The organism is Parabacteroides sp. KHUB-03 (assembly GCF_056640975.1).
The window spans coordinates 922,783-980,453 of record NZ_CM153257.1 but is presented as its reverse complement, the minus strand read 5'-3'; the positions used below and the strand labels follow the sequence as shown (position 1 = coordinate 980,453).

General features: G+C 43.6%; 56 protein-coding genes (2 of these 56 only partly in view). 34 read left to right on the top strand and 22 right to left on the bottom strand.

The window, feature by feature from the left end:
• From ACYIB7_RS04280 to ACYIB7_RS04240, 9 genes are all read left to right on the top strand, one after another.
• Positions 1–398 carry the 3' end of an outer membrane protein assembly factor BamD gene (locus ACYIB7_RS04280; protein ID WP_121736254.1) on the top strand. The gene continues 1,219 nt to the left of window position 1, outside the view, so 398 of the gene's 1,617 nt are visible here — the last part of the coding sequence; its start codon lies off the left edge, out of view; its stop codon occupies positions 396–398.
• 3 nt (positions 399–401) lie between these two features.
• On the top strand, positions 402–2,273 hold the full coding sequence (locus ACYIB7_RS04275; protein ID WP_480338224.1) for a hypothetical protein: 1,872 nt from the start codon (positions 402–404) through the stop codon (positions 2,271–2,273).
• Positions 2,274–2,285: 12 nt separating this feature from the next.
• Entirely contained in the window at positions 2,286–3,152 is an 867-nt protein-coding gene (locus tag ACYIB7_RS04270) for a hypothetical protein (protein WP_217753277.1), read from the top strand.
• Positions 3,115–3,903 carry a hypothetical protein gene (locus tag ACYIB7_RS04265; protein WP_480338223.1) on the top strand — a complete coding sequence of 263 codons (789 nt, stop codon included), beginning with the start codon at positions 3,115–3,117 and terminating at the stop codon, positions 3,901–3,903. The genes ACYIB7_RS04270 and ACYIB7_RS04265 overlap by 38 nt, the downstream gene beginning before the upstream one ends.
• Positions 3,900–5,276 (top strand): hypothetical protein, encoded by a 1,377-nt coding sequence (locus ACYIB7_RS04260; RefSeq protein WP_217753279.1) that lies wholly within the window; start codon positions 3,900–3,902, stop codon positions 5,274–5,276. The genes ACYIB7_RS04265 and ACYIB7_RS04260 overlap by 4 nt, the downstream gene beginning before the upstream one ends.
• A 33-nt stretch (positions 5,277–5,309) precedes the next feature.
• Entirely contained in the window at positions 5,310–7,361 is a 2,052-nt protein-coding gene (locus ACYIB7_RS04255) for a tetratricopeptide repeat protein (RefSeq protein ID WP_480338222.1), read from the top strand.
• On the top strand, positions 7,358–7,564 hold the full coding sequence (locus ACYIB7_RS04250) for a helix-turn-helix transcriptional regulator (RefSeq protein ID WP_121736260.1): 207 nt from the start codon (positions 7,358–7,360) through the stop codon (positions 7,562–7,564). Before ACYIB7_RS04255 ends, ACYIB7_RS04250 begins: the two co-directional genes overlap by 4 nt.
• Before the next feature lie 123 nt (positions 7,565–7,687).
• Entirely contained in the window at positions 7,688–8,986 is a 1,299-nt protein-coding gene (locus tag ACYIB7_RS04245; RefSeq protein ID WP_480338221.1) for a DUF1810 family protein, read from the top strand.
• A gap of 526 nt (positions 8,987–9,512) precedes the next feature.
• Positions 9,513–10,538 carry a hypothetical protein gene (locus ACYIB7_RS04240; protein WP_480338220.1) on the top strand — a complete coding sequence of 342 codons (1,026 nt, stop codon included), beginning with the start codon at positions 9,513–9,515 and terminating at the stop codon, positions 10,536–10,538.
• Here ACYIB7_RS04240 and ACYIB7_RS04235 read toward each other — a convergent pair.
• Entirely contained in the window at positions 10,531–11,211 is a 681-nt protein-coding gene (locus ACYIB7_RS04235) for a M23 family metallopeptidase (RefSeq protein ID WP_480338219.1), read from the bottom strand. The two genes, ACYIB7_RS04240 and ACYIB7_RS04235, sit on opposite strands and share 8 nt — an antisense overlap.
• Positions 11,212–11,431: 220 nt before the next feature.
• On the opposite strand from ACYIB7_RS04235, the gene ACYIB7_RS04230 reads away from it, so the two are divergent.
• The 19 genes from ACYIB7_RS04230 to ACYIB7_RS04140 all read left to right on the top strand — a co-directional run bounded on the left by ACYIB7_RS04230 (position 11,432) and on the right by ACYIB7_RS04140 (position 29,827).
• Complete coding sequence (locus tag ACYIB7_RS04230; RefSeq protein ID WP_480338218.1) at positions 11,432–12,190, top strand: DUF4099 domain-containing protein; 759 nt, start codon at positions 11,432–11,434, stop codon at positions 12,188–12,190.
• Positions 12,191–12,208: 18 nt separating this feature from the next.
• Positions 12,209–12,433, top strand: coding sequence for a hypothetical protein (locus tag ACYIB7_RS04225; RefSeq protein ID WP_480338217.1), 225 nt, complete (start codon positions 12,209–12,211; stop codon positions 12,431–12,433).
• A 9-nt stretch (positions 12,434–12,442) separates the two neighbouring features.
• Positions 12,443–14,062, top strand: coding sequence for a hypothetical protein (locus ACYIB7_RS04220; protein ID WP_480338216.1), 1,620 nt, complete (start codon positions 12,443–12,445; stop codon positions 14,060–14,062).
• A gap of 20 nt (positions 14,063–14,082) precedes the next feature.
• Positions 14,083–15,255 (top strand): toprim domain-containing protein, encoded by a 1,173-nt coding sequence (locus ACYIB7_RS04215; protein ID WP_286438167.1) that lies wholly within the window; start codon positions 14,083–14,085, stop codon positions 15,253–15,255.
• Positions 15,256–15,260: 5 nt separating this feature from the next.
• A complete protein-coding gene (locus tag ACYIB7_RS04210; RefSeq protein WP_480338215.1) occupies positions 15,261–15,746 on the top strand; it encodes a PH domain-containing protein in 486 nt (161 codons plus the stop codon).
• Entirely contained in the window at positions 15,727–16,416 is a 690-nt protein-coding gene (locus ACYIB7_RS04205) for a hypothetical protein (RefSeq protein ID WP_480338214.1), read from the top strand. Before ACYIB7_RS04210 ends, ACYIB7_RS04205 begins: the two co-directional genes overlap by 20 nt.
• 20 nt (positions 16,417–16,436) lie before the next feature.
• Positions 16,437–17,117, top strand: coding sequence for a hypothetical protein (locus tag ACYIB7_RS04200; RefSeq protein WP_480338213.1), 681 nt, complete (start codon positions 16,437–16,439; stop codon positions 17,115–17,117).
• Between the two features lie 28 nt (positions 17,118–17,145).
• On the top strand, positions 17,146–17,802 hold the full coding sequence (locus tag ACYIB7_RS04195; RefSeq protein ID WP_480338212.1) for a hypothetical protein: 657 nt from the start codon (positions 17,146–17,148) through the stop codon (positions 17,800–17,802).
• 29 nt (positions 17,803–17,831) lie between these two features.
• On the top strand, positions 17,832–18,662 hold the full coding sequence (locus ACYIB7_RS04190; protein WP_480338211.1) for a M23 family metallopeptidase: 831 nt from the start codon (positions 17,832–17,834) through the stop codon (positions 18,660–18,662).
• Positions 18,663–18,685: 23 nt separating this feature from the next.
• Positions 18,686–18,967, top strand: coding sequence for a hypothetical protein (locus tag ACYIB7_RS04185; protein WP_008771370.1), 282 nt, complete (start codon positions 18,686–18,688; stop codon positions 18,965–18,967).
• Positions 18,968–18,970: 3 nt separating this feature from the next.
• Positions 18,971–20,803: a hypothetical protein gene (locus ACYIB7_RS04180; RefSeq protein ID WP_480338210.1), complete on the top strand. Its 1,833-nt coding sequence runs from the start codon at positions 18,971–18,973 to the stop codon at positions 20,801–20,803.
• 13 nt (positions 20,804–20,816) lie between these two features.
• A complete protein-coding gene (locus ACYIB7_RS04175) occupies positions 20,817–22,817 on the top strand; it encodes a zincin-like metallopeptidase domain-containing protein (protein WP_480338209.1) in 2,001 nt (666 codons plus the stop codon).
• Positions 22,818–22,829: 12 nt separating this feature from the next.
• On the top strand, positions 22,830–24,368 hold the full coding sequence (locus ACYIB7_RS04170) for a glucosaminidase domain-containing protein (protein WP_480338208.1): 1,539 nt from the start codon (positions 22,830–22,832) through the stop codon (positions 24,366–24,368).
• Complete coding sequence (locus ACYIB7_RS04165) at positions 24,368–24,541, top strand: hypothetical protein (protein ID WP_183128548.1); 174 nt, start codon at positions 24,368–24,370, stop codon at positions 24,539–24,541. Before ACYIB7_RS04170 ends, ACYIB7_RS04165 begins: the two co-directional genes overlap by 1 nt.
• Positions 24,542–24,624: 83 nt before the next feature.
• Positions 24,625–25,236, top strand: a complete 612-nt coding sequence (locus ACYIB7_RS04160) for a hypothetical protein (RefSeq protein ID WP_195305417.1) — start codon at positions 24,625–24,627, stop codon at positions 25,234–25,236.
• 5 nt (positions 25,237–25,241) lie between these two features.
• Complete coding sequence (locus tag ACYIB7_RS04155) at positions 25,242–26,954, top strand: zincin-like metallopeptidase domain-containing protein (RefSeq protein WP_480338207.1); 1,713 nt, start codon at positions 25,242–25,244, stop codon at positions 26,952–26,954.
• A gap of 200 nt (positions 26,955–27,154) precedes the next feature.
• Positions 27,155–27,877: a DUF6577 family protein gene (locus ACYIB7_RS04150; protein WP_103878051.1), complete on the top strand. Its 723-nt coding sequence runs from the start codon at positions 27,155–27,157 to the stop codon at positions 27,875–27,877.
• The gene (locus ACYIB7_RS04145) at positions 27,874–28,947 is read left to right on the top strand and encodes a nucleotidyl transferase AbiEii/AbiGii toxin family protein (protein ID WP_480338206.1); all 1,074 of its coding nucleotides are present in this window, start codon (positions 27,874–27,876) and stop codon (positions 28,945–28,947) included. The genes ACYIB7_RS04150 and ACYIB7_RS04145 overlap by 4 nt, the downstream gene beginning before the upstream one ends.
• A 49-nt stretch (positions 28,948–28,996) precedes the next feature.
• Positions 28,997–29,827: a phosphoribosyltransferase gene (locus tag ACYIB7_RS04140; protein ID WP_480338205.1), complete on the top strand. Its 831-nt coding sequence runs from the start codon at positions 28,997–28,999 to the stop codon at positions 29,825–29,827.
• Positions 29,828–29,862: 35 nt separating this feature from the next.
• Here the strand turns inward: ACYIB7_RS04140 and ACYIB7_RS04135 are convergent, their stop codons facing one another.
• The 8 genes from ACYIB7_RS04135 to ACYIB7_RS04100 all read right to left on the bottom strand — a co-directional run bounded on the left by ACYIB7_RS04135 (position 29,863) and on the right by ACYIB7_RS04100 (position 35,438).
• Complete coding sequence (locus ACYIB7_RS04135; RefSeq protein WP_480338204.1) at positions 29,863–30,489, bottom strand: hypothetical protein; 627 nt, start codon at positions 30,487–30,489, stop codon at positions 29,863–29,865.
• Between the two features lie 8 nt (positions 30,490–30,497).
• The gene (locus tag ACYIB7_RS04130) at positions 30,498–30,725 is read right to left on the bottom strand and encodes a DUF7688 family protein (protein WP_288087788.1); all 228 of its coding nucleotides are present in this window, start codon (positions 30,723–30,725) and stop codon (positions 30,498–30,500) included.
• Between the two features lie 77 nt (positions 30,726–30,802).
• Positions 30,803–31,165, bottom strand: coding sequence for a hypothetical protein (locus tag ACYIB7_RS04125; protein WP_480338203.1), 363 nt, complete (start codon positions 31,163–31,165; stop codon positions 30,803–30,805).
• Positions 31,166–31,215: 50 nt separating this feature from the next.
• On the bottom strand, positions 31,216–31,548 hold the full coding sequence (locus ACYIB7_RS04120; protein ID WP_480338202.1) for a hypothetical protein: 333 nt from the start codon (positions 31,546–31,548) through the stop codon (positions 31,216–31,218).
• Between the two features lie 5 nt (positions 31,549–31,553).
• Positions 31,554–31,865 carry a sulfide:quinone reductase gene (locus tag ACYIB7_RS04115; protein WP_480338201.1) on the bottom strand — a complete coding sequence of 104 codons (312 nt, stop codon included), beginning with the start codon at positions 31,863–31,865 and terminating at the stop codon, positions 31,554–31,556.
• A gap of 414 nt (positions 31,866–32,279) precedes the next feature.
• On the bottom strand, positions 32,280–34,025 hold the full coding sequence (locus tag ACYIB7_RS04110; RefSeq protein WP_480338200.1) for a ParB/RepB/Spo0J family partition protein: 1,746 nt from the start codon (positions 34,023–34,025) through the stop codon (positions 32,280–32,282).
• A gap of 399 nt (positions 34,026–34,424) precedes the next feature.
• Positions 34,425–34,676 carry a hypothetical protein gene (locus tag ACYIB7_RS04105; RefSeq protein ID WP_480338199.1) on the bottom strand — a complete coding sequence of 84 codons (252 nt, stop codon included), beginning with the start codon at positions 34,674–34,676 and terminating at the stop codon, positions 34,425–34,427.
• A 6-nt stretch (positions 34,677–34,682) separates the two neighbouring features.
• Positions 34,683–35,438, bottom strand: a complete 756-nt coding sequence (locus ACYIB7_RS04100; RefSeq protein WP_480338198.1) for a ParA family protein — start codon at positions 35,436–35,438, stop codon at positions 34,683–34,685.
• Positions 35,439–35,810: 372 nt separating this feature from the next.
• On the opposite strand from ACYIB7_RS04100, the gene ACYIB7_RS04095 reads away from it, so the two are divergent.
• Positions 35,811–35,987: a histone H1 gene (locus ACYIB7_RS04095; protein ID WP_480338197.1), complete on the top strand. Its 177-nt coding sequence runs from the start codon at positions 35,811–35,813 to the stop codon at positions 35,985–35,987.
• Between the two features lie 73 nt (positions 35,988–36,060).
• On the opposite strand, the gene ACYIB7_RS04090 is transcribed toward ACYIB7_RS04095, so the two are convergent.
• From ACYIB7_RS04090 to ACYIB7_RS04065, 6 genes are all read right to left on the bottom strand, one after another.
• A complete protein-coding gene (locus ACYIB7_RS04090) occupies positions 36,061–36,489 on the bottom strand; it encodes a hypothetical protein (RefSeq protein WP_480338196.1) in 429 nt (142 codons plus the stop codon).
• Between the two features lie 2 nt (positions 36,490–36,491).
• Complete coding sequence (locus tag ACYIB7_RS04085) at positions 36,492–36,884, bottom strand: hypothetical protein (protein WP_480338195.1); 393 nt, start codon at positions 36,882–36,884, stop codon at positions 36,492–36,494.
• Positions 36,885–37,963: 1,079 nt separating this feature from the next.
• Positions 37,964–42,955: an N-6 DNA methylase gene (locus ACYIB7_RS04080; RefSeq protein WP_480338194.1), complete on the bottom strand. Its 4,992-nt coding sequence runs from the start codon at positions 42,953–42,955 to the stop codon at positions 37,964–37,966.
• Positions 42,956–42,993: 38 nt separating this feature from the next.
• Positions 42,994–43,479 carry a hypothetical protein gene (locus tag ACYIB7_RS04075; protein ID WP_480338193.1) on the bottom strand — a complete coding sequence of 162 codons (486 nt, stop codon included), beginning with the start codon at positions 43,477–43,479 and terminating at the stop codon, positions 42,994–42,996.
• Between the two features lie 45 nt (positions 43,480–43,524).
• On the bottom strand, positions 43,525–43,878 hold the full coding sequence (locus ACYIB7_RS04070) for a hypothetical protein (RefSeq protein WP_480338192.1): 354 nt from the start codon (positions 43,876–43,878) through the stop codon (positions 43,525–43,527).
• A gap of 104 nt (positions 43,879–43,982) precedes the next feature.
• Positions 43,983–44,267, bottom strand: a complete 285-nt coding sequence (locus ACYIB7_RS04065; RefSeq protein WP_480338191.1) for an LPD11 domain-containing protein — start codon at positions 44,265–44,267, stop codon at positions 43,983–43,985.
• Between the two features lie 508 nt (positions 44,268–44,775).
• Between ACYIB7_RS04065 and ACYIB7_RS04060 the strand changes: the two genes are divergently transcribed.
• Positions 44,776–45,504 (top strand): DUF6577 family protein, encoded by a 729-nt coding sequence (locus ACYIB7_RS04060; protein WP_177490052.1) that lies wholly within the window; start codon positions 44,776–44,778, stop codon positions 45,502–45,504.
• Positions 45,501–46,565: a nucleotidyl transferase AbiEii/AbiGii toxin family protein gene (locus ACYIB7_RS04055; protein ID WP_008771346.1), complete on the top strand. Its 1,065-nt coding sequence runs from the start codon at positions 45,501–45,503 to the stop codon at positions 46,563–46,565. The genes ACYIB7_RS04060 and ACYIB7_RS04055 overlap by 4 nt, the downstream gene beginning before the upstream one ends.
• A gap of 106 nt (positions 46,566–46,671) precedes the next feature.
• Here the strand turns inward: ACYIB7_RS04055 and ACYIB7_RS04050 are convergent, their stop codons facing one another.
• From ACYIB7_RS04050 to ACYIB7_RS04020, 7 genes are all read right to left on the bottom strand, one after another.
• On the bottom strand, positions 46,672–48,168 hold the full coding sequence (locus tag ACYIB7_RS04050; protein WP_480338190.1) for an OmpA family protein: 1,497 nt from the start codon (positions 48,166–48,168) through the stop codon (positions 46,672–46,674).
• A gap of 54 nt (positions 48,169–48,222) precedes the next feature.
• A complete protein-coding gene (gene mobV, locus ACYIB7_RS04045) occupies positions 48,223–49,686 on the bottom strand; it encodes a MobV family relaxase (RefSeq protein WP_480338448.1) in 1,464 nt (487 codons plus the stop codon).
• Positions 49,687–49,913: 227 nt separating this feature from the next.
• Entirely contained in the window at positions 49,914–50,765 is an 852-nt protein-coding gene (locus ACYIB7_RS04040) for a MarR family transcriptional regulator (RefSeq protein ID WP_480338189.1), read from the bottom strand.
• 59 nt (positions 50,766–50,824) lie between these two features.
• The gene (locus tag ACYIB7_RS04035; RefSeq protein WP_480338188.1) at positions 50,825–51,037 is read right to left on the bottom strand and encodes a hypothetical protein; all 213 of its coding nucleotides are present in this window, start codon (positions 51,035–51,037) and stop codon (positions 50,825–50,827) included.
• 326 nt (positions 51,038–51,363) lie between these two features.
• Positions 51,364–51,744, bottom strand: a complete 381-nt coding sequence (locus ACYIB7_RS04030) for a hypothetical protein (protein WP_480338187.1) — start codon at positions 51,742–51,744, stop codon at positions 51,364–51,366.
• Positions 51,741–52,187 carry a hypothetical protein gene (locus ACYIB7_RS04025; protein WP_075965722.1) on the bottom strand — a complete coding sequence of 149 codons (447 nt, stop codon included), beginning with the start codon at positions 52,185–52,187 and terminating at the stop codon, positions 51,741–51,743. Before ACYIB7_RS04025 ends, ACYIB7_RS04030 begins: the two co-directional genes overlap by 4 nt.
• A 29-nt stretch (positions 52,188–52,216) precedes the next feature.
• Positions 52,217–53,281 carry a hypothetical protein gene (locus ACYIB7_RS04020; RefSeq protein WP_480338186.1) on the bottom strand — a complete coding sequence of 355 codons (1,065 nt, stop codon included), beginning with the start codon at positions 53,279–53,281 and terminating at the stop codon, positions 52,217–52,219.
• Between the two features lie 269 nt (positions 53,282–53,550).
• Between ACYIB7_RS04020 and ACYIB7_RS04015 the strand changes: the two genes are divergently transcribed.
• The 3 genes in view from ACYIB7_RS04015 to ACYIB7_RS04005 are tightly spaced (each overlapping or abutting the next) and all read left to right on the top strand, a layout consistent with a single transcriptional unit that may run on beyond the window.
• Positions 53,551–54,186 carry a recombinase family protein gene (locus tag ACYIB7_RS04015; protein ID WP_480338185.1) on the top strand — a complete coding sequence of 212 codons (636 nt, stop codon included), beginning with the start codon at positions 53,551–53,553 and terminating at the stop codon, positions 54,184–54,186.
• A complete protein-coding gene (locus ACYIB7_RS04010; RefSeq protein WP_480338184.1) occupies positions 54,183–55,376 on the top strand; it encodes an MBL fold metallo-hydrolase in 1,194 nt (397 codons plus the stop codon). Before ACYIB7_RS04015 ends, ACYIB7_RS04010 begins: the two co-directional genes overlap by 4 nt.
• Positions 55,357–57,671, top strand: the 5' portion of a protein-coding gene (locus ACYIB7_RS04005) for a S1 family peptidase (protein WP_480338183.1). It continues 1,801 nt past the right edge of the window; only the first 2,315 of its 4,116 coding nucleotides appear in the window; its start codon is at positions 55,357–55,359; its stop codon lies beyond the right edge, outside the window. The genes ACYIB7_RS04010 and ACYIB7_RS04005 overlap by 20 nt, the downstream gene beginning before the upstream one ends.

Here is a 57,671-nt window from a genome sequence, read left to right as displayed (position 1 = left end):
AAGACAGACTTTATGAAGGCCTTCCACAGCGTGTCTACTTAGAAGGTGCTGTATCATATATAAAAAATACCGGTATTTTCAAAAAGGATACAGATGCCATCTACATAATGATATCCAAAGCAGATAAGGTCAAAAATGCGACAAAAGACACTTTCACAAACTACATCAATGATAAATATCTTGGATTTTATAATGGACTAGAACAAATATGTAAAGACAACGAAATCAATAAGGGAAAAGTTGAAAAAATAGCTTTCTCGCTTGGAGAAGTATGCTTCCAAAATTATTGTAGATTCAATTCTCGCCCTGCTGAAAATGTAGTAAGTTTACTTCTACAGCGTTCTGCAAGTTTCAGAGGTGGGAAAAGAGGTATGTTTGAGAAAATATTTAGAGGTTAAGTCATGAAATTAGGATTAATTATAAAGTCAACAAGTGCTGGTGAACAAGAGGTTTTCAGCATTAACAAAGGAGAAGAATGGGCAAAATTTGCAGCTGATTCCCGTTCAATCATAAAAGATTTAGAGGGGTTTGATGGTTCCGGTAAATCAGTAATTGTGGCAAAGATACTTGGCAGTCTTGGCTATTTGATAGGTGTTGTTAAAGCTCGTCCAGAAGGGAGCGGTCGTCCAAATGACAACACTACAGCCTGGATTCATGTTCCTGCCAAAATGAATATAACAGGAAACGAACTGACTTCTGTAATAATGTACGTAGGAGAACAATTAGCAGCTCCTATGGGCATCAATCCAGCTATATTAAATGAACTGTTTACAAAGGAGTATGCCAACAAGGATGTAAAGTATCCAGCTTTAGCATTCATCGGAGGGTACAATCCTGAAGGAAGTATAGGTTGGCGATATTATGGAATTGGTACAGGCTATGCTTTGCATGAATTGCTTGGAAATTCATTAGTACAGACCTCCTACAAGAAGTATAAATGTATATGCTTTGTGGATAAGTCATTGAATTTGTCTACTATTGGTGGTGAAATAATTAAGTCAGATCCGAAAGAACCAATAAAGGTAGAAGCACCTGTTGACAATAATGGGTTCACTGCATTTATCAAGACAAAGAATCAAGAAATCCCGTTCACTGATGCAATAGAAATTCCCACAAATACTCCGTTGATGGTAGTTTGGAAGAAAGAAGGATATTTTGACATTGAAAAGGAGCTAAAAGGCGGCAATTCCTCAAGTCTTACTATTCAAGAGAATGAACGTAAACTTATATTCAAACGTTCATGGATTAAAATTACAAATCAAAGGTTCAATCATTTAAGTGATGCCGAAATCTCTGTTAATGGGAAGGCTTTCTCGTCTGACATAACAGAAATTACCGAAGCTGCATTGCGCGATGGAGTAAAGATTCATGTAAGTCGTCAAGGTTATGAACCCAAAGAAAAAGTTATTAATCAAATTTCATCTAACATCGAAATCAGGCTTAATGACAAGCAATACAGTAAAGAATATACGTTACGCATTGAAGATGGAAAGGGTTTAGAATCCGATGCTATCATCACAGTCAAAATGAGTAATCGTTATACAGGTATGCCATTAAAAGGTTATCGTTCAGATCATGATGGCTATATTGTGTATGAGAATAATTTAATGACTAAAATTAAATGGTTTGCAATTGGTGTTGTTAGTGTCTTCGTCTTTGGGCTATTGTGGGCTGGTTACGAAGCCTTAGATAGTTGGGTAGATAATCACGAGTTTCAACTTGACTGGCCACCAATCACAGAAGTAAAGAAACAAATCACTTATTCTACAACAAGTAAGGATGCTGAGCTAGAATCAGAAAAAGCCATCGCAGCCAAAGACTCACTAAAAGAGAAGGTATGTACCTATCTGTGCTCTAGAGAAATTTGGCATAAAGATTCTCTGGCTATGTACGATTTGACAAAAGATCTGTTTGATAATATGAACTCATTCAAGATTGAAGACCTAATTAAGTTGGAGTCTTCGGAGTTAAAAGAAGTAGAACAGATACAGAAACTAATTAGTGCCGCAAAACAATCCAAAAAACATAATATAAAGCCAAACATCGGAAAAGAAGTTAATGATGGTAAGTACAATTCCGCAACAGATTTGGAGATAAACATCAATAATTACATTTCTTGGATTACAGAAACGCATTCGGCTGTACAAAAGAAAGCAAAGGGCGATACATCAAAACAATCTAAGAAAAAAGAAAATACTAAATCAGATTCGGGGAAAAAAGAGCAATCTGCATCTGATGGTAAGAAAAAAGATAATATACGTGGTGGTATATAAAAAGTTACGGTTATGAAAGTTACAGCAAAAATATTCATCTTAGTGTTGTCAATAGCACTTGCCATTGGCGGAGTTATGGTGTATGCAAAAACGCGCGTTGAGCCTCCTGTTGCATTTCAACCAATAAATCAGTTTGAAAAAGACTTAAATCATCTCTATTCTGACTTAAAGAAAGCTGGTGCTGCTCGTGAGGAAGATATGATTTATCTTAAAGCTATTGATCGAATTTCCGTATTTGAAAAAGAAAACAGACTTACACAAGCAGAATCCGATAAACATAGAGACAAGTTAATTGATGGCTATTCACCTATCTTCCTCAAAAGATGCTTCTCTGCATTTGACAAATCTGTTTGGAAAGACTTAGACCATGATTATATGTTAATTGTCTCCAAGCGATTACATTCCGTGAAACACTCGAACGGAAGTAAGGTTTTAAACAAGACAACTATTGATTCCTTAGCTTTAGTCGAAAATATTATTTCTAATTATCGTCAAGCCAAGAATATTTGTCGTAGTACTACATATCGGAGTGTATCCAGTGCTCAAAACACGATTAATCAAGCCAAAAAGTATGCAAATGATACATATATATCCAAATGCACAGATTTAAGAAATGCGCTGAACAATGTAAAAACTAGCATTGCACAATCCCACTATGCTTATATATCTGCACAGGTAGAAAAATTATCTGAGTACAGATTTTATGGTCAACAATATTACGAAAACACCCTTGTTCCACAAGTGGATGCTGCTGTAACTGAATATGACAATAAGGCTAATACTTTATATGGTTCTAAAAAAGACGTAAACGTACTATGGAATAGAGCTAGAGGATATTACAATGAAGCATCTAATTACTATAACAACAATAATTTTTGATATAGCCGTTATGAAGTATTGTATAGTATTACTATTGACAATTATATCATTACCTGTTTTTTCACAAACGAGCAATGATACTATTCCACTTGCTTCTAAAACAGATCCGATACAAGTTTCAATAAGTATCGATGATTTAAATACTCTAAAATCAGAGAATGACTCTCTGAAATTACAACTTTCAGCAATAACTGAAAAATATCAAAAACTCCAAGTGGAAAGTGAGAAAGATAAGAGTAGATTATCTCAATTGGAGATTGATGTAAATAATCTTAAAAGAGACACCACGAGATTATATATAGCACAAAGAGAAGCAGATAAAAGACTCGTTAATATTGCGTCTAATTTTCTGTATATTCCATATGAAGCTTTTAGTATTGAAAAAATTGCTATTCCTGCATTTAAAGCTATTTCAAGCAAAGAATTAAGGCGCGATCATCAAATAAAATACGAATTGCTTTATAATTACAGAAAGGACATCACAGATCTGTTGTCCTTTATTAAATATGCTTGTATTGAACTCCAAAAACCTTTTGTCAAGGATGCAAATGAAGTTCTTGTACAATTCCGTGACAGATCATTTTATCTATCCTATCATAAATACCCAGAATGGACTGATACATATTTAGGGAGCAAATTATCTCTCATAGAAAAGCAGTTAAATGATTTTGATGGTAATCAGCATAAGGTTGATTTTACTGAATTAGAGAAAGAATTAAATAAATGTTTGAAAACAATTGAAACATTATGAGAAGAGTATATAGTTGGATAGTTTGCTTGGTAATTTGCATTGGTTCAAATGTTTCTATGGAGGCACAGACCCTTATTAATTACCAACAACAAAAACAAAAAGAGATAGCAGAAAGACAACGTGTTGAAAAACAAAAATACGAATCTGCATGCAAAAAAGGGACGCTCGAAGCATTCCAAGAGTACATAAAATTGTATCCGAAAGGTAAATATGCAACTGATGTAAAAAATAGAATAGAAGACTATAATCAATGGTCAGAAGCAGTAAAAACAAATACAATTGAGGCATACAATAACTATATTGACTCCTCAAAATTCAAAAGTTTTAAGGAAAATGCTATTGAAGCAATAACAGAACTTCAATCTGTTGATAAATGGAAGTCTATTCAGTCTTCAAAAAACATAGCAGAAATAGAAATGTTTATGAAGACTTATCCCAAATCATCGTGCATAGATAGTGCCCAAAAAAGGATTCACGAATTAAATGGCGTAGATTTTTATTTAGCCAATGATTTGATTAACGCCTATCAAGAATTTAATAAAGCAGGCGGTAAGTATGCCTTGGAACAAGTAAATCAATCTAAATTTGATGAATGTCAAGAATATTGGGATTATAACAACCTAACATCTTATTCTACAGAGGAAAAGCTGCTTTCTTTTCTTAGGAAATACCCTTCTGGAAAATATTCTAATGAGATATCAAACAGAATTGCTATTTCAAAAGCCAAATCGTTTACCATGTATTCTGGAGATATAACTTTTAATGAAGCTCTTGGATATGCGAAAGATGAGACCACAAAGAATTTGGTAAAAAGGTACGTTGAGAGTAGTAAAAGAGCATATTCACAACACAAGAAACAGATGCGTAAAGCTAGGGTAAAAGCGAATGGTGGATATGTCCAATTTGGTCTTGAACTATTGGATTTTGGCTGGAATGGTATATCTCCCGATCGTTATCTCAATGTCGGATACTACAATATTGGAGCAAGTGTAAAATTTGGTAACAACAAAGCACCTGTTCAATTTGAAATCGGAATTAAACCAGGATTAATATTCTATAATTATGCAGATGAAGACGATTCGTATTACGACAGTGATTATGAAACTCACACAAAATTTCATCTTCCGGCATATGCCAAGTTAAAAATCAATCTATGCAATATAGGAGCAAGTTCCAAATTGTATATCGCTGGATTGGGATTTTATAATATCGTTCGCAATGATGAACTTGAAAATCAGTTTTCCGTAGGAGGTGGTGCAGGTTTTGCATGGAAACATTGGGATTGGCTTACTTTGTATTATAAGCAGGATCTTGATAATAAATATTCGTTAGATGATAAGTTTTTGGGAACATCATTGATATATTATTTCTAGTGCAATAGAATCTTATTATAGACAACACGAGATATGAGAAAATATTTAATTGTAGCAATGCTATTTTGTTGTTCAATAGCTTTTGCTCAAAATATCAAACGCCCCGATACATATAATTACAATCGTGGTGTAGAGGCAATCCAAAAGAACAATGCAGAAGAAGCTCTTGAATATCTGAACAAAGAATTGGAAGACAATCCTAACAACGGATATGCGTTGGCTTGGATTGCTGTTGTTCGTAATCATCAAGAAGATTACGGACGCGCCCTAACAGCAGCAGATTTGGCTGTCAAAAAGATGCCCAAAAAGGATAAAAAATACAGAGCCTTTGCATACATTGTTCGTGCAGAAGTTTATGTGGGACTTGGCGAAAATGAAAAAGCACTTGCCGATTTTACATCTGCAATAAAAGAAACTCCAGATGACGCTGATGTCTATGAAAAGAGAGCCAATCTCTATTACTATATGGATAAATATGATTTGGCTGATAAGGATTATCAAAAAATCATATCCATTGATCCCGGAAGTGTGATGGGTTACATGGGAATTGGACGTAATGCCAACGCAAAAAAAAGATACAATGAAGCAATCGAGCAATTCAATTATGCGACACGATTGGCATCAGAATATTCTTCAGGGTATTCTTTTAGAGCTGAAAGTCATTTAGGACTACAACAATACGACAAGGCTATTGACGATATTATTAAAGCTTTGGATATTGATGGAGATAATAAAGCATTTCATTTAATGCAGCAGGTAGCAGATTCTGCAATGGTTCCATTAGTAGCAAAACTGAAGGTACAATCCGTCAAAAATCCCAATAATGAGTATTGGCTTTATTGTTTAGGCGTTGTGCATGAACATACGGATGCTTATAAAAAAGCCATAGAATATTATACTAGTTGCTATGAGAAAGAAGCTTCTGATGTAATATCCTACCGTATCTCTCAATGTTACAGCAATATGGGAGATTTCACCTCTGCATTGAAACATATTGATAATGCGATTGCATTGGACTCTACTGATTATGACTATGTAATGGAAAAAGCAAACCTTCTATATGAATCCGGGAATGCTAAAGATGCCATAATAGAGTTAGGTAAATATATTAGCCACCAACCAGATTATTTTGGAGGATATTATCGTCGTGGCTGGTTTAAGGATAATAGCGAAGACACAGATGGAGCTATTGAAGATTATACAATGGCTATAGTATTGCAACCGGATTACGCATACGCTTATTTGGGACGTGGAGATATGTATGCTTTAAAAGGAAATAAAAAATCCTCAGAGGCAGACTATAAAAAAGTAGTCGAGCTTGACACTATTCCCAATAATAGTTCTTGTGCGCAATATGCCTATTGGTGTTTAGGACAAAAAGAAAAAGCTATTGAATTTATGGATAAAGTGATAGCCAATGATCCGGATAATGCAGGCAACTATTATGACGCAGCTTGTTTACATTCAAGAATGGGTGAATTAGATAAGTCTGCATATTTTTTACAAATTGCGTTAGAAAAAGGTTATCGCCGTTTTGCCCATCTTGAAATGGATGACGATTTAGATGCTATAAGGGAATTACCCAAATACAAGGAGTTATTACAACAATATAAAAATATTTTTGAATCTGAGATAGATGATAAAATGCAAGATACTTCCGTATATGAGGAACAAACCGTAGAGATACCGTTTACAAAAGAAGACGGTGTTTGTAAGGTAAAATGTACTATCAATGACCTGCCTTTATATTTCGTGTTTGATACGGGAGCATCAGATGTTTCTCTTTCATCTGTTGAAGCAACTTTTATGATGAAAAACGGATATTTGAAATCATCTGATGTCATAGGAAAACAAAATTATATGATGGCTAATGGGGAGATAAACGCAGGTACAGTCATTAATCTCCGCAATGTTAATTTCGGAGGATTAGATTTGAACAATATACGTGCTTCTGTAGTACATAATCAAACAGCCCCGCTTTTGTTAGGACAATCAATCCTTGGGCGTTTGGGAAATATTGAAATCGACAATACGAGAAGAGTTTTAAGGATAACATATAAAAAGAAAGTTGAGGGAGACAGATGAAACAAGAAATCAATAGGTTAAAAGTTGTATTGGCTGAGAAAAAAAGGACTAATCGTTGGTTAGCAACTCAATTAGGAAAAAATGAAGCCACCATATCCAAATGGTGTACGAATACGACTCAGCCAAGTTTGGATGATTTAGTCGCCATCGCAAGATGTTTGGAAGTCGATACAAAAGATTTACTCCATTCAATAACTGAATAATTAACGTAGATACCACCTGTTTTGGGGTGGTATTTTACTTTAGAGTCAAATAACCATTACACAATAAAGTATTTGGATTTGAAAATTCGCTATTTTTGTATAAAGATTTAAGACACTAACGATATGACCTCAGCAAGATACAAAGAATATATTTCAAAATACAATTTAAGGCGATTTGTTGATGCGCATCGTCAAATATACAGTTCTGCTTTGAATGAGATTCGATCCGGAGAGAAGCAATCGCATTGGATGTGGTATATATTTCCACAGTTTCGAGGACTTGGGCATAGTCGCAATGCTGAATATTATGGTATTGCAGACCGTGATGAAGCGGTAATGTTTCTACATCATCCTCTGTTAGGCAGAAACCTCCATGAAATCACAATGGCAATGCTTACCATTGACGAAAAATCTGCCGAGGAAATTTTAGGTGGAATAGATGCCTTGAAGTTCCGCTCATCGATGACACTTTTCGACAACATATGTCCTAACGATATTTTCTCTGATGCCTTACAGAAGTATTACGATGGTAAAGTTGATGAACGCACATTGGAAATGTTGCAAACAGGTAAAGTCGGGAACGAGCAGCTTATTTCAGGAGGAATTATAGGTGCTATAATCGGAGATATTGTCGGCTCATTTTATGAGTTTTACAATCACAAGTCAACCAATTTCGCTTTATTTACGAGAGGAACTCAATTTACAGATGATACAGTAATGACCATTGCAGTAGCAGACTGGCTTTTGAGTGGAGTCTCGTTGCAGAAAACCATGCCTGATTGGGGAAAAGAATATCCGAACAGAGGATATGGTGGAATGTTCTATGAATGGATGTTTTATAGTGAAAATAAAGAGCCATATAATAGTTTTGGGAATGGAGCAGGTATGCGTGTAAGCCCTTGCGGTTATTATGCCACTTCGATTGAAGAAGCACTTGACCTCGCAAAGCAATCTGCTGAAGTCACTCACAATCATCCGGAAGGAATAAAAGGTGCACAAGCAATTGCTTCAGCAATCTTCTTGGCTCGCCAGCATAAATCAAAGGATGAGATTCGTAAATATATTGAGCAGAATTTTGGTTACAATCTTCATCGCTCATGTGATGAAATACGTCCGACATATCAGTTTGACGTAACTTGTCAAGGTTCATGCCCGGAAGCGATAATCGCCTTCTTGGATAGTCACGATTACGAATCTGCCATCCGGCTTGCAGTATCCTTGGGTGGTGACAGTGATACAATCGCCTGCATGACAGGCGGTATTGCCGCTGCATATTATGGCATTCCATCGTGGCTTGTTAAGTATGTTACGGTTGAGTTTCTGCCTCAGTATATCCGGGATATAATAGAGAAATTTGATAAAGTGTGTGCAGAACGCATTGCTATACAATCGAAATTTGACAATAAAGAAACGAATAGATAACACAAAATCGAACTCTTCTGAAAAAGTATTATTGTTTATGCAGGATGATATCATAGTCAAATTGATTGTAATAACATGGAGGATTTGCAGATGGTTCTTTTTACAAATCATTCTCATGTTCTTGATGCCATATTTGTGGGCTGACCACTATAATGGCGAGACAATTTGTTTAATGCTACTTTACACAGCTTTATATGCAATATACTGGGAAACCGTACCGAAAGATAAAAGATTACGTTGGCTGTTTTTACCATATTTCATGTATTCCGGCATAGCCATTTTGCTTTATGGCTTGATCAAAACTTGGAATGTATCTGTATGGTATTCCTTTTTATTGCCCATATATGGCGCGACTTGTGTAATCCTTGCGAAAATTTGTGGAAAGCAGATTAGAAGAATCCGGAAGAAATACAAATTTGGCAAAATAATAACATATAGTGCAGTTCTCTTGTTTTTTGTTGCGCTGAAATCCATCTCCGTTTCGTGGGAATGTTCAAAACGAAATTCTTCTGAAAAGGAAGACATTTTGGCGAGGAAAGATTACTTACTGGGAAAGTTGATGGTAGATCCACAGGTAGTACTGAACGAAATGCCTGCTGCAATAGGAACACAGTTTCAGGGAGAATGGGCATTGTATTCTTGTTCCATGTTGTCCGCGGCATTGGTAAACATATCCCAATTATATCCAGAAACAAAAGCCAGGAACATTCAACTCATTGACAGTCTCATCAATATTGTAATGTCTCCCGAACTTCGCTATTATGATACAATGCGATGGTATGAAGATCCATTGGAATCTTTGGACGGCGATGAAAGCCATATATCCTATCTCAGTCACTTGGCTTGGATGATTTGCGGCTACAAACAAATCGGAGGTGATTCAAAGTACGATAAGTTATTGTTATCTTTGTGTAGTACAATGAATAGAAGACTTCTTAATCGAAGTTCCTTGAATTTGCCCACTTACCCCGGAGAGTCAATCTACATTCCGGATATGCTTGTTGCCATTGTCGCTCTAAATCAATATGCAGACATGAATAATGGTAAATACCGTAGCACTGTCAAAAAATGGATAAAACGAGCACAAAAAGAATGGATTGATGACAAAACCGGTTTGTTGGTTTCATTCCTTCAGGAGAATGGAAACCAGTACGAAGAAGTTCCAGTTAAAGGTTCATATTCAGCTTTAAACTGCTACTATCTGACTTTTATAGATGAAACTTTTGCCAAGCAACAATATGAAACACTCAAATCATTGTTTTGGAAAGACGGTGTTATTTCCGGACTAAAAGAATACTATGACAGAACCTGCTATTTGGGGTTGGATATAGATGCCGGACCAATTTTATTTGAATTAAGTCCATCAGGCACTGCATTCATGACTGGAGCTGCGACCTATTTTAATGATTTAAAAACGAGAAATGATATTTTGACAACAGCTGAGATTGCAGGTCATACCGTTAGGCTAAATTGTAAACGTCATTATCTTTTGGCTAATGTAGCTTTAGTTGGTGAAGCTATTATGTTGGCTATGCGAACACATTTCAAATAATATTTTTGACTAACTCCATCACACAAGACTCTTTAACAGAGTTGATATAATCAAGGAAAATCCTGGGATTGACATATTCTCCTTTTTGACGTATGGTAATGTGCAAATGCTCCCCAGTGCTGCGCCCTGTGTTACCGGTGATTCCAACAACATCACCCGACAGAACGTCCTGCCCCTGTGATACGGAGATTTGAGACAGGTGGCAATAACTAACGGTGAAGTTTTCGTGCCGGAGAGTGACATATTTCCCGGACACCTTATCCTGCCCAACAGCAATGACTCTCCCCTGCATCATGGCAAACACCTTGGAACTTCGGGCATGGAGGTCAATACCGTTGTGAAACTTTCTCTTCCCTGTAAAAGGGTCTTTTCGATAACCGTAAGGCGAATTTATCTTGATATGCGAGAGCGGATAGCATACGCTTAGATAGCGTACTACTTGCTCTTTCTTTTTTGTGTCTGCACTTAACAATGAAACCTTGTCGGGTACAGACTTTTCATTTACAGAGGTGATGCTTTCGGGTGTCGCCTCTGCTTTGTTTGTCGTCCGGGTGGGATTTTCAACAGTGATTTTATAGCGATTACCCGGACAGGAAACCGTGTTGAACTGCGCTTTCACATGGTTCCCGGATAATAACAAAAGAAGGGCTATAACGATTCGTGTATTACTCATAGATGCAAATGTAGGAACAGTTCTCCGACCGTGCCAAAAGATGTCTTGATTTACCTCCAAAATATAACATTAAATAAGTTCAGAGTATGAATACCGCATTACAATCATACTTAAAGCATAAATAAACACAAATAATCAGGTTATTTAGAACTACGCAAATTGAAGTATGAACAATAGTATATACCTTTGTCAAAGTATAATTAAAATATCATATTAAAATATGAAACAAGTACGATTTGAATTTGAAGAACTGCCTTACGAAACTCTCTCGCAGTTCGGACTTACACGGGAAATGATTGAAGACCTTCCTATGCACATTTTGGAAGAACTCAGCCACGGCAGGCACTCGCCTGTACTTCCCATCAAGGTAAACGATGATAACGGAAACACTGTCACCGACCGTAGCCGATTCGCTTTCGTGCGCAAGGAGAACGGAGAAGCCGATGTCGTGTTCTACCCGGTGCTGAAGAAATCCTCCTTGGAGAAGTACAGCGAGGAACAACAGAAGCAGCTCCGTTCCGGCAAAGTCATTCTTGCCGACACGGTAACGGCTGACGGACGAAAGACAAAGGCATTTGTGCAGATCGACACCGAGACCAATCAGGTCATGTCCGTCCCCACGCAGGTCATCGCCCGGAACCTCCAGGTGATGGCAGAAGAACTGAAACTCAGCAATGCCGAAATCAAGGTGATGCAGCAAGGAGAACCTTTGACCTTCGTGATGGAAGACGAACCGGTTACGGTCGGCATTGACCTGAACGAGAAGAACGGCATCCGCTTCTGCCAGGGCGACAGCCAGAAATGGAGCGAGCACACCAAAAGAGAATGGGACAAATACACCTTCGGCTGTTACGGCTGTTGGGTCATGGACGATGACGGATGTCTTGACTATGTACCCGAAGAACAGTACACCGAAGAACTCTGGAACGAACAGAAAAAGAGTGCCCAGCGCAATATGGGCATAGGACTTCACAAATAATCTTCAATCCTTATGATTATGGCACAAAACGCATTTTATCCCGAAGACGTTCTCATCGAGAAGATGGAGAGCGGAGAATACGGTTGGCTGGATTATGTCAACCACTTTTCTGCCGAATGGCAGGATGAACTGGCGGAATACTGCAAGGCGCACTCGCTCACGATTGATGATGCGGCAGCCGAGCAATTCGTCCATTACAAGAGCGAACAATTAGAAGCCGCCATGGAAAGCGGTGAAGCATAAACACGGACTATGGCAATACGAACCAACACAAATCCGATGAGACCGGACTTGCAACCCGAAATGCATGCTCTTTTGATGCGCAACGGTATGCAAGCCCACATCGTGCCTGCCGGAGAAGGCTACCAGTTGGTAGTACAAGGGCACGACTCTCCGCTCTTGCGATACCCCATCAGCAAGCAGCAGTTTTTAGCTCTTACCGACTGGGGAACAAACCATGCAAACAAGAAAGCCTACGAGACCTTCACGGACATCATAAAGGAGGATTTTGATATGCCCCGCAACTTCGTCCACGCACGCAACGCCAACGGTCGTGTGGCAATGGGACTTCACGGCTACCGTATCGGCATCGGAGAATACGGCAGGGTCGGCAGGTACGGTATGCCGCCCCCTTTCCTCGGATGGACTCCCAGACAGCAGGAAGGCTATCACTTGCGCAGAGTCGGCGGCCGGCTTTTCTATGCAGGTACGCCTATGGTGGCAGAACGTCCGGACGGACGGATGAAACCCGGTGAAATGCAATCCGGCGGTTACGGATTCTACTACAAAGGGCATCGGCAACCACAAGAGCAGGTACAGCCAGTCCGACAGGATGTCTTGCAGGATTTGCAGGCAGTCATCACCCCGATGGTAAACAAGCCAAGAAGCGAAGAACCGGCAAAACCTTACAAGGAGCAGATTTCCTCACCCGTCTATTTCTCCAATGAGAAATGGCAGGAATGCCTTTCGTCACACGGCATCATCGTGGATACGGAAGCCGAGACACTGACCGTCCAGTCGGAAAAAGTCAGTGCCGATATGGTCTATGACCTGACAGAAGAGGAATTATCCGCACTGGCCTCCAATTCCATTGAAGAGCATCCGGTTGAGAAACGCCTGGAGATTCTGAACAATGTCATTCAAAATGACTATTCCGATAAGGTCACATTGGAATCTCTGAACAGCAAGGAGCGCATCAACATTGCCCTGCATCCCGAAGTGGAGCAGGATCTGGCTATGCGGAACCGACAGGAACAGGACTTGCTCCTGCCATTGGAATCCGATAACAGCCTTGCACCGCACTCTACCGAACAGACCGTACTGCAAGAAGACGAACATATCATCAGAGAGCCACAAGAAGGAGCCTTGATTGACGGACGGGACTTGTCATACATCAACGAAAACAAAGGCTGGTACCGGGAAGGAGAACACGGACGTGAGGTGGAAGTGGAAGCCATCGCCGTACAACCGGCAGAAACAGAGGGCAAATACAAGATGACCGCCATCATCAACGGAGAACCCATCACCCATGAAATCAGCCAGAAACAGTACGACAAGTTCCTGGCAGTCGATGACTACCACCGCATGAAGCTCTTTTCCAAGATATTCAACGAAGTGGATATGAAGACCCGTCCCGAAATGAGCAGCGGATTGGGTACGAAGATATTCGCCGCACTTGCCGCAGGTGCGGTAGTGCTGTCGGATGTCGCCCACGGGCTTCACCATCCCTGTCCGGAATTTTACGGAGAGCGTTTCAGTTCGGCACCCCGTCCTTATTTCAAGCCGGGAGTGGACTCGCCGATGGATGTGGCAGCAAGGAACTTTGAAGCGCAGATGAACAAGGAGGTGGCAGAGATGCGCAGAGGATTTTAAGGAATAAAAGGAACACGGAAATGGCAAACGGAGAACTGACATACGATGACTTCCTGCAACGGCTGGACATTCAGGATATACTGATGGACGCAGGCTATCACCTGAACAAGCGTGACGGCTTGCGTTATCCGTCCTATATCCGCACGGACAGTAACGGCACACGCATCCGGGGTGACAAGTTCATCGTCACACCGAACGGCAAATGCTGTTTCCAGCCACCACAGCAAAAGCTCTATAATATCATATCCTTTATCAAGGCATTCCCTGAGAAATTTGCGGAACACCGGAACGGCGTCTCTCCCGACAGGTTGGTCAACCTTGTCTGCAACAGGCTGTTGAACCAGCCCATCAATGACAGACCTTTGCGCATCATCCAACCCAGACGGGAGAACACTCCGTTCAGGCTGGATGATTACGACATCCACCGTTTTGACGTAAACGACAGGGAGACCCACAAACGTTTTTACCCCTACTTCAAGAACCGTGGCATCGACATCTTCACACAACGGGCTTTTGCCGACCATTTCTTTCTGGCTACCAGACACCGTTCAGACGGTTTGGCGTATGCCAACCTTGCCTTTCCACTGGTACTTCCCAAAGAGCCGGACAAGATTGCAGGACTGGAGGAACGAGGCCGTCCCAAGATGGACGGTAGCGGAAGTTACAAGGGCAAAGCCGAGGGCAGCAACAGCAGCGAGGGCTTATGGATAGCCAATTTCAGCGGTGAGCCTTTGCAAAAGGCAGGCGGCGTTGCGTGGTTTGAAAGTGCCTACGACGCAATGGCTTTCTACCAGATACACAGGAATGGCTTTCGGGACAACCCTGACCTTTCCAAGAAAAGCGTGTTCGTCTCCACGGGCGGCACTCCCACCGATATGCAGATTCGCGGTATGCTTTCCGTCACTCCGGATATAAACCACTACTTGTGTTTCGACAACGACAGTGCCGGGCGTGAGTTCGTGAAGAAGTTCCAAGCCATAGCGGAATCCATGCACATCAATTCCGACCGTATAAAAGTATTTCCCTTGATGCCCTGTTACAAGGACTGGAACGATGCCCTGCTTGGCAAGACAAGCGAGGAATACCTTGACAGCATCAAGGACGCGATTATCCCATTGGGAGCACCACTCGGTACCACAGGGTATGCAACCGACAAGGAAGAAGAACACCGACAACCAAATATACACAGATAAGAGCCATGCAACAACCGATATACAGAGAGATTTCGCTACGACCGCAAACGGCACAGTTCTTCATTGACGAACTGCCCTTGCTGTTGCTTTGTCCCGTGGGACTGGTCTATGGAGGAATGAAGAACGCCCCTCTTGCATCTATCGCCACCCTCTTTGCCGTTCTCCTTTCCCTCATTTTGACATACCGGCTTATATACCTGAAACGCATACGCTATCACGTCGGTAGCGAACAGCTGACTGCCGAGCATGGTGTGTTCCAACGCAGTATCGGTTACATCGAATTGTACCGTGTGGTGGACTTCCACGAACAGCAGAGCTTGTTGCAGCAGATTTTCGGGCTAAAGACTGTCACGGTGTTGTCTATGGACAGGACCACGCCCAAGTTGGAATTGACAGGTCTGCCCAAACGAATCAATATCGTGGATATTATCAGAGAGCGTGTAGAGTTTAACAAACAACGAAAAGGAATCTATGAGATCACCAATCATTAAAATAACGATGCTCCTATTCGGCATCATCTTGTCTGTCTCGGCGAAGGCGCAGATTGTCACGACCAATCCATTGGAATATGTGGCATTGGCAGAAGGCAACGAATTGATTCTCGGCAAAGTCAAAGACCAGATGGACGGGCAGAAGAAAACCGCCCTTTTACAGAATACCATTGCCGCAGAGTTCGAGCAGATGCGCCAGTGGGAGAAGAAATACAACAGTTACCTTAAAACGGTAAGCGGTTTCGCATCCTCGCTGAAAGCCTGTACCCACCTGTACAATGACGGTGTGAGGATTTTTATCTCGCTATGCAAGTTGAAAAAAGCCATCAGCGACAATCCACAGGGCATTGTCGCCGCAATGAGCATGAACAACCTGTACATTGAGACCGCAACCGAACTGGTGACGGTATTCTCCCTGCTCCGTGATGCCGTGGCAAAGGGAGGTAAGGAGAATATGCTTACGGGAGCGGAACGGAGCCAGACCCTATGGGCATTGAACGACCAACTGTCCGCATTCCAAAAGAAACTCAACCTGCTTTACCTGAGCATCAGGACTTACACGATGACGGACGTGTGGAACAACGTGACGGCAGGTATGCTGGACAGGAACAATGGTGAAGTGGCACGAATGGCAATGAACAGGTGGCGCAGGGCAGCAACGGCAAGATAAAAAGATGGAGGAAAGAGAAAATGAGACGGGCAATCTTTATCATAATCACACTGCTGTGCATAGGCGTGAAAATCCACGCGCAGATAGACCCCACCCTTGCCGGAATGGTTCTCATCTATACCGAAAAGTCCAAGAAGACCTTGAAGAACCAAGAGAAAATCATGCTCCTGCAAACCACCGGCCACATCTGGACGAAAGAGGAGGTGGAAGCCGTCACCGACCTGCAACGGGAGTTCAATGATTATCTGGATTCATTCCGTTCGGTCATCAGTTACGCCGCACAGATATACGGCTTCTATCACGAGATAACCCATCTCACGGAAAACATGGGAGAGTTCACCGGGCAACTCAGGAAAAGTCCTGCCAATGCCGTGGCAGTGGCACTCTCCACAAACCGGAACAAGATATACCGGGAACTGATATACAACTCCGTGGAAATTGTCAATGACATACGCACGGTCTGCCTGTCAGACAACAAGATGACGGAGAAACAGCGGATGGAAATCGTGTTCGGAATCCGTCCCAAACTGCAACTGATGAACAAAAAGCTGCGACGGCTGACCATGGCGGTGAAATACACCTCGATGGGTGACGTGTGGGCAGAAATCACGGAACGGGAACAACCCAAAGCCAACAAAGCAGAGATAGCCAGGTCTGCCATGAAACGGTGGAAACGAAGCGGAAAGGCCGGTGCTTTTTAACATAACGAGAATATAAAAACAAAAAGATATGGGATTCTGGAGTTCATTATTAAAGACAGGCGGCAAAGCCGTCGGAGCAACAGGTAAAGCTGTCGGTGGAGCCGTATTGCATCCATCACAGACCTTGCGAGGGGCAGGAAGCGCATTGAAGACGGCAACCGTAGGAGCCGCGGCCGGATATGTCGGCTGGGAGAAACTGACCACCGACAAGAGCGTGGTGCGCATCGTGAGCGATGCCGTCATAGGAGAAGACACCACCAACGCCATCAGCGGCACGGCGAAAGCGGCTACCGAAACGGTAAACAAACTTACCGGCAAAGCCGAACAGACTTTTGACAGCGTGAGCCAGGCGTCAAGTTCGCTCTCTTCCACGCTCGATGGAGCGTCCAATTTTTTAAGCGGTGTTTCCAACGGGAATGCCGGGAATATGTTAGGCAACTTTTTCAGCAACCTCGCGCATGGCAAAGTATCGGGATTAAGCATAGTCGGATTGATTGCCGGGGCATTCCTCGTGTTCGGACGTACAGGCTGGCTCGGCAAGATAGCCGGTATCTTCTTGACCATGATGATGATTGGCAACAACACCCAACGCCAGCAAGAAGCGTCCGTTACCGACAACCAGCGTCAAGCCCGTCCACAGCAGGAACAGGAGGAACAGGCCCATAGCGGAGGAATGAGAAGATAAGACAGTCATAACACAATAATATTCTACAAATGAAATACACGGAAGAAATGATTCTACAGTCCCCAAGCGGCTATTGTATGCCCTTTGAGGAAGAAAAGAATAAAGAGGTAACCTTATCAAAAGGTTACGGGGAACTGAAAGATGCCGTCACCGGAGAGACATCCTTTCATCACGGCATAGACTTCCATGCCAGTCACCGCCCTTTGGCGGCAGTGGCCAGCGGTGTCGTGTCAAGTATCGGTACGGACAAAGAGCATGGTGTATATATTGTCATACGCTACGGCAAATACGAAGTGACCTATGCGCATCTTGCTAATATATTCATCCGTTTCGGACAAAAGGTAAAAGCAGGTCAGACGGTAGCCATCAGTGGAAACGACCTTCACATGGAAGTGGCGTTTGACGACGAGGAACTGAATCCGATAGAGTTCCTGACCATGCTTTACGGCAATATCCAGGCACTCGGCAAATCGGGACACGGTGCGGCACACGAGTTCACTCCGTTTGACGGTGAGATTAAAACCAGGTACGACCGTGACAAGGAGGAAATCGAGGAACTGATGCTCCGCTTCCTTCCCGTCTATATGGAAGACCTGTTCCGTGGCGAGTACATCGTACCCGAATATACAGAACAGTCCCTGCGTAATGTGTTCACCGTGGGAGCGGCCAAGAACTACTTCTTTGAGTCGATGCCGAGCATGGCGAACCCTTTGGGCATAGGCGGCCGTGCCTTGCCTTTGGCGGGCAAGGTACAGAATCTCCTGATAGCGGATTTTCTCAATTATCTCGCTCTCAGACATAATGTCTATCTCTCTACCATGAGCGAGGAAGTAAAAAAAAACTTCAATCCGAGGCAGTAGCCGGCAGTGGCATTATCGACCCTTTGTCGGAACTGGAGATAGACGTACAGAGCTTCGATATTCCGAGAATGGTGTCCGTCTATCCCGACCGCGCCGGAGTCCGATGGTGGACGAAAGCATGGTTCAATAACCGGGAGGAAGGCGAACATTCCGTAGAAATCGACCGGATGGCCGCCATCCGTTTCATTCAGGACCGGATAGAAAAGGATGAATGGCTGGAAGAGTTCTTCCCCAAGCAGATGGAGATATACCACAACGCCATAGAACAAACCAAGGAACAACTGTTGAACCAATTGAATTATTAGAATATGGTCGAAATCAAGCATACAGCACGCTTTGCGGAGATAGAAAGGATATTCGGTGACTACTTCAATAGTCATCTTGCCCCTGTCATGCGAGACACGCAGAACTATCTCAACCGCAAACAAGCGGAGGAAATGGCAGCATATTCCACCAGTGCAGCCGGCATCCTCGGTTCTATGGCGGCAGCCGGTAATCCGATGATAGATCCGTACCAGACACTGAGAGTGACCGGGGAGTGGAACTCCAAGACCACGGAGGACTATCTGGAAATGTGCAGGGAGAAGATTGCAAACAATAAGGAGATACAGGCAGACCTCACGATAATGGCAAACGAGTGGCGCACAGCCGTGGTGGATGAAATCGGCAGGGAAAGATATGATGAACTGTCCGGGCAATTAGGTGGCGACCTCGCTTACGCATATACGGAATACCGTATTGGAGAGTTGATGATGGGCAAGATGGTCAAAGACAATATGCCCAAGTCTTCCGCTGAATACATCATGCGCAAGGCGGCACAGAACACGCTTTTCGGGCTGTCATACACATTGAACCAGTCACCGCTTGCCGCAGAAATCGAACGACGTGGGGAAGCAGCCTACAAACCGTCCAAACTGGAAAAAGGGACAGGCAAAGTCATCGGTGCAAGCATCGATGCCATATCACTCGGCGGTGCGGGAAGCTGGGCGAGCTTCGCCAAATTTGTCGGGGCTGACCTGGCATTTTCAGCACTGACTTCCTCCAAGGACAAAACAGGAAACACAGCATCCGTTGAAGATTGCATCAGCAAGGGCGTATTCGGAAGTGAGAGGAATGTCTTTGACAGATTCCGTAAGGAAGCCAATGAAATTCGAGTCAATGACAATCCTTATATCAACGCCACCAATGAACGGCTGACCAAGAAGATTCCCGTACAGAGTTTTGATTTCAGGGAGTTGATGAGCCATAACGCCCAAGCGAAAATGCCGTTTGATTTTATTGCCGGCCAAAAGATAAAAGATGAGCGATACAAGGATATTCCGATGGTCATCGCTCCGGAATACATGGAAACTTATTTGCAGGATATGGAGAAGAAAGAAAAGGTTAAAGGTCAATCCGTGCTTGCAAGCAATCCGGGACAATCGGGAAACACCCATACCGCACAATCCGTCCAACAAACCAATGAAACGGAAACGACGGAAGAATCAAGGGAAGAAACAGCCATTGAATCAGGACAGAACCGACAGGAAGGACAGAAAACCGCCAATGCCAACGAAAACGGCTGGGGCTATTTTTTCTCAACCTTGGGATTGAGTGGTATGGGAGACATAAGCAAAAATTTGGGTTATGTGCTTGCCATGTTGCCGGATATTCTGGTGGGTATGTTTACGGGCAGGACAAAATCATTGGATTTGGGAGACAATGTACTGCCTATCGCCAGCATCGTCGCCGGTATATTCATTAAGAATCCTATTCTCAAAATGATGATGATTGGACTGGGCGGTGCCAATTTGTTGAACAAGGCGGGACACGAGGCATTAGGATGGGAACGGAATGAAGATAACGGTTTGAAGGAGGGAAACCGTTCCGTCCGATACCGGGTCTATGCGGACGAACCGTTGAATCCACGGATTTCCGATCCGATACTGCAAGGGAACAACCTTATCGCAACCATAGACCATGTACCCTGCACCATCCAGTTGCCTGAAAAAGTGGTGTCAGCTTACAATGCCGGGGCATTGCCGCTTAATACCCTTGCCAATGCCATCCTTGCCAAGAGCGACCATACCCAGCAACTGATGTCGCAGAATTATGAAGAGAAAGACAGGGAAACGATTGTGCGTACCAGAGGAATACAATAAAACAGCAACAGATATGAAAGAGAAATCACAGTTTGAGAAAAATGCCGCCGACAAACAAGTGGAACTGCTCTCCGGAGCATTAAACGGGGCGGTCAGCGCGGGCGGCCATTGGCTCAATGCCACAGGAAAGGGCTATCCCAAGTTTTATCCGGCAGGCGTGGCGGTCAGTCCGTTCAACGCCCTGTTCATGGCTCTGCACTCGGACAAGCACGGATGCAAGAGCAACCTCTTCACCTTATATAGCGAAGCAAAGGCAAGAGGCGAATCCGTCAAGGAACACGAAAAAGGAGTACCGTTCCTGTTCTATAACTGGAACAAGTACGTGAACAGGAACAATCCCAACGAGGTCATATCAAGGGATGACTACCAAAAACTTTCTCCCGAAGAGAAGAACCGATACAAAGGCGTACACAACAGGGAGATACGCACATTGTTCAATATCGACCAGACTTTGCTGCCCCACGTTGACAGGAAAGCATACGATGACGCATTGGCAAAATACGGCAACAGTGTCGAGCAAGGATTCGGAGAAAAGGAGTTGCGTGAACTCAGGCCGAAATTCAATGCCTTTGTACAATCTATTTCGAGAAATCTGGCACCGGTTCGCACGGATGGCAGCGGTGTGGCGCATTATGACAGCCAGAAAGACGCGATATATATTCCACGGCAAAAGGATTTCGCACATTACACCGATTACGCGCAGGAAACCCTTCGGCAAATCATAGCAGCCACCGGACACCAGCAACGCCTTGCCCGTGAGGGAATGGTGATGAAAAACGGGATTCCCCCAACAGAGGATGCCGTCAAGCAGGAACGGCTGATTGCCGAAATCGCTTCGGGTATCAAGATGCTGGAAATGGGACTTCCGGCCCGGTTGTCGGACGAGAGTGTCAAACTGGTGGATTATTGGAACCGTGAACTGAAAGAGAACCCTTGTCTGATAGATGCCATCGAGAGTGATGTGAACAATGCGCTGGAAGTGATACGCAAGGCGGAACGGGGCGAAAAAATCGAGTATGCCACCTATCGTAACTACCGCCAGACAGAACAGATGCGGGAGCAAATGCCAAAGCATTTCTTCGTGGCTGACGAAATCAAGAAGCATCCCGACAAGGAAAACAAGACCATTGTCCTGGTCATCGACAAACAAGGCAAGAGTGCCGATGTGATACTCCCTGCCGGTGCATCCTTGGAGGTGAACAACGAAATCAAGGGAATGAGCAAACAGCGCATACAAAGCGCATTGGAGAAAAGCGGCATTGAAAAAGTGCGTTTCTATAATCCGGACGGTGCGTTGGGCTACCGTCCCGATGACCGTTACTTCGCCGAAAAGCAGATAGAGGTGGCGCGTCTGAAAAACTGGGCATTGGAAACACTCTCCACCATCGATGCGCACCCTGCGGTGAAGCAAGCTGACAAACCCTGGTTTGAGAAGATACAGATGGTACAGGATGACAAGAACCGCTGGGCTTTGTTCATCAAGCCGGAAGGAAAAGCCGGTTACAGCGTCTATCCTGAAAAGGATGACCTGAACCGTTTCTTCACCACGCTGAAACAGTCATTGGATAATATAGACAAGGTGCGTGGAGAACTGGCCAGAAAATACTATGCCCTTGCCGAGAGCAAGCCGGATCTAAAAGTGGACCTGTTCCACACGGCAGATGAAAGCATCGACTTGAACCGCATACAACGAGTGGCCGTGTTCAAGACAAAGAACGGGGCGATACTCTGCGCTCCCACCATTGACAACCGGAAGCCGCAGCCCCGAAGCGTCACACCACAGCAATGGCAACGGATGTGGGTCGCCGAGGACAGGAACAGTTTCAAACAACATCTGGCGGCAACGCTTTTCGCGGACGTGCTGAACAAGAGCCAGGCACAGGAACAGACCTCTTCCGAAAAACAGGAGTCGGAAGTGGAAACGAAAATCAGCCGTGACGAGGAAATCAAGCACGACCAGCCTAAAGAGGAAGTTGAAGAAGAGGAAGAGGTTTCAAAAGGAATGCACCGATAAACAGACAAAGTAATGAGCAAGAATAAAGAATACGCGGAAAAATACGCCGTTTTTGCGATGGAACAGATGCGCAAATACGGCATCCCGGCTTCCGTGACCTTGGCACAGGGCATACTGGAGAGCAGCAACGGGCAAAGCCGTATGGCCCTGAACGAGAACAACCATTTCGGTATCAAAGCCACTCCGGGATGGATTGCGCAAGGTGGCAAATACGGTATTTACACCGATGACAAGCCCAACGAGAAGTTTTGCAGCTACGACAGCGTGGGCGATTCTTACGAGCATCACTCCAAATTCCTTGTAGAGAACAAACGGTACGCGGAATGTTTTGAACTGTCTCCTGACGATTACAAGGGTTGGACGGAAGGACTTGCCAAGGCCGGGTATGCAAGTGGCGGCAATTATGCCCAAAGTCTGCAAAAAATCATTGAAGCAAACGGGCTGCAGAAGTATGACCGGATGGTCATGGCAGAAATGAAGGCAAAAGGATTGGAAACAGAAACCGGGCAAGCGGTTACGGCAAACACCTATTCATTCCCGGTCGAGCGCGAAGAGTTCCTGTTTGTCACTTCACCGTTTGGAATGCGTACCGACCCCATGAATGCTGACAAGCTGCAAATGCACAAGGGTATAGACATCCGCTGTAAGGGCGATGCGGTGTTGGCTACCGAGAATAACGGCAAAGTGGTGGCGGTAAACCAAAATGCCAAAACCGCCGGAGGCAAGTCCGTAACCATTGAATACGAGAGGGCTGACGGAAGCAAGATACAGAACACTTATATGCACCTGTCCTCTGTTGATGTCAAGGTGGGTGACAAGGTGCAAGCCGGACAGAGACTCGGTATGTCAGGCAACACCGGCACACGGACTACGGGCGAACATCTGCATTTCGGAGTGGCACAGATTACCGCTGACGGACAAAAACGAGACATTGATCCCGCAATCTATTTGGCAGACATTGCCCAAAAGGGAAACATCAAGCTGCAAGCCTTACATAATGGCAACGACCTGTTGGCTAAATACCAAACGGAGGTTACTGCCACTCCCCAGGAAACAAAATCACAAAGTCCTGAAGAGTGGATGAAGAAACTGTTATCCTCGGAAGACAGCGGTGTCGGACTTTCAGGAACGAATGACCCGATTATGGATATGGTGGTCAAAGCCTTTTCCTCGCTGATGATGCTGGCGGTGGTAATAGACAACAAGAACGAAGAGGAACAGAAAGAAGCCATTTCTGAAATGGCAGGTAGCCGGAAGGTGGAACTGACTTCATTGTTGCCCCACATGAAAAGTTGTGCCCTTGTCATCGGAGAGAACAACAAAGCCGTATTGCAGGCAGACAACGGTACCGTGCAAGTCTCACGGGAACTCAGTACCGTTGAGTTGAGCCGGCTGTCCACCACTTTGAATAATCCTGAACTCTCGGAGGAAAGCAAGCGTATGCGAGTGGCAGGAATGGTCAATGCCATTGTCCTTTCACAACAGGCTTCACAAAACTTCGAGCAGGGGATGTCGGAACAGCAGAGCCAGAACGAACAAATCAGAAGATAATGAAACGCGTGATGATGGAAATAGGATTGTTGGTCGTCGGGCTGTCTTTTGCAGGACTGCACACCCTCGTATGCTACCGGCTGTTCGGTCTGGCGGCGACACTCGTGATTGTGGGTGTGCAGGTTGTCATTGCGTCAGGGATAGTCTGGATTAAAATCCGTGCGCCCGATTAAAGACGGAACGTATATGCGGGTAGTTCACATTTAATAGGATATTCCGGTCAAATGGTCTTGGTTAAAATAAAACTACAAGCAATATGATTAAGTGTAACGTAACAGTGTGCGGAACCATCAGCAAGGCGGCTGTAGTGCGCACCAACAATGAGAACAAGGCTTTCACGGCATTTGCCGTAAATTGCGTGATTCCGGCAAGAAACGGTATCGACAAAACAGTGGAAATCTCTGTCGCTAAGGATGGAGAGGAGTACAATCGGGCTGACTATACCGTAGGCAAGAGAGTGGAAATTTCCGGTGTGCTGACTTTCAAGAAGCGTGGAGACAACCTCTATTTCAATATGTCGGCTTCATCGGTCAACCTTACCGTGGCTTCAAACGAGGATTCCATCAAGGGCGAAATGCTCTTCCGTGGAAAGACAGGCAAGAACATCGAAGAGAAGACAGACAAGAAAGGCAAGAATTTCTTGCAGTTCTCCGCATTTTCTGCGGAAAAGGTCAATGACGGCTTCGAGTACCTGTGGGTACGCTTCTTAGGCTTTGACCGTGAACGTGAGGAGTGGCTGCAACCGCAGACCGGCATCGAGGCCAAAGGTGAACTGGAGCTGTCCGTCTATAACGACAAGCTGAACATTGCCTGCAAGGTATCGGAAATGTCGGAATATGTGAAACAGCCGTATAACCCTAACAACTGACAGTCATGGCCGGTTACAGGAAAAACAGCAATGACGGCCCGTCCGCGGAGGACAAGGCTCTTGACCTCTTTGCGGAAATGATGATCGAGCGCATCGAGACCGTCAGCAAGGACTGGACGAAACCATGGATTACCGAGGGCAGCTTAGGGTGGCCGAAGAATCTGTCCGGACGTGAGTACAATGGGATGAACGCGCTGATGTTGCTTCTCCATTGCGAGAACGAGGGCTACAAGATACCGCGTTTCTGCACCTTTGACTGCGTGCAACGGATGAACAAACCGTCCGAAAAGCAGGCAAAGGAGGGCGTGGAACTGCCAAGAGTTTCAGTGAACAAGGGCGAAAAATCCTTCCCCGTGATGCTCACTACCTTTACCTGCATCCACAAGGAGACCAAGGAGAAGATCAAGTATGACGATTTTAAGAAACTCTCCGATGAAGAGAAGAAGATGTACAATGTATATCCGAAGATGCAGGTCTTCCGGGTATTCAATGTAGCCCAAACCAATCTTCAGGAAGCCCGTCCGGAACTTTGGAACAAGCTGGCGAATGGGGATGCCGTAAAGTTGGATGAAAGCGAGAAGATGTCTTTTGAACCGATGGATGTGATGATTCGTGATAACCGCTGGATTTGCCCTATCAAGCCGATGCACCAGGACAAGGCATACTTTTCCATTTCCAAGAACGAAATTGTGGTTCCCGAAAAATCCCAGTTCAAGGACGGCGAATCCTATTATGGTACTCTTTGGCATGAGATGACCCACAGCACAGGCATCGAGGGGCAACTCGACCGTATCAAACCGTCCGGTTTCGGTTCGGACGAATACGCCCGTGAGGAACTGGTGGCAGAATTAGGCAGCGCATTGGTGGCACAGCGTTACGGCATGAGCAAGGCATTGAAAGAAGAGAGCTGCGCTTATCTGAAATCCTGGCTGGACCACTTGAAGGAATCGCCCCAGTTTATCAAGACCACACTTCTGGATGTAAAAAGGGCAACCTCGCTCGTTACGCAGAATGTGGATAAGATAGTGCAGGAACTGGAACAGAAAAACAAGGTGCAGCAGGATAACGGGCAGCGGAATGAGGTCAAACAGTCCGTACCCGAAGGAAAGGTGTTCTACTCTTCCGTAGCCTATCTGCAATCCTCCGATGACACCTCACGGCTGGATGCGCTTCGGGAGAAAGGCGATTATGAGGGATTGCTCCGGCTTGCCAAGGAGTATTATGACGGCGATGGAATCAACGAGCAATATACCTTTGTCTCTCCTCGCCAGAACAAGGGTGATGATCTGCTGATAGAAGACAAGGATTTTGCCGTGATCTATAACAACAGCGTGGAAGGAACTTACGAGGTGATGCTGAAATACTCGGAGCAGGAAATCCGTGACCATATCACACGGTATGGTGTCCGGCTGGCAAGCAGTGACATAAAAGAGGTTGCCAAAGACATGGCGGCCGAGCAGTTCTCTGCGATGACAAGGCAGCGTACTCCTGTCCTTGAAATGCCAAACGGAGATATTCTCCATATCGGGTATAACAGGGATGACGACACCCTTGATGTCGGCACGGCGACCAATGCCGGACTTGCCGTCAGCCATAGTTTCCTATACGACCACGACAATTCGCTCGATTCCAATCTCCAATCCGTCAATGAAAAGCTGAATGAAATGGAGCAATATCAAAAAGAGGAGGTGGAATACAGTGGCGGGATGCACCGCTGAGTATAAAGTCTGCTATCTGTTCTGTTCAGCCGTAGAGAGTCGTCCTCTCTGCGGCTGAATTGGTTTAGTCCCACTGATAAGTCCTACTTACACAAAAAAGAGAGATTTTTCACCTTAATTAGTCGCAAAATATCGGCACTATTCTGAATTAGTGCCGAAAATTTGTTACCTTTGCAGTCGAAGAAAGGAATAATAATCACATGAGCAACGAGACGACAACATTCATACTTGACTATGCTGAAGTTCATCATGACTTTAGTTTAGGAGATTTGTTTGCTTATCTACAAGAGAAGACAGGCATCAAAAAGTCTTCTTTGTCCTGGTATCTGTTCAAGCTCGTGAATGAAAATGTACTGGTCAGAACCGGGCGGGGAACGTATGCCAAAGTGATGAAGCAGGTCTTTTCACCCCAACCGATAGAGGAAGTGAAGGAGGTTTACGGTTTGTTGCAATCGGATTTTCCGTTTGCGAAATTCTGTGTTTATCAAGGGGACATCATAGCCCCTTTGCAACATCACCTTTCATCCAACCGCATCATCTACGTGGAAACGGACAGGGACTCGGCAGAAACCGTTTTCAATTTTCTGAAAGACAAGAACCACGATGTTTACCTACGACCGGACAAAAATATGATATACCGGTATGTGGATATGGACAGCCGTGTCATTTTCGTAAAAAATCTTGTTTCGGAAGCTCCCTTGCAAGAAGTATCCGGCGTGCCTATGCCCACGTTGGAAAAACTGTTAGTGGATATATTGAGAGATACGGACTTTTTCTACCTGCAAGGCAGTGAGAGTGACCGTATCATAGAAAACGCTTTTAACCTGTACACAATCAACAGGAACAGGCTTTTCAGGTATGCCGACAGGCGTAAAGTGAAGAAAGAATTATCGTCAATTTTAGAAAACTTGAACATACAATGATAAAGAAAGAGTGTTTTACGACAGAATGGATTGAACAGGTTGCATCCGAACTGCACTACAATGACAAGAACCTCATAGAGAAAGTAATCCGTGCCTTGTCTCTGCTTGAAATGTTGGTTAAAGCCGGGTGTCCTCTCGTCTTCAAGGGTGGCACGGCACTTATGCTCATCCTTGGGAAATCCGCCCATCGTCTGTCAATCGACATTGATGTCATCTGTCCTCCCGGAACCAATATAGAGGACTATCTGAAATCGTTTGCCGATTTTGGCTTTATCAATCTGGAACTCGTGGAGCGCAAGCAAAGGGACGATGCGGACATACCTAAAAGCCATTCCAAGTTTTTCTATCAGATAGCTTACCGGAACGACACGGACGCCCAATCCTATATCCTGCTGGACGTATTGTACGAGGAGATTCATTATTTCCAAACCCGGCAAATAGCCATTGATTGCCCGTTCATACGGCTGGAGGGAGAACCGTTAATGGTGACTGTTCCGTCCGCAGAAGATATTTTAGGGGATAAACTGACAGCTTTCGCTCCCAACACTACCGGAATACCTTATTACAAGAACGGCAGATCCTGTTCGATGGAGATAGCCAAGCAACTTTATGACGTGGGGCGGTTGTTTGAAAATGTTTCAGGATTGCAGATTACCGCAGAGGCTTTCCGCAAGATTGCGGTAGTCGAACTCTCGTACCGGTCTTTGGGAACGGATATCGGACAGGTCTTCAACGACATCCGTCAGACGGCACTCTGTATCTCCACACGGGGGAAAGCCGGAGAAGGTGATTTCAACTTGATACAAGACGGAATCATCCGTGTAAAGTCATTTATGTACAAACAACGGTATCTGATAGACAATGCTATTATTGATGCGGCACGGGCGGCTTATTTAGCCACGCTGATTGAAAAGGGAGTCACAGAAGTGGAACGCTATTCAAACAATCCGATTGACATCAAGGATTTGGTTATTCGACCTTCGCTGACCAACAAACTGAACAAGTTGAAAAGCAATCTACCGGAAGCCTTCTATTATTGGGCAAAGACGAGTGAACTGTTGGAAGTATGATTTTTTGTAAACAGCACGAAGGCTATTCCTCACATAATTCACGGTCAATATGAACGAAAGGCTGGTATTTGTAATCCTGCTCGGTGTTATCAGTGTCCTATGGTATATCGTTGGATATTGGCGGCGGAAAGCCGGAGAAACGGCGTTTTTAGCTGCGCAAAAGACCGAGAAGGAGGATGAACGTGACCGTTTATGCCGTTTGGCGGTAAGAGCCGGTCATCGGGATGCTTGTCGTATGTTCTGTTGTTTACATCCGGATTTATTCAAAGAACAGCCACCACTCAAACCATTCAAGTTGCACGGTACAAGAGTAGTATTCTATGGGCAATATTATCCATCCCGGTACAAACCGTTTCTCAACGATGACCAGCAGGCGTTCTGCCATTCAGTCTATGAGTTTAAGGAGGGAAAAATACACGGTATTGAGTTTTTCAAATCTTGCATGAACGCCTTACAAATGGATGACCACCATTTTCATATCATGTTCATGCCTTGTAGCGATGAGTTCAAATATATCCAGCGATTCAAGCGTTTGAACTGGTATGTCTGTACCCATTGTCCAAATCTGACATCAGGACTATATGATGTTGATGTGTTCGAGCCTCGTGAAAGCTTGCATGAAGCCAAAGGTTATGAGAATCGAATACTTGAACGGAATTACCGAATCACAGGAGATACAAAAGGGAAAGATGTTATTATTGTTGACGATGTACTGACTACCGGGCAAAGTATGACCGACTACAAGGAAGAGATAGAACGGTGCGGTGGCAAGGTGGTAGCTGCCATTTTTTATAGCAAGACTATCACTTTGCCGCATCCGCTGATTGTCAAATTGGAGGTGTGGGGTGACTATATTTCTCGTTTTCGCAAATCATATTAGTTTTATTTGCAGTTGGATTGTCATTTCCAATGCGGTCAATCAATATCATAGCCTATCACGTATTCATCGTTGATAAGCAGATAGTAGTAGCCGTTGCCACAATTCCGGTATTCTTTGCTGAAGCCTGCCGACATATCGCCATTGTCCCGTGGCTCACACCAAAGCGTTCCGTCATAACCGCAAAAATCAAAGCGACAAGTGGAAAAACTCTCTTTGTTCTTCATCGCCTCTCTGAAACGCTGCATAGATGCCGTCCCACAATATTTTTCGATAGTGGCAAGCCCAATACATTTGCCGTCAATGCGTGTTCCTGTCGTGATGTGGTTCTCGTAAAGGGATTTATCCAAATCCGCATTTGCGATGTCACGAAGCCAAGCGTTTGTATGTGTGGCAAGCCGGGCAAGTTTCTGATATTTCAGAATGAGTTTCCTGTCCGTATTCGCCTCCTGCTCTTGCGAGGGATAGTATATCTGCTCGATGCTTGACCAATCTGTGAAAACATAACCTTTTGTCCTTTTGCCGAGCGCGATAATGCCAATAATACCCCTGTCCCGATTGATGAACAAGCGTCTGCGTTTTCCTGCAATCCTCACATATAGAGACGAAGGATTGGTTTCGTTGCGAAGATAGCTCTCCGCAGGATGAATTGTTGTCGTTCCCATATCCGTATCTATCTTTCAATATTTATTTTACCAGTCCTTACCAATGTACCATTGCGGTAAAGCATGATTTCTCCGGGCTTGAAACCCATTTCTCCGAAGGCTATGTATTTGATATAATCTCGGTACTTCTCGCCTGAAAAATTTTTGCCGCACAAGTTGTTGAAAAACATAGGTATTGAAAAACCATCCTCTCCTGACAACACTGTTTTGCCGCTTTGTCTGATTTCGTCTAACATACTAATTTCCAATTTTCATCATCAATGGTAAGTTTGTTCATTTCCCAATCATACTAATAATGTCATAGTTGTAACCATTAGATAAATTCAACTTCAAGTGCTTGTAGCAACTCGTATATCTTTCCTTCGGCATCTTCCATATCCGCTACAATATCCTTAATGTGATAAGGTGCGCCATTCTTGCCGTGTCCGTCATCGCCAATCCACAAATAGGTTTCATAATCGGTGTCAAACCCCTCATAATACTCTTTAATGCTATTTATAAGGGTATCAATGTCATTCTGCTGCATATCGGCTTTGAAAAGAAAATTCTGTCCGTACTTGGTGTAGCGATGAAACTCAAATAACACATTTGATTCGTTTTTATCTTCAACACTTACACTCCAGCCTTTTTCTTGGGCAATGTCCGTTACTTTCCGTATCTGTTCTTGGGTAGTCATACTCTTTGTTTTTTTGTGGGGAGACCTCTCCAATCTCCCCACTGGTTGATTTAATCCGTTATCTCAAAATAATATTCCTGTTCCTTGTCCGACCATTCAGCGGTCATTGCATCCGCTTCTCTCCACAGTTTGTCATAGAGAATGGCTCTTTGGTTGTCTCTCTCGTGCCAATGCCATATCTTGTGATTGAGTACAAGACAAAGTTCCGTCCAATACTTGTAGTTGTCTTTCCATTCGGACTTGGCTCGCCTGTATGTGTCGGCTATGGCATTGTTCCCGAACTTGTCGGCAATGGAGAAGTCCTGCCAAAAGGTAGTTATCGGCTCGTAACCGCTGAACTCTGTTATATTCCATCTTGGAATAGTGATTTGCAATGCTCCCATACTTGTTATTGTTTATGGTTTTCGTAATACTCTTCGGGCAAATGATAGAGGTCGTTCTCAGCCAAATGGTCAATGGCTTCCGCTGCCAGACGGCACGCCCATTCGTTGCGTTGGTCACATCTACCCTTATGCCAGTTCTCCGCCAACTGTTCCATAAAGTAGAACATCAGTTTGGCTTTCTCGTTTACCAAATAGCGGTGGTCGTCCGCCAATGCCTTGCCTACCTTTCGGGGTGAAGCCATTTTGCCGTTCACATAGTTTGAGAACTCGTCCGCAAAGCGTTTGTCGTTCTCCGATAGTTGATTGTTGTACTCCATTCTAAAGAATTTTGATGTTGAACATTTTTTTCTTTTCCCTTTGTTCGGCATCCGTTTATCGGAACCGTTTGGGTTTTACGGTGCTTTCAAGGGGCAACCGAATAGGCCGTTCCCAACGCTTTTTCCGGAAAAATACGCTCGACTGTGGAGAGGAAGATTTTTGCAGGAAATGCACTTCAAAGCGGTGAAAACAGGCGCGGCTGCCCACCTTTGCATCCGGAAAACCGATCGGAGACGATACTGGTAGTCTGAATATCGGAAACGCTATAAAAGGAAGATTGGAAGATAGAAAAGGCTGACGGCTACGCCGAATAAGTATATAGATGAAAGGATATGGAATGTATAAAAGGTAAGTGCCGGGATTAAAAAAATGGAGAACGGCTTTTTAGTCCGTCCCCCATTCCCTGATTATGGTCAGGCAGCAATTTCTTCCGTTTGTGGCTGTTCTTCGGTCGGTGCTTCCGCTTCGGGTTGCACGTCATCGGATTGTGGAGTTTCCCCTTTTGCCTTTTCCTGCACAAGCAAAACGGCTTTTTTCTCCTCAATACGTTGGTGTCGTTTGTCGTACACCTCGTTATGGGTATTCTCAATATTGGCAAATTCTTCGGGCATGTGCTTACGTGCAAAATCAAACAAAAGGTCTGCGATGACATTATCCCTGTATGCGCCTTTGAATTGCGCTATCAAAAAATCTCTGCGTATAATCGCCTTTGTCTTTGCTGTAAGGTTGGCGATAATTTGTTTTTTATCCTCGTCCGTTAGGTATGAATATCCATTTGTCCCTTTTTCAATACCTACTGCCTTGTAGTTCTCTTGACGGAGGTGTGGTAAAAGGAAGAAATAAATCATTCTGTCCTCGTCTGCCCCAAACTTGGCTTCGGTCACATCCACCTCTAAAATCTGCTTCTTGGTGTCCTCTATAGTCTTTTCTATGGCAATTTCCTTGTTGCGTTTGTCCTGCTTTTCCAATTTTGCCACAGGAGAAAGTTCTTGTACTTGTGCTATTCCGTTTGTGGTTGTCGCACCCATGTTGTTTCTAACATAGCATAGGGTAATATCGTTGCTTCCGATACAGATATATGGAGAGACTTCTCCTGTTTCACATCGGGTACGGATTTCCTCACATTTTTCCGTGTACTCGTTCATTTCCTGCTCATAATCCGCAGTTGCTCCCTCGTATTCTTCCGTACTGTCATAATCCTCTTTTTCGGGTACTTCGGGCAGTTCGGGGTATGCGGTAGCATAATTGACACTTTCCACTTGATACCCCATTGCCGTAAGGCGTTCCACGACCTCTTTGCTATAATTGTAATTCTCGTGACAAAGAGGTAAGGCAGGATGCTGTTCCATAAGCTGTATGGTTTTCTCCTCCATATAGGATGTATTCATTTCCTTTAGGCAGGTGCGGTTTGCACAATTTCCACAACCTCCCTCACAGAATAATGTCATGTTGTTGGTGTTGTGAGGACATGACAGGCAGAGGGTCTTGTCAAATGCGTAACGGCTTAGGTCAGTGGTGTAATCTCGTTCAATGTACCTTGCCACATCAGTGGCTTTCATACCTCGCCAACTATTATACATTAATCCCTCTTTCAAATGCTTCTCGTAAATGTCTTTTTGTATGTCTTCTCCATATCGGCAAATTTCACTTGCTACGGAAATGGTCAATTCGTCCTTTTCCAACAACTCAGAGATTTCGGGGATTAAGGCAGTGAATTTCAGTCGGGTATTGATATAGTTCTCACTCTTGCCAAACTGCACGGACAACGATTTGACATCATGCCTACCGCTCTCCATTAGTTTTTGGTATGCGTTGGCTTCTTCTATAGGGGTCACATCCTTGCGTTGCAGGTTTTCCGTGATAGCCATTTCTTCGGCTGTCTCGTCCGAAAGTTCCATAACCATTGCCGGAATTTCATCCAATCCTGCCATGATTGAAGCCCTGTATCTGCGTTCTCCGAACACAATCTCAAAGCGGTTGTCATCAATGGGACGCACACCGATAGGCTGCAACACTCCCTGTTGTTTGATACTCTCTGCAAGTTCAGCAAGATTTGTTTCGTCAAAGTTCTTGCGTGGGTTGTAGTCGCTTGGCAGAATGTTTGCCAGTGCTACCAATGTGATGTTTCTCTCTGCTGCTTGAATTGCTGTTGCTTCCATAATCATAAAATTTAATTTGTTGATACTTTTTTATTTTCCCTCTGTTCGGTTCTTTTTCTGCCTGAACCGTTTTGGGATTTATGGATGCGGTACACAGCTGTCGGCACAGCTTTATACGACGGCTTTTCCTGCCAATTACGCTCCGTATGGAGGAAGAATTTGCAGGAAATACACTTCAAGCTGCCGGATCAAGCGCGACAGCAGACCTTTGCATCTGATAAAACCAAATCGGTCATGGCGGGAATGAAGCCCGGAAAGCGGTAAATAGAAGAGATAAAAGAGGGATGGCATCTGCCAAGCAGATATTCAAAAGGTAAGATTACGGTTATAACAGCGAGGTGCAATGATAGAAAAGGAAATCGGGAATGTGGCTGCATTATCCCCATTCCCGACCTACTATCATTTTCCGTGCTTCTCCAGATATTCTTTCATCGCCTCGTTCACGATGTCTTTCAGTGACATGTTCTTTTCGATGGCAAGGTATTTCATCCGAGTATGAATACTCTTGTTGATGACAAAGTTGCAATGCACCGCCGTTTCTTTTTCTGGTACGCCTGAGGCTGTCTTTTTCTGTTGCGGAGCTTTCCTCGTGGATGACAACAAACCATCCAATCCGCTTTTCATGCTATTTTTCAAATCCTGCTTACTCATATCCGTTTATTTTAATTTCATTACCTCCTGTGCCAGCGACATATAATCTTTTGCTCCGTTGCAGTTCTTGTTATACTCGAAGATGTTTTTGCCCTTGACCGGAGCTTCAGCCAAAGCCACATTGTCTCGGATGACAGTCTTGAACACCTTGTCACAGAATGAATCCTGAATGATTTCGGACACACTCTTGTTCAGTGTTTTCCGCTTGTCGAACTGTGTGATGACAATACCGCCAATATTCAGGTTTGGATTCAGACGTTCACGGACAATCTCTATCACATTCGCAATCTTCGCCATACCTCGCATTGCAAGGAATTGCGCCTGTACCGGTATAATCAGATAATCCGCCGCAGTAAGGGCGTTAAGCGTTAGTAAACCCAACGAAGGCGGGCAGTCTATGAGAATATAATCGAACTTTGGGTTGCCCGGCAGTTTAGCGATAAGCCCTTTCAAAATCAGTTCCCGTCCCGGCTCGTTGATAAGCTCGGATTCTGCCGCCGACAAGTCAAGGCAGGACGGTACAACAGCCAGACCATTCTCCAATTTGACCAATGGCAACGGATATTCACCCTTCATCGCTCCGTACACCGTCTGCTCTTCTTCAATAGATAGTCCGAATGACTCGGTAAGGTTCGCCTGACCGTCCAAGTCGATTACCAGCACACGCTTCCTTTTCTGCTGTAAGGCAGCAGCAAGATTGATGGTCGTAGTCGTCTTTCCTACACCACCCTTATGGTTCATTATTGCAATTATTTTCATCATAATTCCACTTGTTTATATCTGATACAAAGGTAATACTATTTTGCGTAAATACTATAATTAGTCAATACTATTTTACTACAATGATTTGTTTTAGTCAAATAGCATTTACTATTATACTAATATTAGTGCCGGATGCTGCGAAAAGTAAAACGTGAAATCATTTACAGTAATCCTAATTCACTAAGTTACTATATGTAGTATGTACTATGTTTAGTATTTACTGATTATCAACATAAAATAGGAAGTCACACGAATGAAACACAAGAGTATAAGATAAATAGTCCTTACAACAGTAAGAAACTCGATGCAAACAGCAATATAATTCTGAAATTAGTCGTACTTTTGCATTGAAACAAACAAATTTAGAAAAAAATGAAAGACTTGACAGTAAAAATTCAAGAGGCTTACGAAGCCTTTGTGAAAAATGCCACAGCACAGGTCGAGAACGGCAATAAAGCAGCCGGAACACGTGCTCGTAAGGCTTCTTTGGAAATTGAAAAGTTAATGAAGGAGTTTCGTAAAGCATCCCTTGCAGTTTCCAAAGAATAAACAGAAATGTCAGGTGTGGCAATCCCTACCTGGCATTTCTGTTTCAATAAACTTGTTGTCATCAATGAATTTGTTAGATCTCATTCATTAAAAATCTACATTCTGTAATAACAAAATCCTCGCATCCAAATTCTGCAAGTGATTTAAGTTGCCCTATGCTGTTGCAATAGTAGAATACTTTATCATCAGTGGCATCGTCCACATCTGCGGATAACTTGATAATTACAGGGGTCGGTTCAACAAATTTTTCATCTTTCCATACGATTGAGCATTGCGCATAAAGCGGTTCTTTTCCGTGTTCAGCGCAAAAATCTGCGTAGAACTTGTCCATATCCTCTTTCACTTCATCAATATCAGAGAGGACAACCCCATCCTTACAGTCATCACACCATCCGTAAATAAAGGCTTCGTCCGTATAGTTACGGAAAGAATTGTCATTGGGGTTTATCATAGCCTCACAAGCCACGTTCATACCGCCACATTTAGTGCATATTACTTTCATATTCAATTTTTATTTAGATGTTTGATTGGTTCCTTATCTTCGTCAGTCTCGTCATACTCATACGTGGTGTCCTCGTCCTCATATTCCATTTCGTCATAGGAGACACAGATACAACCATAGTGAGACTTGAAAGCACGGATAATTTTCTCCGTCAGAGCCTTACACGCGGATGATTCAAAGTAAAGTTCTTTCGTCCAGTAGTCAAAACAGAAAGAGGTCATTTCGCCCTTATAGCGGTCGTTACAGTTGTATATCGTGACTGCCACGTAATCGGTAGTACCGCTTTGCAGTTCCACAAAATGACCGAAATAGGTAAAGCTGTCATTATTAGACTGACCGGATGAAGTGATTCGCCCAATCAGCCTGTGAATGAAATTGTAGGTCAGCTTTCTCATAATAATATATTTTGATTGTATTGAGTTTTTGTTTTTATCCCTGTGTTTGGTTTGTCACGACCTTCAAGGGAGATATTTTACTGCAACAAGAAGTGGTTGATGGATATAAAGGCAAGGCTGACACGAAAATACACTCTGCAAGAGGAAGATTTTACAGTGCTCACCGAAAGGCCTGGGCTTGACGAATAGACATTAGACTTAACTTCGCAGCAAAATAACCCCGTGAGGTCGCCCAACCGATTATATGGTTTTATAAATGGAGAATGTTTAATCTTAAAAATGGAGATATGCCGGCGGGTGGGGTTGAAAAAGTCTGCCGGGACAAACAGGCAGGGACTCTTCCTCTCTTGTGACAAGCGTAGTCCGGGAACCGGAACGTAAGCCTGGCACAAAAGTGGATGTGTTCCGTTTGTCCTTGCCAAACCTCCCCGTAAAGAAACAGTATGGGGAAAAGGCAGCAAGTACAGATCCAGCGAAGCCGGTCCTGTGCGTGCCTCCCATACCATGCCTTGCAGAGGTGGTGACGGCACAGACATTCAGCCGACAATGGGTGGGGAAAGCCGATATAAAAGGACAGAAGAAGATTTTGCAATTTTTCTTGTAAAAAAGTGGCATTGGGTTTTGATTAAACGCAGAAAAAACGTATCTTTACATTATTGAGTTTGATTATTCAGCTTGTTCAAACTGTTGGTTGCATTTAAGGTTCTGGGAGGGTGTTTCCCCTTGATAGCAATAGGATTTACTATCTGTGAGTTAAAGAACAAAATTGTTGAACTTGTAAAAATCCGTAAAGGAAATAAGGAGAACGTAACAATGAAAAATGTAATAACAGAATATCATAAAAAAGTAGAATTGGTGGCAGATATGGGAAATCTACGGCAGAGCCGCCAATCAGAGAGAACAAGTTTTATATATCTGCCGCCAATTTCCTCCAAAAAATCATAAAATCAATATATTAGGGTGCGTTATGCACCCTTTTCGGTTTTAATTGTCCGTCAGATATGACAACATAGAAAAATCCCCTTGCCGGGTTTCACAACCAAGCAGAGGGAAAAGGTTAAATATAATTATGGTTACAATTAAGCCGCTTCTGTTATCGCTTCGCTTTCCGGATGCGGTGTTTCCGCTACCGATCCGTGACGTTCCACTTCTTTCAAACTTTCGTCAATTTTCCGCTGCAATTCCTTACATTCCAATTTGAGCCTTAGTAGTTCATCTGCCTTGCTCCATTTGCGGTCAATGAGTTTCTGCAAGGTCGGTATTTCACTTTCAAACTGCTCTGCCTGTTTCCGCTGTCTGGCAATCAGGTCAGGCAACTTGTACAGTGCGCCCTGTGGATATTGTGCCGATTCCACGAAGCCCAAAGGTAATGCTCCACTCAAACCACAACGGTATTTCAATCCACTCACACCCTCGACAAAGAAAGCATTCCGGTCGAATGTTTGGGTAAGGGTATATTCGCTATGTACCAACAAATTCAGTCCGGCATAACTGCCTATCGTGTTGTATGCTTCGCTTCGATAGGTCTTGGATATGCGGTGCAGTTCACGTCCGATTTCTTCCGTAGTGGCTTGGGATAGGTTCAAAAGCGAGGTGGCTTTTTCTCCTTGATATGAAGTGATATACTCCCAATCCTGTGCCATGCTCTCCAGTATGCGGTTTGCCTTTTCGATTTTCTGCCGGTTGTCCGTCATCTTGCGTTCCGCACGGATGCGTTCTTTCTTAAAAATGCCCTGTTCCTTTTCCAACTGCATAATCTTGTTATCCAGTTTGGCTTTGTTCAATAGGTCGGTATTGCCCGAAAGGATTGCCACGAACTCGGCAAAGTTCATTCCGTTATCCTCGTCCATTCCACCCTCGTCAATACGACGCACCGCTATCGTGCCGTTGTTGATTTGGTTAATGAACATCTGCTTGTTTTTAAGCAAGTTGAATTTGTAAGCGTCAAGTGTTTTTTCCGTTCCGTAAATCACAACATCGACCACGTTACCGCCCCACAGCTTCACAGTATTGCCTTTGCGTATCGCACGACCGTTGCGCTGTTCCATATCGGCTGGTCTCCAGGGAATTTCCAAATGATGCACCGCCACAGCCCTTTGTTGAGCATTAACGCCTGTACCCAACATGGACGTAGAGCCGAACAACACACGTACCTTGCCGTTGTTCATGTCCTCAAACAAGCGTTTCCTTGCCCTCTCGGTGGTGGCACACTGGATAAACTGTATTTCATCAGCCGGAATACCCATTGCTACCAGTTTGTTCTTGATGTCACTGTAGATGTTCCATTCATTCGCTTTATAGGTGGAAAGGTCGCTGAACACGAATTGTGTACCCCGATTTTCATTCGAGCGCATATAATAGTCATAAATGGTTCTTGCACAAATGGCAGCCTTGTTGTCGCTGTCATCACTGAATTTTTTACCCAGCAGGCGCATATCGAGAGCCATTTTTCGTGCGATATTGGTAGCGATAAGCATTTTCGCCTTGCCGAGATTGTCCGGTTCGGGTGTGTCAAGCCCTAAAAGTCCCCAATCGCCGACATTAGCGAAAGCCACCAACCGACCAATCATTTCCTCCTGCTGTATGGTCGGGGCATGGGACAGGAAACGCACGTTTTTCTCCGGCACATCGAGGTTTATCATGTCGGCAGTACGATAGTCTGTAATCTCACGCAGGAACATCGCCAGCTCCGGCACTTTGATATAGGTACGGAAACGCTCTTTGCGTTTGATTGTTCCTGTCACGTTAAGTTCGTAGTCGGCTGTCTTTTTCGTGAAGATTGCCGCCCACGCATCGAAGCAGGTAATTTGTTGCCGTTTGAGTTCTTTCGGGCGCAAATACTTGAACATCACATATAGTTCTGTCAGTGCGTTCACGACAACCGTACCCGACAAAAATGTAGCCCCCAAATCCTTGCCTGTGCGGTTCTGAATGTCACGGATGGCAAACAAAAGGTTCATCGCACGTTGCGAGCCTTTGGTGTTGCCGATACCTGCCACCCTCGTGTGCCGGGTCTGGAACATTAAGTTTTTGAACATGTGGCACTCGTCAATGAAGATGTGGTCTATTCCCATCGCATGGAAATCCACCGCTTCGTCCTTGCGGTTGTCAATCTTCATACGGAGTTCCTTCAACTTGGCAGAAAGGTTCTGCTTCCTGTCTTCCAGCCCTTTCTGCATTTTCCGACTACGGTAGCGCATGGTGGACTGTTCCAACACCTCAAGGTTGCGCTCCACATCACGCAATTCTTCCGTGAATATCTCAAACATCGTTTCTTCCGACTGGGGGATTTTAGCAAACTGGTCATGGGTCAGAATGATGCAGTCCCAGTTGTTGTTCTTAATTTTGGAGAATACCTCTTTGCGGTTGGCAGGGGTAAAATCCTCTTTGCCCGGATAAAGCATCTTTGCCGTAGGATATGCCTTGCGGAACGTATCGGCAATCTCGTGCACGTTGGCTTTCAAGGCTATAATCATGGGCTTCTGTACCAAGCCCAACCGCTTCATTTCGTAGGCTGCCACACACATTATCATCGTCTTGCCAGTTCCCACCTCATGCCAGCAGATGCCACCACCGTTCTGCTTTATCATCCAGATTGTATCTTTCTGTGACGGATACAAGTCATTATAGGGAAACTGCTCAAATGACAGTCCGGGGAATGTCTGTGCCGAACCGTCATAACTCGGACGCACATAACAGTTAAACCGCTCATTATACACTCTCACAAGTTCGTCACGTATCTCTGTCGGTTGGCTGTCGAGCCATGCGTTGAACTTGGTGCGGATTTCCTCAATTTTGGTGGCAGCTTCCTGTATGGCTTCTTCATCGGGCACTCGTACCTTGTCACCGTTCCTCTCTATCTCTTTGGTGATTTCGGGTACTGTATCTTGCAAGGCATGAACAAACAAATCCTCTCCGTTGTAGTTCCGCACGGAATAGGTGTTGTATGCAGCTGGAGAATAACCCGATAAACGCACCAGATAACCGTCGTTCACATCAACATACATCACGGTAGCTTCCACCTCAAAGAGTTCAGTCGCAAAGTCCGCATATAGCTGTGGGGCAATCCAACGCTCACCCATGTTAATATCCAGTTCCTCGTATGGTATCGCTTCGGGGGCTGCCGCTTCCAATGCTTTCAGTGATTGTTCCGCCCAATCCTTTTCCCTGTCGGAAAGGTCTGGGATGCAGGCCGTTATCTCCTTGCTTTTCTCTGTCACATTACCAGCAATGAATTTCACCTTATGCTCCCAACATTCCGATACAGGGTTATAGAAAATCTCACCATTGAGGGCTTCGATGACTTCATCCCGTTCCTTGCCTGTAGTCTGCATGAGATAGTCCATATCCACCCTACCAAAGAAATTCAGCGTGTTCGCCAATGCTTCAATCGGGGTCAGCCGAACATTGGGGTCTATCTTCTGAAATGCTACAGGCTCACGCATGATGTCCGCTTTGACTATATCGCTACCGAGCTGCATTTCTATGGTGAACACTTCCGTACCGAGCGCATCAAGCATGATAAACTCTTTGTTGTCGTTCTCGTGGAAACAGCCCCACTTGGCAACAAAGGCATCGTAAAGGGTGTTTAACCGTTCACGCATATAGGGTTGCTCCTGCTGTTCTTTCTGTTCTTTGGCTGACAACTCAAAATAAGCTTTTCTGACAGGGAAATAGTCATTTGCCCTGTCGATGTTTACCTTACCCTCGTCCACAGGCACAAAGTCAATCGCCACCTCTTGATACAGGTTTGACTTGCGGTATTGGATAACACCCACCTGTTCCTCGAACATTACCATGGCACCGTCTTTCATCCACGTTTCCAACGTGTCCGTATAAGCTCTTTTTCCCTTTGTTTGCGCAATTTCCATATCTCCGAAAAGTGACATCTGCGTTTGCGCTCCGTCCGTATTGCCCAAGAAAAGGCTTTTGCGGAAATAGCGGTTAAAGTCAAGTTTCAGCAGTGCGGAAAGGTATTGTATCATGGATTTCTCGTCACCCGACCACTGGTATTTGCGGACATACTTGCCGTATTGGTTCATCGCAATGCGACTGCCTGTGGCAAGTGTGGTTTTCGGCATGAAAAAAAGTCTGTTGGCATACTCGGTCATTGTTCCTACCGTGTCCGCTTTTTCTTTGGTTACCTGCAAAAAGGTACGTTCACGTAAGGATAGTGTAGCCTTATTGCTATGCTTTTGGAATATCAACAAGTCACTGCCTACCTCGATACCGCCTGTCTGCATAAAAAGCGTTTCCGGCAAACGTATTGCACTGATAAGGTCGGCATGGTTTACAAGGTACTCACGCACAAACTTGTTGCCCGGAGTGTCGGCAATGCCCCTCGATGTGACGAAAGCCAGCAGACCGCCCTCATTCAGCAGTTCCATCGCTTTGACGAAAAAATAATTGTGTATGGTCTTGGTCGCCTGTTCGTAGATGCCGCCTTTTCTCCATAGCTCCGCATCGAACACACGAAAATTGCCGAATGGAATATTAGAGACGATAACATCAAATGTCTTGTGTTGAAAGTCCTGTCCGTCTATCGTCTCAAATCCTGCCGTGATTACACTTGTACTGCCGTGCAAAAGCGAAAGTATCAGTCCTGTCATACAGTCCTTTTCAAAGGCATAGGTATATGTGTCGGGCATTGCAACAGGTAGAAAACCGCCTATCCCTGCACTCGGTTCTAAGAAAGAGCGCATTTGTAAGTTGTTTTCTTTGAATGTGGCTTGTATCTGTCTTGCCACTACATCAATCAGAAATTTTGGAGTATAGAAAGCGGTCAGAACGGAAGCCTTTATGCTGTCAAGAATGGCATTGTATTTCTCCGTATCTCTTTCCACAAAGTCGCTCAATGTGTTCAGTAGCCTTGCTATCGGCTCGTTCAGTTCTTGGGGTACTGGATTATCCGTTCCGATGTTCAGAATTTCTTTGATACCGCCAAATCCCGAATACAGGGATAACTTCTCTTTCTCGTTCTCTGTGGCTGTCCTGCCTTGTGATTGGATTTTTACAGCCGTTTCAATGGCTTCCACATTTGCCACCAATGATGTCAGTTTATTGTAACTCATATTTAACCTGTTTTACAATTAATTTTATTTTCAAGCATTTAGAAATGATAGTCAATAACTCCGCCTATGTAAAGCAATTTTCCCGGCTCGAACTGGCAGACCGTCTGTAAAAACGAGTATGATTGTTCGGCATAGCCATTAACGCCATGCTCGTCCATATAGAACTGATAACCGAGGTCAAGCGGATTTTTGAGAAATTTTTCAAGTTGGTACACCGCCCCAATCCACATCATGCAGTTTTCAACGGTAACGGCTTGTGCCTTTTCTTGGATGGCTGTAACAAATTCCTTTTTCCACTTGTCCGCACCGCCATTGTATCGGATTGTGTTTTCTCCCACAAGAGTGAACATTCCTTTTGGCAATGCCTTTTCTATCAGATTGGCAATATGGAATTTGCGTTCTTCCTCGTCTATCTCCGAACAATAGTCGTAATAGTGTCCGTCCCCTTGTTCAAGGGTGTCCTCGTTCAAGTAGTTGTCCCTGTCAACTCTTGTTTCCGTGATTTGAAAAATCTTGCTGTGCATAATCAGTCTGTTTTAATCGTTGAACTTTTGTCTTTTTCTTTTCCCTTATTTTGAAGCCTTTATCGGCTTTCTTGTCGGGATCTGAATTTTACGTGCAACCAAGAGACTGTGGAAACAGAGGGATAAGACAAGTAAATGGCTGAGGAGTTGATGAAATACCCAATTTACGCCTGCCGGAAATTGCGGAAAGCTGTCGTCAAGTCCATAAGGCATTAGTGGAGCCGATCGGTGGAACGGTACTTGGCGTTCCCTCGCCGCAGTACCTTTGCAGAGGAAAATAGAGCCGACAAGATGAGCCGGGGAAAGTTCATAATTCTCAATAAATATAAAAGTCAAAGGCACACTATTAAAAAGGTAACGACAATTATCTTCCGGATAAAAAAGGATATTAGGTTCCATTTAGGTTATACTTAAACGGACTATAAAAGGCATTGCCATCAAAGAAGGAAACGATGATAACGGACTGAAGCCAAATACCAGCTCAGTCCGTTAATACATCAATTTTATTCTTCCTCTGCCATTGCTTTTCCGTATGCAATAATTTCATCCATTGTAAGCCATTGAGGTTTTTCGTCTTCCTTGAAACTATTATAAAGTTTAGCCATCAGTTTAATTTGCAGATTTACATTGCCTGCCCACAAGCGTTTGATATTCCGATTGCCGTAATTAAGGTAGTATTCGCAATCAGCTTGTAAACGACCTAATAATTGGTACCTGAATACCATATCACGATGTAAAACTCTGTCTATTATCTTTCTCTCATCTGAATTTGTTTCCATATTTACCATAATCTTTTTATTTTGATTTTTTCTTCTCCCTTATTTTGAAGCTTTTATCGGCTTTCTTGTCGGAATCTGAATTTTACGTGCAACCAAGAGACTGTGAAAACAGAAGGATAAGACAAGTAAATGGCAGAGGAGTTGATGAAATACCCAATTAACACTTGGTGGAAATTGCGGAAAGTTGTCGTCAAGTCCACCAAGCCATTAGCGGAACGACCTGCATAGCGGTACTTGGCATTCCCTCGCCGCAGTACCTTTGCAAAGGAAAATAGAGCCGGCAAGATGAGCCGGAGGTGTTCATTATATGTGACAAGTAAAACTGCTATAATTGGCAGATAGATAGCAGGAATTGTAAAACAGGAAAAGCATAACAACTCCGGCAAATTCTTTTGATATTTGACGGAGTTGTTATATAGTTCATGCTTTTTTCTTATTAAAAGCATAACAAAATCGGCAAGACGCATTGATATTTGCCAAATTTGTTATAACTTTGCAACATAATTGAAGAACAATAATGACTGCCGTAAATCAGATAATAGATATTGCCAGAAAACAGGACGGGCAATTCACACGAAAAGACCTGCTGAATGCGGTGCGCTCTGGTATGAAAAACATATCAGAAGGTTCTCTTGTTGTGCTTTTGAATAGGATGCTTGCAGAGAACAAAATCATCAGAGTTTCATACGGGAAATACAAATTAAATGAAGATTTGAAATATGATTTTTTGTATGAGCCAAGCGAATTTATGCTTTCACTCAACAGACATATAAAAGAAAAATTCCCTTTCATAGATTATTGTATATGGCAACCATCTATATTCGCTTCTATGATGTTACATATACCTGCGGTAAGAACCACATTGGTAGATGTTGAAAGGGAGGCAATGGAATCCGTTTTCATGTCATTACAAAACATGGAATCTGCAATCCCTGTTTTTTTTAATCCGAACCAAGAAGATGCGGATCGATATATTACAAATCGTGATATGATTATTGTTCGTCCTCTTGTCAAAGAGGCTCCAATAGATATTATTGATGGCTGTCCCGTTCCTACATTGGAGAAAATGCTTGTTGATGCCATATCCGACAAGGAACTACAACATCTTCAGGGTAATGAATTATATACTATATATTCAAACGCCTTCTCGGACTATGAAATCAAAATGCCACGGCTGTTGAGATATGCGGCACGCCGTAACAGAAAACAAAAAGTCGAACAAATTATCAATACAATCAATATATGATACATCCCGATAGCAGGACATTATCTTGGATAGAACAAGTAGCCAAAGACAACAAGATAAAAGATATAGCCCTCGTTGAAAAAACAATCCGTGCATTCTCGTTGTTGGAAGCATTAGCCCGGTCCGGTTGTCCCTTTTTATTCAAGGGAGGATCTTCCTTAATGCTTCATCTTGATACCGGCAAACGACTTTCAATCGACATTGATATAATTTGTCCTCCAGGAACAAGGATTGAAGATTATCTGGAAAAGTATTCCGAAGAATATGGTTTTGGAGAGGTTAAATTGGTGGAACGTATCTCTCGTACCGATATACCAAAACAACATGCCAAATTCTTTTACCAGGTGGCATATCCGGCAGGAGGACGTCAGGACAAGATTCTGTTGGATGTATTATTCGAGGAAATTCATTATGCAAATGTGGTGGAACTTCCCATTAAAAGTCGTTTGTTAAAGACAGAAGGAGATCCCGTAATGGTAAAATTGCCAAGTAAAGAAGATCTGCTCGGTGATAAATTAACCGCGTTTGCTCCTCACACGACCGGAATCCCATTTTTCAAAGGAGAAAAGAATTGTTCAATGGAAATCTGTAAACAGTTATTTGACGTTGCATCGCTTTTCGACATAGTTGGTGACTTATCTGTTACAGCGGAAACATTCAATAAGTTTGCGATGGTTGAACTTCAATACAGAGGTGAGAATCCTGATGCAATTCAAAAAGTTTTGGATGACATTTATGATACAGCCAAATGTATAGTAATGCGCGGGCAGGACAATCAGGAGGAATTTGACCTGATTCAAGATGGAATTAAAAAAGTGCGTGGCTTTATTCATAGTGAAGTCTATACTTTGGAAAGTGCTATTACAAATGCTTCAAAGGCAGCTTATCTTGCCAAACTTATCAGTAATGGCATAAATGAGATAAAGCACTATAATCCATCCGAAGCAAATCTATTGGTCAACGTAACGATACACTCTCCACTCTCAACCAAATTGAATAAATTAAAGAAGACGAATGCAGAAGCGTTCTTCTATTGGAGCGAAATACAAAAGTTATTATAACGAGATTTTTATAATGCAGAAGAGCCGATCCATCACGGACAGGCTCTCCTTTCAAAAGAATTGACATTTAACTAATCAATTTGAACAAAAAGAATCTTACACTTTCCTATTTCATATATAGCATGACTTTGGTATGTCTGTTAGCTTCAGTGGGTACATAATTGGAAATACCTCCTTGACAGACCTTTGTTATATTTTCAACAGTCACTCCGCGCCTGCGCAACTCCGTGGCAATATAATCGGCTCTCGATGCGCTCAACTTATTGTTTATATCGGCAGTTCCGGTGGCAGCGTCAGCCGCACCTGCAACAGTCACGGATAATCCGTATTTCTTTGTCACACGCGCCAGTTCATCCAGATTGACCAACTGGGATTTATCAGTCAGTTGAGCCGTGCCGAGTTCAAAGAAGAAATAGACAGGTGAACCGATGCACTCGTTGCCGGAACCTATAAAGGAGAGATAATCCGAATGGCTATAAATGGAAATGCTGTCATTATTCATATCTGGAGACAGCAGGGAATCGGCACCTGTGACATAGAAGCCGTTTACAACGCTACCGTCATTATTGGGTATGGCATTGACAAATTCAGACTTACTGAACAAACTGTCATTGGACAATGGAGACTTACCATCCCAATGCCTGTTTTTCAATCTTGCCCGGAGCGAATTCAGTCCGCTGTAATCGTTTCTCGGATAGACATTGCCCAAACTCTCCCGGTCATCAAACATCTTGCTATATTTATCAAGCAAGCCCTCAATTTCCAGAATCTTCTTCAATTCGTTGATCGTTCTCATCGCCCTGTCATGTTGCCCGGTGTATCTGCGATTACTCTCCGATAGCTGTGAAGCGTAACCAATCAGCCACTCGTTCTGCCGGATGTAAGGACTCGCATCAACGGCACGTTTCCAGCCGGTCTTTCCAATCGTAAACGACAAGCCGGCTGACACGGAGAGCATATTATCTCCGAAACGATTGGATTTGCCATAGCCATCAAAGTCCTGGAATGTGGAAACATTGCCAATTTCCAACAATGCAGACAGCCGTTTACAGATACGGTATTGTCCCTGTATTCCGTATGAAATGGCAAACGGATTATGTCCGTTCTGCGGATTGTGCATCAGTCCAAATCCTATGTATGGAATGATTCCCCAACGAGGATGCTCAACCTTGCCATACCGATATCCAAGCACATTCCACATCAAGTCAGCATGAAAGTGATGGTAGTCATTTGTGACCAGTTCGCAATCTTTGAACTGCCAACCTCCATAACCGATTCTTGCTCCGATCTGCGGAGTGAACCACTTGCCAAACGATGCGAAAATAGTAGGCTTTATCCTGTCAAATAAGTCGGCACAACCAACAGGTTTGCCAATGAACGCACTTGCCCCACCTTGAAGACTGACAAGCCAGTTGCCGTTCCAAGGCGATGTCACGAATACACCCTTGTGGTAAGTCGGATCCAAAGGCCGAAGCATCTGTTCGATATCCGTGTACGACTCCAACTGTACAGTGTCCTTTGTCACAGGTGGTACAGCCGCTTTCATGTGCAGTGAACAGCCCATACCTGCCACTGCCAGAATTAAAAATATTTTCTTTGTCATATTCAACGCATTATTTTGTTTTGTTATCCATTGCAGAAAAACATATTCTGCCGATTACCTCTTTTGCTTCTTGCCGGAAGTCGGTCGCATCATTCTGCTTGCCATCATCATGCAACGCCTTGCCCACGCACGGTTATCCTCGTCATCATCCTTTCCCCATTTAAGGTTGCTTTTACTTCCTCCACCGCCATGCGTTTCGGCAAATGTAGTGGCATCGTTGACCATACCAAGGAAGAGGAGCGTGGCGCAGTGCATCACTTCCGCCCCTTGCCCGGTCAGGCTCTGCAACAAAGAACCGTCAAAGACGGATTGCTCCGTAGCTTCCATTTCAGCCACTCTTGCCGAATGCTCTCCAACCAATGTTTCCAGCATCACATCTTTAAGCAGTACATCCACGTTGGAATGGATTTCACGACTGTATTTATAGGCTTCGCCTTTCAGTTCCTCCGTGCGCTCGCCAATGGCATCCATGTCCCTTTTAAGGGCTTCAAGCTGTTGGTCAGCCATCCGTAACTTATCCTGCTTATCTTCCAGTTTCGTTTGGATAGAAGCCAGTTCTTTTTCCAACCGTTCCCTCTCGGCTATAATGGTAGCCGTATCTCCCTGATGGGATTGAAGGGTGCGTTCCAATGCCGATAGTTGGGATTCCTTTTCCGCTTTCGCTTTTCGGAGGTTATCCACCATAGAGGTCAAGCCTTTCACCCTGCGCTCTGCCAGACTTATTTCCACTTTAAGGTCTGCCAATGCTTTTTTGTGTTGGACAACCTGTTCCTCTATATTGGTACATTCTTCCGAAAGGTATCGGCGGTATTCCTCCGTGCTTCGATGTCTTGCCCCGGTTTCGGAAACATTACGTCCCCGTTCCAGTTGCCATTTTTCGTTCACTTGCGAGAGTTCATCGTGTAACATTTTCATTCTTGCAGAAAACTCATATTTGTCCTTTCCTGCAAACATCTTTTTGAACGCAAACTTACCGTCTTGGATTGGCAATAAGGTAAGGTGCATATGCGGGGTCGTTTCATCAAGATGTACATAACACCCGACAATATTCTCCTCACCGAATCTTTCACTCATGAACCGGTACATATCTTTTGCCCATTCTTCTATTTCCGGCTTTCGTTGAAGCGAAGCATTGGCGGTATTGTTACCGGAACCATACACAACAGCCTGGTCTCCAAAAGCAAGCTGCCGCATTTGAAACTTCGATCCGCCCAGTATAAAATCCACGACCGTGCGAAATTTCGGTTCTGCCAAATCCGAATTGGGATCTTTTATCCCACGCCAGGCAAGGTTTTCAGCCATGCGTTCAGGAATAGACTTGCCCTTGTTTACAGGTCGCACTTTACCGCCCTTTACAATCTCGAAATTCAACCGTTCCCTCTGGCGGTCATAAGTTCCCTTGGCTATGGCGTGTTTCCAGCCGCTTTCCGTCCAGTTACGCTGGTGTTCGTTGCTTTGTGCGGCGGTTATGCCTTTCATCACGTTCATGTGCATCACCTGCCATGATTTTTCAGCCATATCATCCGTTTTTATCGGACAACCGATTTGCCCCAGCTTGCTGCTTGTCCGGCAACCGCTCCCACCGACCGTAGTCGTGTGGGGTATTGAGTTACCCATACTTCCCTCTGTTTGGTCAACGTGCAAGCACCGCTGCACGCTTAAAATGGCAAGCCTACAAGTGTAGGACATCACGGCTCGTCCGTGGTTATACAATAGTTTTTGACTTACAACACCGGTTGTGGAGTCTATAAAAGGTTGGAATCACGCTCCTGATACTTTGCCCACAACGCCCTGAACGGCTGTCGGAGCGTGGCAAGCATATCCGTTTCACCGGAACCGTTATCGGCTATCTCATGCTCACAGTCCAGAATCATCTTGGCGGTTATCTTGGATGCCTCCAAAAGTGAAGTCCAGTCACCTTCCAGTTCCTTATGAAAGAACTCCAGGAAATCGGTCGGATCATCGAAGCGTGAGTTTCGTATGGCGCGTTTCAGTCCGGCTACGGCTACACGCTCGACAATCTCTTGGGCAAACTCCGTTTCTGCACCTACCTTTATTGCCGGCTTGTCGCCCGAATGATCTTTGCCGGATTCATCGGCAAGCCGTTTCCGTCCGGCTTCATGATACTGTCCACAAATCTCTCCCATATCTTCGTCAGACAGATTGCCATTTATCCATTCGGACAAAGCCTTGTCCAAATCATCGGCAAGTCCGGTCCCTGTCTGACCGGTACAAGAGGCAGGAGTTTCGCCACTGGAGAATGGCGCAAAAGTCACGGTAATGACCACACTCTTTGCGAACCTTGTCCGACGAATATATCCCATCTCCTCCAGTTTGTCAAGGAACGCCCTGACGGTAGCCCTGTGCCAGTGCCATTCCACCGCAAGGTCTGAAATGGTCACATGACACTGGTCAGCCTGCAACACATACTCGTGGTTCTTCAAAAAGGGAGCGATAAAACCTGCCGTTGCTTTCTCCAACAGGTCGTAGTAGGCACCGGTCTTTGTCTTCCGTTCACCGAATTTCTCTTTGAGGTAGTCGAAAAACATCATATCTGCCAATACCTGATTGGCGGCTCTATTCTTGTCTTTCATCATTTCATTTGATTTTTATTTGACTATATGTGGATTCTATTAACCTGCCACTATCCACTTATTCATGGCAGGTTCGCGTGATGATGTTTGTAGTAATGTTCGGACATTGTTTTTGGATTTTCTTTCAAATGCTTGCGCGTGTCTTCATCCTGCCATTCGGATAGCACACGGCAAGAGGGATAGAACATGGCGGCCAAAAGAAGAAAGGCAAGCGTGAATGCCGTGGTGTGCAGATGTGGTACAGCGCAGATGACCAATGTGATCAAGGCTGCCATAACGAACCTTTTCTTATCCTCGTGGAGTCTGTGCATCCACCTGTCGGCACATCTGAACGAGAACAGAACGGCACAAGGTATGGTGGATATCAGAACTCCCCACTCTCCGAAGTGTCCGCCGGCATAGACATAGTGATATAGCAGGAGGAAGATAAGCATACACTGCACATAGAGTTTCCTCGCACTCTCGCTACCCGCCATTCTGAGGTAAAACTTTGCCATAAAAAGCCGGTTGTTCCTGTACAATGACATGGGCAGTATAATGAGCAATGCCGGAAATGACATTTCGATGACAATCCAAATCATAATCGTAATCCTTTGTGTAATCAGTATTGTTTGAATAATGGCAGTTCGGTCAGTTCCAGTTTGACCAGCCCATAGGTGGCAATCTCTATAATGGCTTCCACATCCTTGGCTTCGAGATATGACGCTCCTTTTTTAAGCCGTGACTTTAGCTCGTGATTCTTTTGACGATACCTGGCCAATGCCTTGTCCAGCTCGTATTCGGATATGTTCCATTTCGTGCCACGCTCATAGCCATTGTGCTTATAGGTGGAACGGAGCCGGAGCATACGGCACACGCAGGAAACCGGCCTGCCCCGTCTGAACACGACACTTTGCCTGTATCCATATCCGTCATCCACGACTATCCAACTCCTGTACATATTGATAATGTATAGCATTTGCAGGTAAATCGTCCGTCTCATATAAATTCGGCAAGCAACTCCTCCTTGGTCTTGCGGTACTTGAAATGACCGGTCTTTTCGTGAAGTTTCAAGTCAAGACAGATGTCAGAACACATGAACTCCAGGGATTCATAAATGGTCACGTCAATGCGGTCAACCTTGCCGGTATCAGAAACTCTCGCGTTCATCTTGAACATCTGTCCGAAAGCCGGATTGGAATAGGCACAGGTGCTGCTTCCGAATGTCGTTGCGCTTGAAGGAATATGATGATAAAGGGTTATCAGCTCCATGTCGTCCTCGAAGATGTCCATCACTTCTTCCAGATCGTATGGGTCTGCAAGCGGAAACGAAAGGAGGACGTAATCGTCATAGAACTGCGGCTGTTCCATTGTGGTTACATCCAGCAATTGCGGAAGCTGGAGCGGCACAAAGGAGAGAAAGTCATCGTAAAAGAGTTGTAGCATAACTGTTGTGTTTATTTGTTTCTGGTTCGTCAAATGGATGTGAGCATTATCTTGATCAGTACTCCGGGCAATACCTGCCATTGGTCATTGTCCGTTCCGGCAGTCTTGTTGAGTTTGGCTATCATCTGAGGTGTCCGGTCAGCGACTGCATGAAGTGTTGTCCTTTCCATATCGGACAGGATAGCTACGCTGAAGCCATCCAAAGCAACATACGGCTGCAACAACATCCAAACGTAAGCCCTTGCCTGCGCTTCGGTCCTTACATTGCCTTGGTTGATGTCATCATGGCAAGCCAAAGCGTTGAGTATGATTCTCCGGTTGGTTCGCCTGGCTGTATATACCAAGGCATCCCGGTATGAGAGCCTGCCATTCTCCGCAGACTGGAATATCGACAGGCAGCATTTCTCCGTGTCGTGCGTAATGGCAGAAAGGTCGGCATCGGCAAGTTCAGTCAAATGGTCAAGGAACGAACGGAACAGCCTGTCCTCTTCCTTTATGAAAGCAAGCATTTCACTTTTGCCGCTTATTCCGGATTTTAAGGTCTTGGAAAGGAACATCCGGTATTTTTCAACGACAGCATTGGCACTGCCTTTATATGTCGGGACGGAATCCAATGGTTTGAAAAACGGCCCTGTTTCCGCTGCCGACCGCATCAGCTCCGTGTCTTGCCGGTATTGGGAAGTCTGTTCTCTGATGAGCAACACATCCGCAAAAGTTCTCGGCTTCTCCAGAGCCAGACGGGTAAATTCAATGCGCAACGAATCGTGCAATCCACGAATTTCGCTTTCGTAATTGGCGTGAATACGGTTTGCCGTGTCTTTGGCGACACAGGCAGATACCGAATCCCGAAGCGACTGCCAGTCGTTGATTTTTTCAATCAGACGGTCTGTTGGCAGGTTTGCTTCCTTTCGCACCTCGGACAGGTATGACCTGTAAGCATCGGCAGCATTTTTAACGGTCTGAAACATACTGTTGCCGGTCTTTTCTCCACATGATGCCAATGTGACAATGGCAAAACATACGGCAAAAGATTTGGCATACGAAGCACGTTTCTTTGAGTATGATTTCAAGTTTCCTCTCTTCAATTTTTGCATTGATTCTACTTTAAACAAGCCTTTACACATGATATTTTATTGGTTTATGGTGGCAAAGTTAAGTATAAAAGTTTGTATAATAATACTCTAAAATAAAACTTTAATCTATTTTCTTTTTCATACTTGCGAGTATAATCCGCAAAATAAACAAGAGCGTAACAAGTGAAAATACAAAGTATAATAATTGAAAAATATTTTGTTGAGTATGATTTTAACCGAATTAAACTTTGTATCTTTGCACTTGGTATCATTTAGCATTGAACAGCACTATGGCAAAAGTAGGTTACATATTCAAGGCAGCCGGCTATGACGGCTTCGACACTGATGTGGAGTGGATGAAACAATACGGTTGTGTACAAGTGATTGAGGAGGAAAACGGACACGAGAAACTGCGTCCCCAATGGAAACAGCTTATGGCAAGTATGGAACGGGGAGACGAAATCGTACTCGCTAAATTCAGCAACGCCCTGCGTGGTTCTCGTGAACTGGCGGCATTCATCGAGTTCTGTCGTGTAAAGGTGGTGCGGATTATCTCCATTCACGACAAGGTTGACAGTCGTGGCGACCTGTTCCCTGAAACCAAGGCTGCGGATGTGCTGGAGATATTCGGTGCGCTTCCGGAGGAGTGTGCCGCATTGCGAAAGGCTTCAGCGCATATCATCCAACTAAAGCAGAACATAAACCAGCCGTCCAAAGAGAATAACATCAGCAAGGCGGAACGAGAGAAGACCATCGTGGCGATGTACAACAACGGACATTCCATTGATGACATCTGGAAAGTAAGCGGATTCAGCAGCCGAAGCTCCGTGTTCCGCATACTCAACAAATATGGAGTGTCGCTCAATCGTGGTAAGTTCAGCGGGCCGCTAGGAAAACGTAAATCAAAGGAGGATAAAAATTTATGAAATGCTTTTTTCGTTCATTTGATGCAGGCATCGGAGATTGTAATATTATTCGTCTCGTAAAAGATGAAGGTGAGCAGTATGTAATTATGGTAGACTGTGGTAAATACACAGCCCCTTTAAAAGACTATTTGCAAAATATACTCAATAATCATATAGACCTATTAATTGTCACCCACATAGATGAAGATCATATACAAGGAATAACAGCCATGTTGAAAAGGCATAACAATCTTACGATAGGGAAAATATGGTATAATTGTTATCGGCGGATCGAATACGCTGAACATATAGAACTCAATGAGCAGCAAAAAACCATTCTAAAGCAAATACAAAATGCATTACCCGTAGAGTTTGACTCAATTAACTATCGGGAAATAAGTGCTCCACAGGGGAAATCACTTGCTAAAGTTATCCTTGAAAAAGAAGAACTAAAAAGTGCTTGGGAAACTACATATATTACTTGCGACACTGAAGACTTCTATATTCCAGGAGGTTTCGGAAAGATAATTTTTTTGGCACCCAAGCAAGACGCATTAATAACAATTGAAAATAAATTCAAGGATGCTTTTGACAAATACTTTATGCAGGCCTGGAATGAAAGCATAGAGAATAGCGAAGAACTACAAGAGCTACTCATACGATTGGTTGATTCCTATAGGAACAAGTTTGAATGTAAGCAAATTGCTGCAAGAGAGAGAGAGATCTATGATGCAACATTTGTAAGGAATCAGGCTAATGAAGAAGACGCAGATGATTCCGACACCAATTATTCATCCATAGCATTTATGTTAGAATGTGGGAAACATAAAATAGCTATGTTAGGAGATGCTTTTGCCAGCACCATTGAGGAAACTATAGATAGCAAATATAAAGATTGTACAAAACCGTTAGAATGTGATGCCATTAAAGTGTCTCATCATGGAAGCAATGGCAACAATAGCAAAGCATTATTTGATCGTATCAATTCACACATATATTTCATACCCGGAGGAAAGGGAGAACAATATCCGACATGGGGAACTTTTGGTAGAATAGCCGAAACACATAAAGATGAGCAACCAAAATTGATTGTTTTCAGCCGGAAATGTGAAAATACAAAGAAAATGAATGAATTGAATGAGGGAACAAAACAAGATTTAGGTATAAAAACCATTATTACAGAGCAAGAATATGAGTTATTTGAATGGTAAAACAGCAGAAAATATTGTAGTACCAGTATATTGTGAGTCTGAACAAGGAACAGCTTTTTTTATCAGCGAAAAACAGTTGTTGACTGCTCGTCATGTTGTAAAAGCACATTTTCAAAGCACCTCTGCCCCTGTGCCAATATATATCGATGTGGCAGGTCAGAAAATCTTATGCAAAGGTGATGAGTTATTTATCCCAGGAAATGCCATTGACTTAGCAGTATTAACCGTAATAACAGAAGAAAACTACCACACAACAAACTATTTAACTTTGTTATGTGACGAGTATGTAAAAGACATGCCACTTCATGTATATGGCTATCCACAAGAAGTGGCTATGGGTTGTAATTTAGTGGATATTGAAGTAAAAAACAGGCTCAAGATAGATGGAAATGCATGGTATGATCGAACCTTGATACGCAACGATAAATTTACTCTTCACAATTACGATGGTTTGTCTGGCTCTCCTGTTGTTAGTATGTCTGGGAGAGTAATAGGCGTCATCGTTCTTCAAATTAATGAGACGCTAAGCTATCTATCAATATCAAAAGCAAAAGTTCACCTTGAAAACAAATCTATTCGATATGAAATAAATTGGGCGGCAGATGACATCACAACAATGGGAAAAGGTCGTAGTTTGCAACTCTGCAAAGAAGCTGTCACTATTGTTCATGATCGTTACATGCCTAAACTACACCAAGAAAATCGAGAATTAGAAAATATACTGGATTACTTCACTGATAAACAAAAGTTAGGCGAAAGCATAAAAAACGCAACTAAGTTGGCAAAGTGCATCTGTCAACTGCCAAATAAAATAGAAGAAATAATTCTGAACAAATTGAAAATTTGGCAAAAATTAGACATTGACTTATTGATGGCTAATGGTTGTGCTGTACTAAGGCGTTGCTATGACTTTATAGAAACTAAGCCTTTTCAATTTGTTGATGATTGGAGCAAGATTATGGAATTAAACGAAATTTCTTCTAAACTGAATGATGACGATTTCGAACGCATTAAATATGCCCAAAAAACAAATTTATGCCTGATAGGAAAAGCAGGTTCAGGAAAGACACATAGTTTATGCAATTATGCACTGAACAAACAAAGTAAGGCCAATATCTATCTTTTCTTCGGAACGGACTTTAAAGTTTATCAGTCTGCCATCAACTATATAAAGAAAACCATATGTCAGAATATAAGTCTTGAGGATTTTAATCAAGAACTGAAAATCCGAAAACATTACGCAATAATTGTAATAGACGCTATTAACGAAGGATTAGGTTGTAGCTATTGGAACAACCATCTTGGTGCATTACGTACAGAGTTAGAAAAACATGATCATTTTAGACTTGTCATTTCTATTCGTACACCATTTGATAAAGAAATAAACGAACTCTCAGAAAACAATAAGTGGCATATACAAAAAATCGACGGATTTGTAGACAAAGAACAAGCCATTAATGCGTATTTTAAATATTATAACATTGACCATAATCAGCTAAATTATCATATAGAAGCTTTTAAAAATCCACTGTTTCTAAAAATATTCTGTGAAACCTTTCATTCATTGCCCGAAGGAGAAAAACAAGCCATAAACAAGCAAATGCTATATAAACGGTATGTGACCAAAAAGAACGAAATCATTACAGACTTAGTGAATGAAGATCCTGAACTAAATATTGCAGACCGCTATATGTCAAAACTCGCAAACTATTGCGTTTATTACAACCATTTCAATCCTATATCCAGATGCAAAGCTCGTCAATACGGACAAAGAATAGCACCATACAGGTTATGGGATAAGGATTTGATGAACGCTTGCTTAACTGCTAATTTACTTTTAGAAGATCGTTCTAATACAGGAGAACTATCTGTTATGTTTGAATATGAAAACTTAGGGGACTATTATAAAGCCAATGAATTACTACGGTCAAAAATGACTATAAAAGACTTATTACAATGGATAGAAAATGAAAGAAAATATTTAAAACAACACCCTTGCATTCCGTCCGAGAAATTCAGATCGGCAATTAAGGCATTGTTCGATTGTTGGTATTATCAAGGATTGGAGGTTTACAATGAAAGATTCTTGCAAAATGGAGCCCCTTTATATGAACTATATTATGATTTTTTAATTGAATCTGATATACCCGATCAACAACTAATATCCATTTTACTAAAACTTGACAACGACAAAATCAATCCTTTACGACTAATTCAAAAATTCAACGAGATAACTCTTGATGAAACTTTACAAATACATGAAAAACTAAAAGCTTATCCAACAATAGCCAGTAG

Coding starts and splice junctions, on each gene's coding strand:
- ACYIB7_RS04275 (WP_480338224.1), top strand. CDS start 402: ATGAAATTAGGATTAATTATAAAGTCAACAAGTGCTGGTGAACAAGAG.
- ACYIB7_RS04270 (WP_217753277.1), top strand. CDS start 2,286: ATGAAAGTTACAGCAAAAATATTCATCTTAGTGTTGTCAATAGCACTT.
- ACYIB7_RS04265 (WP_480338223.1), top strand. CDS start 3,115: ATGAAGCATCTAATTACTATAACAACAATAATTTTTGATATAGCCGTT.
- ACYIB7_RS04260 (WP_217753279.1), top strand. CDS start 3,900: ATGAGAAGAGTATATAGTTGGATAGTTTGCTTGGTAATTTGCATTGGT.
- ACYIB7_RS04255 (WP_480338222.1), top strand. CDS start 5,310: ATGAGAAAATATTTAATTGTAGCAATGCTATTTTGTTGTTCAATAGCT.
- ACYIB7_RS04250 (WP_121736260.1), top strand. CDS start 7,358: ATGAAACAAGAAATCAATAGGTTAAAAGTTGTATTGGCTGAGAAAAAA.
- ACYIB7_RS04245 (WP_480338221.1), top strand. CDS start 7,688: ATGACCTCAGCAAGATACAAAGAATATATTTCAAAATACAATTTAAGG.
- ACYIB7_RS04235 (WP_480338219.1), bottom strand. CDS start 11,211: ATGAGTAATACACGAATCGTTATAGCCCTTCTTTTGTTATTATCCGGG.
- ACYIB7_RS04230 (WP_480338218.1), top strand. CDS start 11,432: ATGAAACAAGTACGATTTGAATTTGAAGAACTGCCTTACGAAACTCTC.
- ACYIB7_RS04225 (WP_480338217.1), top strand. CDS start 12,209: ATGGCACAAAACGCATTTTATCCCGAAGACGTTCTCATCGAGAAGATG.
- ACYIB7_RS04220 (WP_480338216.1), top strand. CDS start 12,443: ATGGCAATACGAACCAACACAAATCCGATGAGACCGGACTTGCAACCC.
- ACYIB7_RS04215 (WP_286438167.1), top strand. CDS start 14,083: ATGGCAAACGGAGAACTGACATACGATGACTTCCTGCAACGGCTGGAC.
- ACYIB7_RS04210 (WP_480338215.1), top strand. CDS start 15,261: ATGCAACAACCGATATACAGAGAGATTTCGCTACGACCGCAAACGGCA.
- ACYIB7_RS04205 (WP_480338214.1), top strand. CDS start 15,727: ATGAGATCACCAATCATTAAAATAACGATGCTCCTATTCGGCATCATC.
- ACYIB7_RS04200 (WP_480338213.1), top strand. CDS start 16,437: ATGAGACGGGCAATCTTTATCATAATCACACTGCTGTGCATAGGCGTG.
- ACYIB7_RS04195 (WP_480338212.1), top strand. CDS start 17,146: ATGGGATTCTGGAGTTCATTATTAAAGACAGGCGGCAAAGCCGTCGGA.
- ACYIB7_RS04190 (WP_480338211.1), top strand. CDS start 17,832: ATGAAATACACGGAAGAAATGATTCTACAGTCCCCAAGCGGCTATTGT.
- ACYIB7_RS04180 (WP_480338210.1), top strand. CDS start 18,971: ATGGTCGAAATCAAGCATACAGCACGCTTTGCGGAGATAGAAAGGATA.
- ACYIB7_RS04175 (WP_480338209.1), top strand. CDS start 20,817: ATGAAAGAGAAATCACAGTTTGAGAAAAATGCCGCCGACAAACAAGTG.
- ACYIB7_RS04170 (WP_480338208.1), top strand. CDS start 22,830: ATGAGCAAGAATAAAGAATACGCGGAAAAATACGCCGTTTTTGCGATG.
- ACYIB7_RS04165 (WP_183128548.1), top strand. CDS start 24,368: ATGAAACGCGTGATGATGGAAATAGGATTGTTGGTCGTCGGGCTGTCT.
- ACYIB7_RS04160 (WP_195305417.1), top strand. CDS start 24,625: ATGATTAAGTGTAACGTAACAGTGTGCGGAACCATCAGCAAGGCGGCT.
- ACYIB7_RS04155 (WP_480338207.1), top strand. CDS start 25,242: ATGGCCGGTTACAGGAAAAACAGCAATGACGGCCCGTCCGCGGAGGAC.
- ACYIB7_RS04150 (WP_103878051.1), top strand. CDS start 27,155: ATGAGCAACGAGACGACAACATTCATACTTGACTATGCTGAAGTTCAT.
- ACYIB7_RS04145 (WP_480338206.1), top strand. CDS start 27,874: ATGATAAAGAAAGAGTGTTTTACGACAGAATGGATTGAACAGGTTGCA.
- ACYIB7_RS04140 (WP_480338205.1), top strand. CDS start 28,997: ATGAACGAAAGGCTGGTATTTGTAATCCTGCTCGGTGTTATCAGTGTC.
- ACYIB7_RS04135 (WP_480338204.1), bottom strand. CDS start 30,489: ATGGGAACGACAACAATTCATCCTGCGGAGAGCTATCTTCGCAACGAA.
- ACYIB7_RS04130 (WP_288087788.1), bottom strand. CDS start 30,725: ATGTTAGACGAAATCAGACAAAGCGGCAAAACAGTGTTGTCAGGAGAG.
- ACYIB7_RS04125 (WP_480338203.1), bottom strand. CDS start 31,165: ATGACTACCCAAGAACAGATACGGAAAGTAACGGACATTGCCCAAGAA.
- ACYIB7_RS04120 (WP_480338202.1), bottom strand. CDS start 31,548: ATGGGAGCATTGCAAATCACTATTCCAAGATGGAATATAACAGAGTTC.
- ACYIB7_RS04115 (WP_480338201.1), bottom strand. CDS start 31,865: ATGGAGTACAACAATCAACTATCGGAGAACGACAAACGCTTTGCGGAC.
- ACYIB7_RS04110 (WP_480338200.1), bottom strand. CDS start 34,025: ATGGAAGCAACAGCAATTCAAGCAGCAGAGAGAAACATCACATTGGTA.
- ACYIB7_RS04105 (WP_480338199.1), bottom strand. CDS start 34,676: ATGAGTAAGCAGGATTTGAAAAATAGCATGAAAAGCGGATTGGATGGT.
- ACYIB7_RS04100 (WP_480338198.1), bottom strand. CDS start 35,438: ATGATGAAAATAATTGCAATAATGAACCATAAGGGTGGTGTAGGAAAG.
- ACYIB7_RS04095 (WP_480338197.1), top strand. CDS start 35,811: ATGAAAGACTTGACAGTAAAAATTCAAGAGGCTTACGAAGCCTTTGTG.
- ACYIB7_RS04090 (WP_480338196.1), bottom strand. CDS start 36,489: ATGAAAGTAATATGCACTAAATGTGGCGGTATGAACGTGGCTTGTGAG.
- ACYIB7_RS04085 (WP_480338195.1), bottom strand. CDS start 36,884: ATGAGAAAGCTGACCTACAATTTCATTCACAGGCTGATTGGGCGAATC.
- ACYIB7_RS04080 (WP_480338194.1), bottom strand. CDS start 42,955: ATGAGTTACAATAAACTGACATCATTGGTGGCAAATGTGGAAGCCATT.
- ACYIB7_RS04075 (WP_480338193.1), bottom strand. CDS start 43,479: ATGCACAGCAAGATTTTTCAAATCACGGAAACAAGAGTTGACAGGGAC.
- ACYIB7_RS04070 (WP_480338192.1), bottom strand. CDS start 43,878: ATGGAACCTAATATCCTTTTTTATCCGGAAGATAATTGTCGTTACCTT.
- ACYIB7_RS04065 (WP_480338191.1), bottom strand. CDS start 44,267: ATGGTAAATATGGAAACAAATTCAGATGAGAGAAAGATAATAGACAGA.
- ACYIB7_RS04060 (WP_177490052.1), top strand. CDS start 44,776: ATGACTGCCGTAAATCAGATAATAGATATTGCCAGAAAACAGGACGGG.
- ACYIB7_RS04055 (WP_008771346.1), top strand. CDS start 45,501: ATGATACATCCCGATAGCAGGACATTATCTTGGATAGAACAAGTAGCC.
- ACYIB7_RS04050 (WP_480338190.1), bottom strand. CDS start 48,168: ATGACAAAGAAAATATTTTTAATTCTGGCAGTGGCAGGTATGGGCTGT.
- mobV (WP_480338448.1), bottom strand. CDS start 49,686: ATGGCTGAAAAATCATGGCAGGTGATGCACATGAACGTGATGAAAGGC.
- ACYIB7_RS04040 (WP_480338189.1), bottom strand. CDS start 50,765: ATGATGAAAGACAAGAATAGAGCCGCCAATCAGGTATTGGCAGATATG.
- ACYIB7_RS04035 (WP_480338188.1), bottom strand. CDS start 51,037: ATGGCAGCCTTGATCACATTGGTCATCTGCGCTGTACCACATCTGCAC.
- ACYIB7_RS04030 (WP_480338187.1), bottom strand. CDS start 51,744: ATGAGACGGACGATTTACCTGCAAATGCTATACATTATCAATATGTAC.
- ACYIB7_RS04025 (WP_075965722.1), bottom strand. CDS start 52,187: ATGCTACAACTCTTTTACGATGACTTTCTCTCCTTTGTGCCGCTCCAG.
- ACYIB7_RS04020 (WP_480338186.1), bottom strand. CDS start 53,281: ATGCAAAAATTGAAGAGAGGAAACTTGAAATCATACTCAAAGAAACGT.
- ACYIB7_RS04015 (WP_480338185.1), top strand. CDS start 53,551: ATGGCAAAAGTAGGTTACATATTCAAGGCAGCCGGCTATGACGGCTTC.
- ACYIB7_RS04010 (WP_480338184.1), top strand. CDS start 54,183: ATGAAATGCTTTTTTCGTTCATTTGATGCAGGCATCGGAGATTGTAAT.